Origin of the sequence: Sphaerisporangium sp. TRM90804 (assembly GCF_029846175.1) — a bacterium.
Lineage (GTDB): Bacteria > Actinomycetota > Actinomycetes > Streptosporangiales > Streptosporangiaceae > Sphaerisporangium.
The window spans coordinates 1-57,671 of sequence record NZ_JARWAC010000010.1 but is presented as its reverse complement, the minus strand read 5'-3'; the positions used below and the strand labels follow the sequence as shown (position 1 = coordinate 57,671).

Sequence of the window (57,671 nt, the reverse complement as noted above, 5' to 3'; positions counted from 1 at the left end):
CGCGTTCGACCGGCTGCGCGCGCTGCTGGCGGGAATCCCCGCACCCCCCGGCGTCTCCACGATCCCCCTCCATCTCGGCGAGGCCCGCCTCGTCACGCCGCCGGTGGACGGCCGTCTCCTCGGCGAGGTGGACGGCTGGACGCGCTACCCGCCGCTCGGCGGCACACCTGAACTCCGCGCCGCCTACACGGGCTGGCTGGAACGCCGCTTCGGCCCCCACCTGCGCGCCGCCGTGGACGAAGGATCGCTCGCCATCGAGCCGACCCCCGGCACGAAGCAAGCCGTCACGTCCGCCATCACCCTCGCCGTCCACGCGCGCGCTCCGGCGGTCGTCCTGCCGAACCCCTTCTACCCCACGTACCACGCGGCGGTGGCGGCCGCGGGAGGCCGTGCGATCCTCTACGGCCACGCGCCGGAGGTCCCCGCCGCCGTGGCCGCTCACCGGGGTGTCGCCGCGGTCGTCGTCTGCTCGCCGGGAAACCCCCGCGGTGAGACGCACACCCCTGCCACGGTGCGCGCCGTCGGCGCGGCGGCGCGCGCGGCCGGCGCGCTGCTCGTCGTCGACGAGTGCTACATCGACCTCGTCCACGCCGCGTCCGCGCACGACGGGTTCCTGACGTCCGGCACGGCCGGTGAGACGGGACGCTTCCTGGTCCTGCACACCCTGTCCAAACGGTCCGGGATGCCGGGCCTGCGATCCGGTTTCGTGATCGGTGACCCAGCGAGCGTGGCGGCGTACGCGAACCACAACCGCATCTGCGGCGTCTCCCAGGCGGCGCCGGTGTGCGCGGTGGCGACACGCCTGTGGGCCGACGACGCGCACGTCGCGCACCTGCGGTCCGCGGTGAGCGCCAACTGGGACACCGCGGACGAACTGCTCGGCGATCTGCCCGGTTACCAGCGGGCCGAGGCGGGATTCTTCCTCTGGTTCCCCGTACCCGACGACGAGGAGGCCGCGCGCCGGCTGTGGCGCGAAGAGGCCGTGACGGTGATGCCGGGCCGCTACCTCGGCACGGCCACCGACCGCGGCACCAACCCCGGCGCGGGCCACCTGCGCATCGCGCTCGTCCACCCGCGGGACCGCACCCGCGAGGCGCTCACCCGCGCACACCGGATTCTCATGAAGCTGTGACCACCAACGACCACAGGGGAGCTGACCAGATGAGCGGCGGTCTCATCGGATGGATCGACTTCGAACGCGACCTGACGGAGCAGGCGGACATCGTGCACGCCATGACGGACACGATGCGCGACCGCGGCCCCGACGCAGGCGCGGTCCACATCACCCGGCACGCGGCGCTCGGCCACCGCAAGCTCACCACCCCCGGCACCACCGAAGGCCCTCAGCCGGCGCTGTTCCCCGCGCACAGCGGCCCCTCCTCGGACGAAGGGCCCGTCGCGCTCGTGTACGACGGCGCGATCTACAACCTGGCCGCCGTCCGCCGGTCCCTGAACCTGTCCCCCGCCGCCACCGACACCGACGTGCTGCTGCGGGCCTACCTGACGCACGGCGCGGACTTCGTCACCCGCCTCGTCGGCGCGTTCGCGATCGCCGTCTGGGACGCACGCGACCGGCGACTGCTGCTGGCACGGGACCACATGGGCCTGAAGCCGCTGTACTACCACCCCTACCCCGGCGGGATCCTGTTCGCCTCCCTCCCCAGGGGGATCATGGCGAACCCCCTCTTCACCCCGCGCCTCGACCGCTCCCTGATGACGATCGTGCTCCAGCCGCGCCTCACACTCGCCGGTGAGACACCGCTCGCCGGCGTACACGAGGTGAGACCCGCGCACGTCATCACCTGCACCCCCGACCACGGCCCGGTCTCGCGCGCCTACTGGCGCCTGACGAGCGAACCGCACCCCCACACCCCCGCCGATACCGCCGAACACGTGAGGGAACTTCTCCACGAAGCCGTGGCGAGCCAGCTCCCCGCCTCCGGCCCCTGCGCCGCGATGCTGTCCGGCGGCGTCGACTCGACCTCGGTCGCCGCACTGGCGGCCCAATCCCTGCCGTACCCCCTGGACACGTACTGCGTCGACTTCGACAGCGACAAGGCCCACTTCGCACCGACCGAACTACGACCCGACGTGGACAGCCCGTACGCCGCCGCCGCAGCCGAACACATGGGAAGCAGGCACACGACTCTCACCGCGACGATGCAGGACCTGCTCGACGTGATCCCCGCGACCCGCCGCGCACGTGACCTCCCCGGCTGGGGCCAGTTCGACGCGTCGATGTACCTGCTGTTCCAGCGAATGCGCCAGGACACCACAGTGGCCATGTCCGGTGAGGCCGCCGACGAGTTCTTCGGTGGATACCCCTACCTCTTCAAACCCGACCTGATCCGCCGCGACACCTTCCCCTGGCTCGGCGACGGCCCCAAGCTCGCCGACTACCTGACCCCGGACCTCACCCAGGACGGCGACGAGAAGGCCCGCTACGCACAACTCCTCAGCGAAGTGCCAAGCCTGCCAGGCGAGCAGGGCCTGGACGCACGCATGCGCGAAGTCCTGTACCTGGGAATGGCCGGCCCACTGGCCGTGGTCCTGGACCGCAAGGAACGCATGAGCGCCACACAAGGCCTCCACGTACGCCTGCCGTTCTGCGACCACCGCCTGGTCCAGTACGTATGGAATGTCCCCTGGTCCATGAAATGCGCCAACGGCCTGAAAAGTCTCCTCAAGGAGGCGATGGCGGACATCCTCCCCCCCACCACACTGAACCGCCAGAAGAGCGCCTACCCCCACGTCCAGAACCCGTCCCACGAAAAAGCCCTGGTACACGAGGTGACGCGCATAGCGAACGCAGGCGACTCCCCCCTGCACGGAATGTTCGACACCCCCCGCCTCAACGAGCTCCTACGCCAGATCGACACCAACCGACTGAACGCACAACTCCCCGGCGGCGCCAGCGCCGCACAACTCCTCGTCCAACTCGTCGAACTCGACGCCTGGATGCGCGACTACCGAGTGACCCTGTCCTGAGCTGGGGGGGAGCAGTGGACCGGGCCTACCGCGGAAACCGGCCGTTGTGAGGGGGTCGATGTTGTTCATGGGGTGTTTTCGGGTGCCGGTTCCGGGGTCTGGGTGGGGAACCTTCGGCGCCAGGCGAGGGAGACGTAGACGAGGGCGATCAGGACGGGGACCTCGATGAGCGGGCCGACGACGCCGGAGAGGGCCTGGCCGGAGGTGACGCCGAAGGTGGCGATGGCTACGGCGATGGCCAGCTCGAAGTTGTTGCCCGCCGCGGTGAACGCCAGGGTCGTGGTGCGGTCGTAGGGCATGCCCAGGGCCTTGCCGAGGGCGAAGGCGCCGAACCACATGATCGCGAAGTACGCCAGCAGCGGCAGGGCGATGCGGGCCACGTCGGCGGGCTGGGAGGTGATGGCGTTTCCCTGCAGGGCGAAGAGGATCACGATGGTGAACAGCAGCCCGTACAGCGCCCATGGGCCGATCTTCGGCAGCACGGTGGCCTCGTAGCGCTCGCGCCCGAGCCTCCGTTCGCCCAGGCGGCGGGTGAGGAACCCGGCCAGCAGCGGGATGCCGAGGAAGATGACGACGTTCACCGCGATCGCGAACCCCGAGACGTCGAGGTGCTCACCGTCTCCGAGGCCGAGCCATCCCGGCAGCAGGTCGAGGTAGAACCAGGCGAGCAGGCCGAACGCCAGGACCTGGAACACGGAGTTCAGCGCCACCAGCACGGCGGCGGCCTCGCGGTCACCGCGGGCCAGGTCGTTCCAGATGATCACCATGGCGATGCATCGCGCGAGCCCCACGATGATCAGTCCGGTGCGGTACTCCGGCAGGTCCGGGAGGAAGGTCCACGCCAGGGCGAACATCACGGCCGGACCGACCAGCCAGTTGGCGACCAGTGACGAGACCATCAGCCTCTTGTCGCCGGTCACGGCGTCGAGCCGGTCGTAGCGGACCTTGGCCAGCACCGGATACATCATGACCAGCAGGCCGATCGCGATCGGCAGGGAGATGCCGCCGACCTCCACCTTGGACAGGACATCGTTCAAACCGGGGATGAGGCGGCCGAGCCCGAGCCCCAGGGCCATGGCGACGATGATCCACACGGCCAGGAAGCGATCGAGGGTGGAGAGTTCTCCCACGATGTCGGTCGTCTTGCCCGTCGGCCCGCCGGTCACTTCTCGTGAGGTCATGGGCAGGCTCTCTTGACGTCGGCGGTTGCGCGGGCGATCTCGGCCAGTTCGGCGAGCCGGCCGCTCAGGGAGGCGATGACCTCAGGTCTGAGGCGGTAGTAGGTGAAACGCCCACACGGCTCGGTCTCCACGACGCCGGCCTCGCGCAGCACCCGCAGGTGGTTGGACAGGTTGGTCTGCCGCGCCCCGGTCTCCTCGATCAGATGCGTGGTGCACAGGGTCTCCCGGGCGAGCAGGGACACGATCCGCAGCCTGAGCGGATCGGCGAGCGCCTTCATCAATACATCAGTGTTCGCTGACATCAGCACATACTGATACTCCCACATCGGCCGGAAGATGACGCGCGGCGGTGACGGGTGATCCGCGGGCCGTCACCCGTCCACGGGTGCCCGCCGCGCCAGGCAGTGGGCCCTGAGCTTTCGGGCGAGACTGCGGGCGTCGCGGCCTACCCCGCGCAGGGTGTTGGAGGAGGGGGTGCGCTGCCATTCGAGCCCGAGGTAGGCCAGGCCGGGGTGGGTGGTGGACAGGCCGCCCGCGTGACGCGGGTGTCCGCCCGCGTCCAACGCACCGAGTTTCTCCAGGTAGCGCAGGTCGGGCCGATAGCCGGTGGCGAAGATGACCACGTCGGCGTGCTCGCGGGCTCCGTCCTGCCAGATCACCTGGTCGTGCTCGAAACGGGTGAACATCGGCCGGCGGTCCATCCGGCGCTCGCGCAGCGCTCGCCGGTAGGCGCCCGCGTCCAGCACGGGGACCGCGGGCGGATCGCGGACCAGCCGGGCGGGGAACCGGTCGAAGCCGGTGACGGCGAGCCAGAAGTGGAGGTCCCTGCCGAGTGGACGCTGCGCGACGAACCGGATCGGCTCGCGCGTCGCCAGGGTCACCGTGGCGACCTCGGCCAACTCGTGGGCGATCTGAACGGCCGAGTTGCCGGCGCCGACGACGATGATCCGCTCGCCGGCGTAGGAGGTGGGGGCGGTGTAGTCGGCGGCGTGCAGGATCTTCCCGGGGAAGTCTTCCCGGCCGGGGAGCTCGGGCAGGTGGGGGCTGGCGAAGGAGCCGCTCGCCGCGATAACGCCGGGGGCCGTGAACGTCGTCCCGTCTGCCGCGTGGACGGCGAAACCGCGCCCGCCGGTCTGGACGGCGTCGACGCGGGTGCTCGTGCGGATGTCGGCACCGCGCTGGAGCAGGTCGGTGGCGTAGCGCGACAGATAGTCGACCACCTCGTCGCGGCGCGGGTGGCGGTCGGGGTCACCCGGAAAGGGCATGCCGGGCAGGGAGCTGTAGCGGGCCGGGGAGAACAGGGTGAGGCTGTCGTAGTAGTGCGGCCAGGAGCCGGTGGCCCGAGGGGCGGCTCCGAGCAGTACGGGTGACAGGCCGGCGTCCAGCAGTGCCCTGGTGGCGGCCAGGCCGGACTGGCCGCCACCGATGACGATGGTGTCCATGACGCTCGATCGTATCGTCATATACAGAAATGACAATATGATGGGGGCGGGGTGATGCTATGACCATGACGTCGAGCCCGGTGGAACTGAGCGAACAGGCACGCGGCCTGCTCAAGGCGCTGGCCAGCGACACCCGCCAGCAGATCCTCACGCTCTTCGCCGGAGGCGCCGAACTGACGGTGAACGAGGTGGCCGAGCGCATGTCGCTGGCACAGTCGGCCACGTCGACCCATCTGGCGACACTTCGCGACGGAGGGGTGCTGACCTCTCGCCGCGACTGGAAGACCGTCTACTACCGCGCGGACGCGGGACGCATCGGCCGGGCACTCGCCGACCTGCAGCTGAGCCTTTGGGCGTGTTGTCCCGCGGAGGGCTGCGCGCCTCCCGGCCGCGACTGACCCACGTCCGGCATCCGCTCACCTCTCCAGCGATTCGCCCTAATTTGAAGCATGTCTAATTTGACATCGCTCTAATCTTCGAGGCACACTGGGCTTGCTTAGACAGTATTCGAAACAGGCCCTGACGCGCGCGTCCCGCTCCATCCGCTTCACCTCGACGTCGCGCCGCCGGTTTCGACGACTGATGCGCAGTGGACCATCCTGATCAGCACGAACGCGGAGAGGCGACCATGAGTGACGGATGCTGCGGCCCGACGGCCCTGGAGATCGAGCCCTTTCCCGCACAGGCGACCGCGCGCGAGCTGCCCACCGTGGTGATCGGAGCGGGGCCGGTCGGCCTGGCCGCCGCCGCCCACCTCGCCGAACGCGGCCTGGACTTCCTGGTCCTGGAGGCGGGGCGCGAGATCGGCGCCTCTGTCGCCCAGTGGGGGCACGTCCGGGTCTTCAGTCCCTGGAAGTACAACATCGACGCCGCCGCCCGTCGCCTACTCGACGCCGGCGGCTGGGCCGCTCCCGACCCCGACTGGCTGCCGACCGGAACCGAGCTGATCGAGGGCTATCTCAAGCCTCTCGCCGAGCACCCCGCGATCGCCCGCGGGCTCCGGCTGGGTACGAGGGTCACCGCGATCAGCCGCCTCGGTTATGACCGGGTTCGCACGAAGGGGCGGGACGAGGCCCCGTTCCTCATCCGCCTGGACAACGGCGACGAACTGTCGGCCAAGGCGGTCATCGACGCCTCCGGCACCTACGCCACGCCCAACGTCCTGGGAGCGAGCGGTCTCCCCGCCCACGGCGAGGGGGAAGCGGCCCAGCTCATCGACCATGCCCTGCCCGACGTCCTGGGCGCCGACCGTCCGGTGTACGAGGGCAAGCGGGTGCTGGTCGTCGGTGCGGGCCACTCGGCCGCCACCAGCCTGCTCGCCCTCGCCCGGCTTGAGGACACGCCGATCACCTGGGCCATCCGGGCCGGCTCCGCCGCTCGGGCTTACGGTGGGGGCGACGCCGACGCGCTGCCCGCCCGCGGGGCGCTCGGCACGCGCCTGCACGCCCTGGTGGAGTCGGGACGGATCACCCTGGCCACCGGCTTCTACACCCACAGCGTCGCCAAGACCTCCGACGGCCTGGTGGTGGTCAGCCGTGACCCCTCCGGCGCCCAGCGGTCGGTCACCGTCGACCGCGTCGTGTCGGCCACCGGGTTCCGCCCCGACCACTCCATGGCGGGCGAGCTGCGGCTGGACCTGGACCCGATCCTCGGCTCCACCCGCGCGCTGGCGCCGCTGATCGACCCCAACCAGCATTCGTGCGGCACCGTTCCCGCCCATGGCGTGGACGAGTTGTCCCACCCCGAGCCCGGCTACTACGCGGTCGGCGTCAAGAGCTACGGCCGCGCCCCGACCTTCCTCATGGCCACCGGCTACGAGCAGGTCCGCTCGGTGGTGGCGGCGCTGGCGGGGGACTGGGAGGCCGCCCGGGACGTCCAACTGGAGTTGCCAGAGACGGGGGTCTGCTCCTCCAACCTGGCCGAGACCCAGGAGAGGCGGGTCGGCCTGGCCACCGGCGTCAGCGGCGGCCTGCTCGCCACTCCCCTCGCCCTGGTCACCGCCGAGAGCGACGGCGGCTGCTGCGGCTGAACCCCCGCCGGGGAAGGATGTCGTCATGCCGCGGGAAGACCGTCAGCCGGCCGCGCCTCGGCCGGCCTCGCCGGTGCCGCCCGCACCGCTCGCGAGACCGTCGCCGAGGTGACGCGGCGGCCGTGAGACACGGCCCTCCGCACGACGGTGCCCGACGCCGCCACCGGGGGGACCGGGTTGCCCAAAGGTTAGATGGATGTCAAAATAGAGGCATGTCGAACATAGGGTTGGCCGTGGCCGCGGACGGCACGTCGTCCGCGCAAGGCTGCTGCGCCCCGCTCGAAGCCCTGCCGTTGGATCCCGCGCACGCCACCGACATGGCCAAGATGTTCAAGGCCTTGGGCGACCCGGTCCGTCTGCGGCTCCTGTCGATCATCGCCGCGCATCCCGACGGCGAGGTGTGCGTGTGCGACCTCACGACCCTGTTCGACGTCGCGGCCCCCACGATCTCCTACCACCTGAAGCTGCTGCGCGAGACCGGCCTGGTCGAACACGACCGTCGCGGCACCTGGGTGTACTACCGGCCGGTGCGGGAACGGCTGCGCCAGCTCTCCGCGCTTCTCGCGGCCCCCGACATGGCCGAGGCCGCACGCTGACCGTGGGCGGTGAATGCGCCCGCCCCTCCTCACGGCGAGAAGCCGTCGTGCGATCTCCTGAGGACGAGCCGACCGGCACGGTGAGAACGTGCGACAGGTGCAGATGAGCGAAGGTGACCGGATGGGTCTCGCCGTGGTTGATGCCAATCGCGCTTGGGAAGATGCCGGCGGGACTCGCTCGCACTGGAAACGATCTCGCGAGCGCAGCCGCCGAGCGTCACACCGGCGCCAGTTCGGCGATGAGCCTCTCGATGCGGATGCGGATCTCGTCGCGGATCGGGCGCACGGCCTCGATCCCCTGCCCGGCCGGGTCGTCCAACTGCCAGTCCTCGTATCGCTTGCCGGGGAAGACGGGGCAGGTGTCGCCGCATCCCATGGTGATCACCACATCAGAGGCCCGGACGGCTTCCTGAGTGAGGACCTTGGGCTGCTCGCCGGTGATGTCGACGCCCACCTCACGCATCGCCTCGACGGCGACCGGGTTGATTCGATCGGCGGGCACCGATCCGGCGGAGCGCACCTCGACGTGGTCGCCCGCCAGGTGCTTGAGCCAGCCGGCGGCCATCTGAGAACGTCCCGCGTTGTGCACGCAGACGAACAGGACACTGAGCTTGTCGGTCATCGGTGCTCACACCGTCCTTCCTTGATACGGGATACGACCGCTCGCCACCGGGCCGGAGGGCGGCCTCAATCCTGCGCGGCGGCAACCCGATCCACGATCGCACCGACCCACCCAGCGCGCCACACAGCCCGCCCCCAACCACACCGGCGACAACCGTGCAACGCTCATTGACTCAACATATATTGACCTATTATCCCAAGGTCAATCCCTGCACCCCTACGACGGCCACCTCTGCGGGACGGTCGTCAGCCAGGGCAGAAAGCCGCATCAGCGATTCATATGCGGCCGGCCTCCTTCGTCTCCGGTGTCATCCCGAGCGGGAAGGGCGCGAAAGTCCGGCAGGCTTTCCAGGTAGGTGTCTCTGGCGAGTCGGGCCAGGACCACGTCGAGCACCTGGGTCCCTCCCGGAAGAGTCTCGACGCCGTCCCACCAGCGGATCGCGCTGATCTCATCGTTCGGGACGAAGCCGCCGATCCCGGTATCCGGCGTGTCCGTGAGAAAGGCGACGTAGATCGCCGCGTACTCCTCCCGCCGCTCGGCTCCCAGCATGAAGCGCGCGTATCCGGCGAAGAACAGGTTTTCGATCTGAAGACCCGTCTCTTCGCGCAGCTCTCGCACGGCAGCCTGCCGTGGCGTTTCTCCGGGATCGATCCTGCCGCCCGGCAGTTCCCAGCTCTGACGGAACCGGTCGAAGACCAGAAGCATTCGATCGTCGTGCCACAGGGCGGTCAGTGCCGCGGGCAGCGGTGCGTCGTCGAAGCGGGTGTGCTCGGCGACCCGATGGAAGGTTGTCAGCGTGTCGCCCGCCTCGTCGACGGCAAGGGGTTCCTCCACCGCTTCTCCTTCGCTCAGGCCGCGTCCGGACGGCTGCTCGGCAATTCCTGGTTAGCCTCCAGCAGGATCGCAGGCGGCTCGGCCCTGCGGCCGGGGTCAGCTTCGGTGCGCCCGCCGGGATGTGCCGAGTACTCCCTTGGTGACGGCCACTCGCCGTCCTCGCGCAGTGGGGTGGGGACCTTCTTCGGCGAGGTCCGCATCGGCTGAGGGATGCGGGATCGCCCCGCCGTCCGATTGGTACGACTCATTTGAACGGTTCATTGGGGATGGTCGGCGTGCACGCACGCCCTGGCGGGCATCGCGGCTGGTGGGCTGGGGAAGGCGGCTAACCGTGGCCGGGAGCTCGGTGTGCGCGTGGGGGAATAGGCAGGCTTAAATCTTGACGAGCATCGGGACTCCGACCGTAATGAAACGAGGCCCCGGGGGACGCGCTCCTTCCGGGACCTCTGCGGTCGAAGCACATGGGCGGGGTGAGGAGGCGCTTGGCGGCCCTCCGCATCGTGGCCGTGTCGAACCACGGCCTCGCTCCACCATGCGTCCCCTCGTGGTGTCACCGGTGAGGCCCGCCATCTTGGGAGAAGCACGTGACCGATCGAACGAGCTACGTGGACGAGGCGGGCTCTCGGTCCCACGCGGCCGTCCCCGCCGGCGCCATGACGGCGCGGGAGACCGCCTTCGCCGGTCCGCCGATCGCGGTCACGATGCCGCCGAGCCGCATGATCCGGCTGACCCCGGAGCCGGATCCGCACAGCCGGCCGTCGTCGTCCCCCTCCCCGTTCGACGACGGCCCCCAACTCAGAAGGGCGTCACCCGCCTGAGGAGGAAGGCATGACACCGGGTGGGCCCGCACCGCGCCGCCGACCAGAAGTGGACCCGAGCCCGACGACCTCCGGCCATGTGACGACGCGGCTTCGCCGGGGTGCCCGCCACCCCGGCGAAGCCCGGCACGGTGCACGCCGTGCCGACGGCGATCCGGCGGCACAGACCTGCCCCGCGACAGGGCGCCGTCCCGGGCCGACCGGAAACGAAAGGCGAACGAGTGAAACAGATGATCCGAGCGGTGCTGGCGGCCGTCGTCCTGTGCCTGGCCTCCGCCGGAGTCCTCGCCGGGTTACCGTCGGCGTCCGCCGCGGCCCTGACCCGGGTGACCAATTTCGGTAACAACCCGACGAACCTCAACATGTACGTCTATGTGCCGGACAGGGTCGCGGCCCAGCCCGCCCTGCTGGTGCTGGTGCACTACTGCGGGGGATCCGCCGGCGCGATCTTCAACGGCAACGGGCACGACTACGTGACGGCGGCCGACCGGTACGGGTACGTCATCGTGGTTCCGGAGGCCACCCGCAGCGAGAAGTGCTTCGACGTGTCCACCCCCGCCGCGCTGCGGCGCGACGGCGGCGGCGACTCCACCGGCATCATGGCCATGGTCGCCTGGGCACGCCAGCACCACGACGTGGATCCGGGACGGATCGTGGTCAGCGGGTTCTCCTCCGGGGCGATGATGACCAACGTGCTGGCCGCCCAGTATCCCGACGTGTTCGCCGCCGGGTCGGCGTTCTCGGGGGTTCCCGCGGGGTGTTTCGCGACCACGAACGGGTCGCTGTGGAACGGCCAGTGCTCGGGCGGGCAAGTGATCAAGACGGCGCAGCAGTGGGGTGACCTGGCCCGGTCGATGAATCCGGGGTACACCGGCCGTCAGCCTCGGATGCAGCTGTGGCACGGCAACACGGACACGACGCTGCACTACAACAACTTCGGTGAAGAGATCAAGCAGTGGACGAACCTGCACGGGCTGAGCCAGACCCCGGCGTTCACCGATCAGCCGCAGTCGAACTGGACCCGGACCCGGTACGGCGCCACCTCGGCCCAGGCCACGGTGGAGGGGATCAGCATCAGCGGTGTCGGCCACCAGTTGCCGATGAGCGGCCAGCTCGCCTATGCCATCTCCTTCCTCGGCCTCGACGGCGGCGGCTCCTCCTCGCCGTCCCCCACCCCGACGACCAGCCCGACGCCCTCGCCGTCGCCGTCGGGGAGTTCGAGTGCTCTGCGGGGTGTGGGGTCGGGCCGATGCCTGGACGTCAACGGCGCCTCACAGGCCAACGGCGCGCAGACGCAGATCTGGGACTGCAACGGGCGGGCCAACCAGCGGTGGACCTCCACCAGCGCGGGTGAGCTGCGGGTCTACGGCAACAAGTGCCTGGACGTCAACGGCGCCGGCACCGCCGACGGCACCGCGGTGATCATCTGGGACTGCAACGGCCGGAACAACCAGAAATGGCGCCTGAACACCGACGGCACCGTCACCGCGCTCGGGGCCGGCAAGTGCCTGGACGTCTCCGGGCTCGGCACCGCCAACGGCACCAAGGTGCACATCTGGACCTGCACCGGCGCCTCCAACCAGAAGTGGACCCGAGCCTGAGGTCACGTCATCGCCGGAACGGTGCGGAGAACCCTCCTGCGCGGCACCGACCGGCGCGGGTCCGACCCGAAAGATCTGGATCTAGTGATTGGACAGCTCATGGCACTGACCACAGCGTCTGATGGATACCCATCAGGACCATCGCGGAGCACCCGGTCGTCGCGCCGGTTGCTCATCGCCCTGGTGGCGACCGTGCTCACCGCGGTGGTGAGCCTCGTACCCGCGCCATCGGCCGATGCCGCCACCAGCCAATTCCGAGGCATGAACTGGGCCGTGCTGGGTGACAACTTCAGCACCAGCACGCTCGTCGTGCAGGGCCTCAGCCAGTCCGACAGCTACGAGACGGTACGGACCAAGGCCAACGCCCTCTATGACCACATGGCCTCCACCATGGGGGTCAACACCGTCCGGCTGCCCGTCAACACCCACACCGTGGCCAACACGACCTGGTGGAACGCCTACCGCGGCGCCATCGACGCCGCCGCCGCCCGTGGATTCAAGGTCATCCTGGCCTACTGGGAGGACGGCGCCGCCTCCGGCGGCAGGATCACGAACCTCGCCGCGTGGAACACGATGTGGTCCAGCGTGACCAACACGTACGGCTCGAACAGCAATGTCTACTTCGAGCCGATGAACGAACCGCACGGCTACTCATCGGCCGACTGGCGCAACGTCGCGGCCAACTGGCTCAGCTACCACACCTCCGCGGTGCCCGCCCGGGTGCTCATCGGCGGCACCGGCTTCAGCCAGGATCTGCGGGACATCTGCAACGACAGCCGCTTCAACTCGACGCTGCTGTCCTTCCACTACTACGCCTTCTTCTACAGCGCGATGACCTACGACGCGTTCCGGAGCCACATCCAGACGCGGCTGGGCAACTGCGCCTCCCGCGCGGTCGCGACCGAGTTCGGCGCGCCGATGTCCACCGGCCTCGACTACGGCGACGCGAACAGCACCGACAACTTCGTGCGCTACATCCGCGCCATGGCCCAGGTCATGCGTGACAACCAGATGGGCGGCACCTACTGGCCCGCCCTCGGCGGCAAGTACACCGGAAACCTCGGCTACGACCACTACTCGATGTACGCCCTGGGTGGCAGCGGCACCAGTCTCAGCTTGACCATCCGCAACACCTCCGGCGCCGACCGCATCCGGTATGCCTGGGGCGACACCGTCGGCGATCCCACCACTCCGCCGGTGACCTTCTACAGGATCAACGTGCGCCACAGCGGCAAGGCGATGGACGTCCAGCAACCGAACACCAGCAACGGTGCGCGCGTCGGCCAGTACACCTACGGCGGCAACGCGTGGCAGCAGTGGCAGTTCCAGGACGCCGGCGGCGGCTACTGGCGCATCGTCAGCCGCCACAGCGGAAAGTGTCTCGACGTGGTGAGCGCTTCGACCGCCGACGGTGCCGAGCTCGTCCAGTACACCTGTGGCACCGGCGCCAACCAGCAGTTCCAGATGGTCGCCAACGGGGGCTACTTCCAGCTCCGGGCACGACACAGCGGCAAATGCGTGGACGTACCGGCCGCGTCGACCGCGGATGGCGTGATCCTCAAGCAGTACGCGTGCAACACCGGCGCCAACCAGCAGTGGTCGCGCACGGCCGCTTAACGGTTCAACGGTCGTCTCGACGTCACCCCGGGGCCGCGGTACGGCCCTCACGCCCCGGTGCCGAGCTCGTGCGCGTGCTCGGTGCCGGGGGATCCGTGATCGCGGCGTTCCCCAGCCGGATGGGGGGTACTCGACATGCCCCCGATCCACGCGACCCGACATTGGCCGACCAAGGCCGAAAGTATCGGAATTTCGATAAAACTTCTGGGTGGGGCGCGACAGCACGTGACGGTGGTTTTTCATGATCATATTCGGGAGCCGCCGCCCTCCCCACGGCACGTGACCGAGCCCCTCACTACGAAAGTTTCATCCTGTGCGCCGGGGGGGCGGGCGCGAGCCTTCCCTGGCCAGCACGCGGAGGGGCACGCCCCCGCGGGCCCGGCGACCGGGGCTACGAAGCAAGTTACTTGACATCCCCAATCGGGTCGTATTTGCTCCTTTACACTGCACCCCATACAGCGCATAAGCGGCATACCGATAAGTCCCGGATGAACGTTGGCGCTCGCATTTCGATTCCGGTTTCGCAGCTCCGGGCATTCGATGCCGCTGATGGAGAGGAACGCAGAACATGTCTTTATCCTCGGCCCGGCCCCTACAGCCACAGGGAATCGCGAATGTTGAAGCATAGGTCGATTATCGTGACCGTGGCGCTCGCGGCGACCGTCGTCCTGGTGATGGGGCACGCGGCGATGAGCAGCGGCAGCAGCGCAGGAGCCTCGGCGTCCGCGCTCGCGGGAAGCGCGGGATGCGGCAAGAACCCGACGTTGAGCAGCGGAACGCAGACCATCACGACCAGCGGCAAGAATCGCACCTACATCCTGCGGATTCCCGCCAACTACAACAACAACAACCCCTACCGTCTGATCTTCGGCCTGCACTGGTTGAACGGCAACATGAACGACGTCGACTCCGGCGGCGGCAGCGGGGCCTCCTGGTCCTACTACGGACAGCGGCAGCTCTCGAACAACACCGCGATCTTCGTCTCGCCGCAGGGCTTCAACAACGGCTGGGCCAACTCCGGCGGCGAGGACGTCACCTTCATCGACGACATCATCCGGCGGGTCGAGTCGGACCTCTGCGTCGACCCCTCGCTGCGTTTCGCCATGGGATTCAGCTACGGCGGCGGCATGAGCTTCTCCCTCGCGTGCAGCCGCGCGACGGTCTTCCGCGCGGTCGCGGTGTTCGCCGGCGCGCAGCTCAGCGGCTGCAGCGGCGGCAATGATCCCATCGCCTACATGGGACTGCACGGCATCACCGACAGCGTCCTCAACATCTCGCAGGGACGGGCGCTGCGTGACAGGTTCGTCCGCAACAACGGCTGCACCGCCCAGAACCCGCCCGAGCCGGGCTCCGGCAGCCGGTCGCACATCGTCACCACGTACTCCGGATGCCGCGCCGGATACCCGGTCGTCTGGGCCGCGTACGACAACGGCCACACACCCGCCCCGGTGGACGGGACCTACACCGAGAACGGCGCCCAGACCTGGACCAAGGGCGAGGTGTGGAAGTTCATCTCCCAGTTCGGCAGCACGAGCCCCAGTCCCAGCCCCACCGGCAGCCCGACCGTCAGCCCGACCGTGAGCCCCACCGTCACGCCGACCGTCACGCCGACCTCCACGACCAGCTTCCGCCTGCGCAACGAGAGCGCCGGGCGCTGTGTCGACTCCCCCAACAGCGCCAGCGCCAACGGCACCCTGTTGCAGGTCTACGACTGCCACACCAACGCCAACCAGCTCTTCAGCTACGCCTCCGGCAGACTCCAGCTCCTCGGCAAGTGCCTGGACGCCCCCACGAACGCCGGCTCCGGCACCCGCGTACAGCTGTGGGACTGCCACACCAACAGCAACCAGCAGTGGACCTTCAACTCCAACGGCACCGTGACCAGCGGCGCCAACAACCTCTGCCTCAACGCCACCGGCACCGGCAACAGCTCCACCGTGACCGTCGCCACGTGCAACGGCCAGGCCGCCCAGAGATGGACCAGGGCATGACCACCCACTGACCGATGGCAGCCGTCGGGTCCAGGCGACTTCGCCTGGACCCGACGCGTTTCATCGCCCAACGCGCGGGGGCGCGCTCGAACGCCCCGACGTCACCCGCGTTCGGCTGTCTCCGCCGAACAGTTCCCCCTCACGCGGCATCCGACCGGACGCGGTGGAGGTGCGGCCTCGCCGGTCGCGTGTCGGCGGCGGCGTACGCGCCACTCTCGCGGCGCCGGGAGGGCGTGTCGCGCCCTGAGCGGTACCGGCGGCATGATGATCTGGAAGGGCGGGCCGGAAGACGACGGGACGGCGATGGGACTGGGGCGCTTGCGAGGCAGGTTGAGCGTCCTGCGGGACAACCTGCGCACGCAGCTGTGGCTGCTGCCGTCCATCGGGGTGGCGATCGCGATCGCCCTCGGGGTGGGGCTTCCGCGGCTGGACCAACGGATCGACGACGAGCTGCCCCCCTGGCTCACCACATACCTGTTCGGCGGCGGCGCCAGCGCGGCCCGTACCGTGCTCGAGGCGATCGCCGGCTCCCTGATCACCGTGACCTCGCTGACCTTCTCGCTGACCGTGGTCACGCTGCAGCTCGCCAGCAGCCAGTACTCGCCTCGCCTGCTGCGCACCTTCTCCGCCGACCGGCTGGTCCAGCTCACCCTCGCGCTGTTCCTGTCCACCTTCACCTACGCGCTCACCGTGCTGCGCACCATCCGTACCGCCGGCGAGCAACGACAGGTGTTCGTGCCACAGATCTCGGTGACCACGGGCTTCGTCCTCGCCTTGGCCAGCGTGCTCGCGCTGGTGGCGTTCCTCTCACACCTGGCGCGCGAGGTACGGGTCGAGAGTGTGTTGCTCAGGGTCCACAGCGACGCGCGCCAGATCGTCCGCAGGATCCTGCCCGAACGCGAGTCGGCGTCCGTGACCGGCACGAACATACCGGTCCCCCCGCCAGGCGCCCTCACCTTGCCGTCCCCCTCCTCCGGTTTCCTCGCGAGAATCGACGAAGACGAGCTGCTTTCGGCCGCGGTGCACGCCGACGCGATCCTCCACGTCTTCTGCTGCCCCGGAAGCCTGCTGATCGCCGGTACACCGGTCGGGGTGGGCTGGCCGCGCTCCGCGGACTCCTTCGACGAGGACACGCGCGGGCACCTGACCAAGCGGGTGGCCAAAGCGATCGACACCCGGTCGGAACGCACCACGGCACACGACCTCACCTACGGCATCCGCCAGCTCGTCGACGTGGCCATCCGGGCGCTGTCCCCGGGCATCAACGACCCGACCACCGCCGTGCACGCCCTGGGACATCTGTCGTCTCTGCTGTGCCTGCTGACCCGCTACCAGCTCGGCCCCCAGCTGCTGCGCGACGACCGGGGGCGGATCCGCGTCGTACTGAACCGTCCCGACTTCGGGGACCTGCTGGAATTGGCGATCCAGCAACCCCGGCGCTACGGAGCGAAGGATCCCGCCGTCCTGGCGCAGCTGCTGTTCCTGCTGCGCGACCTCGCATGGTGTGCCGCCTACGAGCACCGGCCCGTCATCGCCGAGCAGCTCGTGCGCGTGCGCCGCGAGGTCACCGAGCAGGACTACGACGCCACAGAGCTGACCCGGTTCGACGGACTGGTCAGGCACGTCGAGGAAGCGCTGGAAGGCAGATGGACCCTGGATTGACGCCTGACCCGACAGGTGCATGCCGAAGCACGTGACGTGGTCGGCGTCCGACTCCCGCCACGCCCGATCACGTGCGGAAGGATCAGGATGGGTCGTCCGCCTTGCCTGCCATGTCAGCAGGTCAAGGGGGCGCCGACCGTGGCGGTGCTCGCATGGCGACGAGCCGAGGATCGGTGAGGACGGCTGAACCCTCTCGGCAGGGTCTGGGCCGTGCTGTTACGGTGGTCTCGGTGTGCCGGGAAGTCTGGTCGGCGGTCTTGTCGTCGATCCTCCCGGGAGGCATCAGTGGCCCCGTGCGCATACGAGCCGGGCACATGAGCGCCGGCCTGCCGGCCGCCTCCGTGCTCCCGATCGCCGTGCCGCTGTCGAGGCCGGCGAAGCGCGCGGTTCTCTCGACGGCGTTGTTCCTGGTCGCACAGGGCTTCCCCCGAATAGCAGGTGGAACCGACATGTGGTGACATCCACTTCGGGGTCCGCGTCACCGCACCCCTGCTCTCCTATCAGCGGTCCACGAAGGCAGCGTCGGCCGCCCACTTTTTTGCACTGTGCAACGGTCCGGCGAGCGCCCGCCGCCATGCCGCGGCGTGGTGCGCGGAAGATCCGTGGCACGAACGGCAGAGCCCGACACAGAGGAACTCCACCATGGAGCAGACACATCACGCGAACCTGGGGACTCTCTCCATCGTCACACGCACGGAAGACGACCTCGTGGTCATCGAGATCATCGGCGAACTGGACATGGCGTCGGCCTCCGGCCTGCGAACATGCCTCGCGGACGCCATGGCCGTCGTCAGTCCTCCGCGCATCGCCGTCGACGCTCGTAGCCTGAGCTTCTGCGACTCGACCGGCCTGAGCGTCCTGGCCGCCGCACATCAGGCGGTGCGGGCTCTCGGAGGACGGCTCGCACTCACGGGCGTGAGCGGCCCCTTCGCCCGAGTGCTGACCGTCACCGGGCTGAACAGGTTGTTCATCATCGTGCCGACCTTGGACGACGCCCGCCGGAACGTACACGAAAGAAGCTGACCCGACGTCGACGGCGCGGCGGAGGAATCGCGCGGTGCACCGGTGGTCAGGGTTGCCCTGACGACGTGGCGCACGACGGCATAATCGTGGTCGTGAAAAGGAGAACGCGGCCGTGAGCAGGGCCGAGGGCGGCGCGAACGCGTCCGGCGAGGATCTGGAGGCCGTCACCTCCGCTGTACTGACCGCCTCGCGTCTGCTCGTGGCCATCTCGGCACGATCACTGCTCGCCGCGGAGGACAAGGTCACCCTGCCGCAGTTCCGGATGCTCGTGGTGCTGGGGCGAGGTCAGGCGAAGCTGGTCACGCTGGCCGAGCGTCTGGGGGTCAATCCCTCGACCGCGATGCGCATGGCGGACCGCCTGACGGCGGCCAGACTGATCAGCCGCGAGATCAACCCCGACAACCGGCGCGAGACGATCATGCGACTGACCCGGGAAGGCCGCCGCATCGTCGAAGACGTCACCGCCCACCGCCACGCGGAGATCAGCATGATCCTCGCCAAGATGACGGGCGACCAGCGACAGGCGCTCATCGCGGCGATGAAGGCGTTCAACGAAGCCGGCGGCGAACCACCGGCACGCTACTCCTTCCCCCTGGGCTGGCCGGACGATCCATCGGCCTGACCGGCGAACGGCGCTCCGCCCTTCCCACCGGATACCGGCCCGGCCGCGGCGGGTCGAGGAGATCGACCTCGACAGCGGCGATGATCCCATCGCCCACATGGGACCGCACGGCATCACCGACAGCGTCCTCACCGTCTCGCAAGGACGGGCGCCGCGGGACAGGTTCGTCCGCGGCAACGGCTGCACCGCCCAGACCCGCCCGTGACCGGCGGCGCCAGCGACCCGGGAGATCATCGGGGCCACGGTCACGGGAAGGAGAGCTGGAACGCGGCGAGGCCGCGGAGCGTGGCGACGAACAGGACTCCGCACTCGGTCAGCGCGAGATCCACGATGTTGGCCTCCAGCGTGAGGGTGTGGAGAGGCTCCGGCAGGCCCGGACGCCGGATCTCGATCTGCCCGCCGGGACCGGCGATCGCCACGAGATCTCCCAGGGTCGTGAAGGCCGTGACAGGGGCGAAGCCCGTACGCCGACGGTAGCGGCGACCCGGACGGCGGGCGGTGTGCACACGGAGCACGTCGTCGCATTCGACGAGGGTGAGCACCGCGGAGTCGCCGTCCCACAGGGCGTGCCCGACCTTCCACAGTGAGAGGTCGTCCTGGGCGAGGGACAGGAACCAGCGCCGCCGGGGCAGGACCCTGAACGTACTCCTGCGCAGGCGCCGAGACAGGTCCCGGACAACCACCCGGGAGTCGGTCCCGCCGGTGACCGCGACGAGGCCACCGTCCGGGAGGCGCCCGACGGCGACCGTGCCCACCCAGCCTTTGTGGTCCTTCAGGATCCGCGCCGGCTTGCCTTGTGCCACATCCCACACCACGGCGTTCCTGCCGTGGCCACCGGTGACGGCGGCGTCCCCCAGGGCGGCCACGCTGAACGGCCAGAAGATCGGGTCGGCGGCGAACGACCGGCTCGTCCCCGGCTCGCGGACGTCGGTCACATGGCAGAGACCACCGGTGGTGAACGCGAGGTGCTCGGCACGTCCGCCGGACTCGGTGAGCCCGGCGGTGGTCATCTCGGCGTCGGACGACCACAGGAGCTCGCCGGTCCGCAGGTCACGAAGGCGGGAGGCGGTCGAAAAGGCCGGCCGGCTGAGACCGACCGGCCGGTCGCCCGCCGACACCGCCGCGACGAAGGATGCGAGTTCGACGGAGCGGTCCTCACCGGCGGACGGCCCGTCCTCGCCGTCGGTCTCCCACACGCGCACGGTGGCGTCCCTGCTGCCGGTGACCACGAGGGTCCGCCCGCCCGGCGCTTGTACGGTGACGTGCCGCGTGATGTCCCCGTCATGCCCCGTGAGCAGCACCTTGCCCTCGCCGAGATCTATCTCCAGCATGTCGCTGAGCTCGTGGTGCCGCTCGTATGGCCACGACGAGGAGAGGGGACTCCCGTCCTCGCTCAGCGTGACGTCAACCTTCACGTCCGCCGCCGAGGCCTCGTCGCGCGCTCCGCGCCTGAGTGCCATGACCACGGCTCCGTCGCCTCCGACATCGAACCGCAGATCTCGCCCCATCCGCCCGCGCCAGACGACCTTGTCCTGTGCGAGGTCCCACAACCGGTAAGAGGAGCGCTCCGGCGACCAGCGACGCGTCTCCACGGCCATGACGCGCCGCCGCGGGTCCACCGGCCAGAACACGATGACCCTCGACCACAGCCGGCGGACACCGCTCGACGGCAAGCGCTTGCCTGTCGTCTCGTCCCAGACCCTGGCTCCCGCCGCCGACGTGTCCACGATCGCCGGACGCCGGTCGGCGAGCCTGACGTGGTGCAGGTCGGACAACGTGACCGACGTGTCCAGCGCGATGATCCGTCCGCCCGTGCCGGCGTCCCAGTAAGTGGTGGGGAGCCCGGCTCCCGTGGTCACGATCGCGTCCCGCCCGCGGACGGTGGTGAAGCCCGCGTCGAGGTGTCCCCCGAGCCGCCGGTTGAGCCACATCCGCCACCGCCCGGCGATCGGACGGCGCAGTCGGCACGTGCCCGTGGTGACGTCCCAGAGCGACACCTCACCGTCCGCGTCAAGGACGAGTGCCGCGCGACCCTCGTCGGCGATCTTCATGTTCGCCGCGGGAGCGACGTCGTCACCCAGGCTGACACGGGACACCTGCTCGCCGGTGAGCAGGTCCCAAGTGCGGACTGTACGGTCCAGACCGGCCGAGACCACGTAGGGTACGGCACCCGGCCTGTCGCGCAGGACCAGGTCGGTGACCGGGCTCTCGTGCCCTGCCAGCACACGATGCGGGTACTCCTCCGGCCACTGGGACCACAGTGGCAGCCACGGCCGGGCCGCGCCGAGGGCCCTGATCCGTTCCGCGAGCGTGGCGGCGCCCGCCCGCTGCGCCGCCAGTTCCAGGTAGGACAGCCGCTCCGCGCGCAGGTCCGGCCGAAGTAGGTGCAGGCTCCGCCGGTACGCCCTGCCGGCCAGCCGTGCCTGTTGCCCGTCCGTGTACGGCAGCGCCGCCAGCACGGGCGCGGGCTGGGCGGCGAGCAGGTAGCCGGGGTCGAGCAGCAAGCGGTCGAGCGTCCCGTCCGCCGCGCGGGCGGCATGGGTGGCGAGATGCGAGCGGATGTACGGATGCGCCCGCGTCCAGTCGGTCCCCGCCCTCCGGAGCAGGAACCCGGCGAAGGCCCGGTGGACGTCACGCTCCGCGCGCGGGCGGCGCAGGTACTCGGCGAGCGCGGCGTGGTAGAGCCGGTACACCGAGCGTCCCTGCTCCTCCGCCTCCAGCACGTACGCGCCCGCCGCCCGGCGCAGCCAGATCAGGTCCTCGTCGGTGTACGGCAACCCGCTGATCTCCGCCGCGAGCGGCGCCCACAGGTCCTCCCACGGCAGGCCGGCCCCCTGGGCGAACGCCAGCGGGGTGAGCAGGTCCCTGGCCCGCTGGGCCTGGTCCTTCAGCCGGGTCTCCAGCTCATGGTGCATGGCCTCGGCCGCGGTGCCGGGCAGCGAGGCGCGCCAGGCGGCGTCCCGGCGTTCCGGCACGGCGGGCAGGGCGGCGAGCGTGCGGGACACGATGAGCGCTACCAGGAAGGAGTGGTCCGCCGCGGCGGCCACCGCCTCGGCCACCTCGGCGACCACCGCCGCGGGCCCGCCGAGGTACGGCGACCCGGGTTCGGTGTGCCGCAGCAGGTCCTCTACGTAGCGCCGTATGCCGGCCGGGTCGGCGTAGAGCTCGTCGTCCAGGTCCAGTACGAGCTTGGGTGAGCCCAGGCGGTCGACCAGATGCCTGCGGGTGCCGAGCAGCAGGCGCAGGCCGCAGTCGGGCGCGGCGCCGATCAGCGGGTAGAGGACCTCGGAGACCAGCTTGTCCGGGTCGACGGCCTCGTCGAGCGCGTCGACGGCGACGACGACCTGCCGCCGCCCGACGGCGCGCACCAGCTCGCCCGGGCTCTGCGACCGCACCCCGGCGGCGGCGCACACCGCGTCGAGCACCTGGAGACTGGTGAGCCCGCGAGCGTGGATCGCCGCGGCGATCGCGCCCTGGGCGGGTATGACGTCCTCGGGCAACCCGTCTCGCGGCACGGTGGCGCGCCACTCCGGGTCGCTGAACGCGGTGAGCCGGGCGATCACCGCCGACTTGCCGGAGCCGGGGCCGCCGGTCACCACCCGCGCCGCCTCGTCCGGCGCCGCCAGCCAGGCCACCAGGTCGCGCAGGGCCGCGTGCCGCCCGACGAACCGCCACGCCGTGTCGCCGGGCAGCCGCCCGCCGCGCGCCCGGGGCAGGAAGTGGCTCCGCAGGTCCTCCTTGCGCATCTCGTTCTGCTCGATTCTGAGCTGAGTGAGCAGGTCCCGGCCGTGCAGATCGGTGTCGTAACGCGGGTTGGGCAGGAACGGCTCATATTCGCTCTGCCTGAACAGCACGCTCTCGGCGACCGTCTGGCTGAGGGAGCGCTCGGGGTCGGCGTTGATGCGGTCGACGATGGCGGCCGTCGACAGGTACCTCGGCTCGTACCCGGCGGTGGCGGGGTGGTGCGCCGCCCGCTCGAACAGCCGGGCGAACTCACCCGCCTTGATCTGCTCCTTGGGGTGCGCTCCGGTGATCACGACCAGCGTCTTGTCGTCGCGGTCCATGGCCGCCATCCCGGCCAGCAGCGCCTCAGCGCCGCCCTCGCCGGCGTGGCAGGAGTCGATGATGATCATCGCTCGGCGCAGCGGGGTGTCTTCCAGCATGAGCTCGGCCAGCTCCGAGGTCGGCAGCGCGCCCGACACCGGGTTGCGCGTGTCGCCCATCCACAGCTTGTGCCGGCGCGAGACCGACCCCGCGTGGCCGGTGTGGTAGAGGACCACCAGGTCGCCGGGGTCGCGTTCCTCGCAGAACCGGCGAAGCTCCTCGCGGAAGACCTGGATGGGCGGATCGAGGCCGAGCGTGGTTTCCCTGCGGTAGCCGAACGCCGTGGTGAACAGGTTCACCATGGCGGCGACGGACTCGGCGATCTTCGGGGCGCTGGTGGTCAGCTCGGTGGTCACGCCGGTGGCGATGAGATACCGCCGCTCCGCGTCCATGCCGTCAGCGGAGCCCGGCCAGGATCGCCCGCCCGGTCAGCCGCTCGGTGAGGTAGGGGCGCAGGTCGTGTGCGTGCGCGCCGTTGTGTACCCGGATCTGCTCGATGCGGTCGCCGAACAGCGGGCGCAGGTCCTCCACCATGGCCACCACGTCGCCGGTGTCGGCGATGTTGGTCCACGCGGTGATCGGCCCCGGCCAGGCGCCGGGCGTGGGGAGCAGCCGGTGGTAGATCAGGTTCGGCACGCCGAGCGGCGATCCGAGCGTCACGAGCGTGCGCACCGGCCACTCCGGGTGGGCGCAGAGCGTCTCGTAGGCCACCACCGAGCCGAGCGAGTGGGCGACGACCACCCGTGTGTCCTCGGTGATCTTCGCCTCCAGTGCCCCCTGGGCCGCCGTGCGGATCTCAGGATCGTGGAAGTACGCCCGGACCTGCTTGAGGTCGCCGATGAACACGTGCTCGGCCACCCGGGTGAGGAAACGGGAGCGGCTGAGCGCCGCCAGCGCGCGCAGCGCCCAGCGGGGCGGCCGGGCCAGCACCTCGTCGTCGGGCGAGACGACCTTCGGGTCCACCACCGCGGCCCGGCGCCACAGCGCCAGCAGCAGTTCCTGTTCGTAGTCGTCCAGGTCCCTGTCGTCGTAGTACGGGACGGGCGCCAGCATCTCCGCGGGCGGGCGAAACAGCGAGCCGTACGCCGCGAACTCCACGTCGGCATCCCCGGGCACCCCGGGGGCGCCCCCGGCCAGCGCCATCCCGTCGCGCAGCGAGGCCAGCAACCGGTCGCGCAGGGTGTACCCGCCCCGGAGTTGCTGGCTGATGCCGTGGATCACGACGATGGCGGCCACCCGGCCCTCTTTCCCACGAGGTTTGCCACTGAGTGTGCCCATGGGGACACTGATCGGCAAGTGATGAACATCTGTGGCATAGGAGTCATCCAGCATGGTGTCCCCGCTGCCGCACGACCGGCTCACCGACCGTGCGGTCCGCCTCCGGCGGTGGGCGGCCCCGCGGCTGGTCTTCTGGACCGGGGCGACCGTGGTGCTGCTCGCCGCGGCGTGGGCGGGCGTGCTGGCCCGGCGGACGGTCCAGTGGATCGTGACCGGGAATCCGGACCTTCTGCCGGACGTGGACACGTGGTTGGGGGCGGCTCACGGAGCCCAGATGGAGGCGCTCGTGCCGATCGCCGCTGGGTACGCACTGCTCGTCGCGCTCCTGCCCTACGGCCACACGGGCATGGTGATCGGGTGCGCGGTGGGGGCGGCCCTGCTCGGGTTCATGCTTCGCGCCCTGCCCCCGCCTCCCGTGCCTTTCGCCGCCCCGCCCGGCGAGGCGTGGGAGGCGTTGCGGGGGGACACCGTCCCCGTCCCGCCCGCCGCCGGCCTCGGCGTGGTGCTGACGGTGATGGCGGTGCACTCGATCGGGATCATCCCCGCTGCCGCGGGCAAGCGGAGGGCGAGCGGCTTTCACCCCCTCGGCCGGTCGAGGAGGGCCCTCGCCGCGGTCCTCGCGCTCGCGGCCCTCACGGCGGTGCTCTGGACGGCCGCCGAGACCCGCCTGGCGGTGACGTCCGAGGGCGCGACGGGGGCGGAGCTCTGCGCCGCCTGCCTGCCGCACCTGGTGACGGCCGCCCTGCTGGCGTGCGTCCCGGAGCCGGGCGGCCGCCGCGCCGTCCTGACCCTTGCCGTCCCTGTCACAGTGGCATGCGGCCTGTGGCCAGGCCCGCTGCCCTTCACCTGGCCGGACGCGTTACCCGTCCCCGCCATCGAGGGAACGGTGTGGACAGGTGTGCTGATCTACGTACCTGCCGCGGTCGTCCTGCTGTTCACCGTCCGCCGACTGCTCCGCTGGGGACGGCCACGCTGAGAACGCATCGACGGGGAGAGGGACGAGAACGGCCCAGGGGACGGCTCGTCTCGCCGGCTGAAATTTTCAGCACAGGCCCCTCGTCGTCAAGGGGCGTCGATCCCGACATCCCAGATGGGCGTCCTCAACCCTCCACGCGGTCGCCACCGGCACCGGCGTCCGTTGACAGCGGCTTTCTCCTCGTATGTGCTCTGTCACACCGCCTCGGTCACCCGAGGGGGACTCTGCAGTGGGAGGTGTGTGAGCGCTAACAAAGCCTGGCGCAGCAGACCGGCGCCCGTACTCCCCTGAACGGGACCCTGCACTTCTCCTGACGAACCGCCTGGGCGATGGCCGGCCACTCGACTCCCCCGAGACGCGTGGACCAGGACCACAACGCAGCCAGGTCACCGGCGCCGGTCATCGACCCGCGGATTCCTCGACGCCGGGGACGGCGCCGGAAGCGCATGACTGGAGGAACGCAAGTGCGACGACGTGTGAGTGAGTCACCGGCACCTGATGCCGTCGGCGGGCCGCGCCCGCAGCCTGGCTTTCCGGGATGGTCGACCAAACGCGTCACGGCCGCGGTGGTGGCCCTCCTCGGGCTGATCGCGGTGACCGTCGCGATTCGACCGGCATCGGCCGACGACAATCCCTACCAGCGGGGCCCCGACCCGACGTCGACCAGTGTGGCGGCCACCAGGGGGACCTTCGCCACCGCGGAGATGAGCGTGCCGGGGAACGGCTTCGGCAGTGGGGTGATCTACTACCCGACGGACACCAGCCAGACTTTCGGCGGGGTCGCGATCGTGCCCGGCTACTCCGCCCTGTTCTCCGTCGAAGAGGCCTGGATGGGTCACTGGCTGGCCTCCTTCGGATTCGTCGTGATCGGGATCGAGACTGTCAGCCGCACCGACAGCGCGGATGCCCGGGCGACTCAGCTCCTCGCCGCGCTCGACTACCTCACGCAGCGGAGCTCGGTGCGCGACCGGGTCGACCCCAACCGGTTGTCGGTGATCGGCCACTCCGCGGGAGGCGCCGGCGTCCTCACCGCGGTACTCCGGCGGCCCACGCTGAAAGCCGCGGTCGGACTCGCGCCGGGCTCCCCTGTGGGGAACTACAACCTGTCCAACGCCCGGGTACCGACGATGTTCATCTCAGGACAGCGGGACACGACCGTCACGCAGGCCTATCTGAACGGGATATACACCACTATCCCCGCCACGACGCCCAGCGCCTGGGTGGAGATAACCGGTGTGGACCACCTGTTCGCGACACGGGCGAACACCACCGAGATGCGGGTGCTGATCCCCTGGTTGAAGATCTTCGTCGACGACGACACGCGGTACACCCAGTTCCTGTGCCCGCTCAAGGACCCCACCGGCATCTCCATGTACCGCGACAAGTGCCCGTACATGCCGTCGCCGTCGCCGAGCTCGTCCCCCAGCCCGTCATCGTCGCCGTCCCCTTCGCCGTCCCCCAGCCCGTCACCCTCACCGTCCCCCAGCCCGTCACCCTCGCCCTCAGGCGCCTGCACCGCGAGTTACCGCACCGTCAACTCGTGGTCCGGCGGCTACCAGGGTGAGATCACGGTGAAGGCGGGCGACTCGGCGGTCAACGGGTGGAGCGTCAGATGGACGCTGAGCAACGGTCAGTCGATCTCCCAGGTGTGGAACGGCACCCTGAGCGCCAGCGGTTCCGCGGCGACGGTGTCGAATGCCTCGTACAACGCCTCGATCCCGGCCTCCGGCACGACCACGTTCGGCTTTCTCGGCAACGGCGCCCCCTCCACCCCGTCCCTGACGTGTACCAGCCCATAACCGATGACCGGGCCCTGCCCCCCCCATCCGGCTGCTGGGAGCCGAGGTCGTCGACATGATCCCGATCGGGGCGCTCGCCGGCAACCTCGCCATATCGTTCCTGGCGTTCTCCTACGCCGGGGTCCTCACCATCAGCGTCCGCGTCGACGCCGAACGCCACCCCGACCTCCCGGTGCTGGTCGCCGCGATGGTGCGCGATTGGCGCTCGCTCACCGCCGAGGCCGCGCCCGCGACGGCTTGAGCCACCGGTGGACGGTGCCCGCCAATCGCGCCGGCGATCATCTGTCGGGGCCGGATGCCGCCTCGACGGGTAGGCGGACGTCGACCGGGCCTGGTCCGCCGGGGGCGTCGGCGTCCGTGACGTCGGCCGAGGGCGGTCCGTGCCGGCGCCCGAGGCCGGCGGCACCGAGGTACGTCAGCGCCAAGGCGAGGACGGCGAGCGGGATGGCGCCGCCGAGCAGTCCGAAGCCCAGGCCGGTCGGGTCCGGGATACGGGTCGCGATCCGGCCGGTGGCCCTCACACCGGGTGCTCCGGTGGCGTTGGCGAGCACGACGGCGAACCTGCCGTCGGCGACCTGCCAGTCGAGCACGACGTCGCCGGTTCCGGACGCCGAGGCGAGCCAGAAGCTCTGGGCCGCCGGGGCGGTGACGTCCCGGATCGGGTCCGTCGTCCGGTCGAGGCGGACCCCGCCGGAGAGGGAACCGCCGGCCAGCCGGTCGCGCGCGGTGCCGGCCAGCCATCGGTCGACGTCGGCTTGCGGGGCGATCCCGACGAACAGCGGCGTGCTGGGATTGGATGCCGTGATGCGGACCCGGCCGTAGTCGACGAGCGCCCGCGACCAGACGTCGCCGGTGTGGATCCGCAGGTCCTCCGCGGTGACCGCGCCCGTCGGGCTGTCGATTCTCAACGCCGGGCTGGTGACATAGCCTGCGGCGTCGCGGTTGGCGGCGAGAGCCAGGACGCCGGCGCCGCCGATCAGGATTCCGGCCGCTGCCGGCAGCAGCAGCACTCCGGACGTGAGGGCGATCACCAGGCCGGCGACGCCGGCCCCGGCGGCGGGTGCGGGGGCGGGCCGCCGCGCCGCGGGACGGCTGTCGGAGGAGTCGGATGGGTCGGACGATCCGGTCTGGTCGACGGGCGACTCGGTGTCGCCTTGGTCGAGGCGGAACGGGGGGTACTGCGCGGTCAGCAGGGCGACGTAGGCGACCACCCGTAGCGACCAGCGGGCGACTCCCACGAGTAGGTCACGCAGGCCCCGCGGGGCGCGGCCACGGACCGCCAGGCTGATCGCGACGATCGTGACGCCGACGCCGACGAGGCTGAACGACGCCACACTCGCGTCGGCGTCATCGCCGAGCAGTCGCCATCCGCCGGTCGCGGTCAGGACGCTCAGGATCAGGATGTGGGGGATGGCGAACAGCCAGGCCACAAGCGGCAGCCAGCGCGGCGGGCGGGGCGGCCCGTCGATCAGCAGCCCGGCTGGGTAGTCGGGAACCTCGGCGAGGGTGAAGGGCGGGTACCGGTCGGTGCCGAGAACCTGGTAGCCGTAGAAGCCCACCCGCCAGGACCACCGCAGAACCCCGACGTTGAACACGAAGATCGCGGGCGGATAGCGGCCGGTCACCAGCACCGCCACGTAGGCGATCAGGGTGAGAACGGCGAACGCCGCCCACAACACGAGCAGGATCAGGTAGTGCGGGATCAGCAGCAGCCACTTGACCAGCCACAACCATCGACCCGCCGGCGAGCTGCCGCTGGAGCGCACCTGGACTCCGTACCGATTCATGACGAGTCCGCCCTTCGATCGAGCGTGCCGCTGAGAATCTCAGCGTGCGGGAAACCGCCGCCGCACCACAGGGCTGAAGGACACCCCGACGCGGGTCCGAGGGCACGCTCGCCACCGCAGCGCGTCCTACCGCTCCGCCCGGCCGGCACAGCGGCTCCGCGCCGCCGGCGACCCGGGTGCTCCGCCTCTGTTTCACCTCTCCGTTCGGAGAGGACGCCGTGACCGTTCAGCCCGTCCCGGGGCCGCCCGGCTTCGGGACGTCGGCCCGCCTTCCCATGCGCGTGTCCGTTCCGGGCACGTCCGCGGAGTTCACGTCCAGGGTCAGGCTCGACGCCCGCGCCGACTCGCCGCGCCGGCCGGGCGGGGACGTGGCTAGAGCCGCACTTGTTCGGCCGAGCCGATGGGCAGCCAGTGGAATCGGTCGCCGATCCGCTTCGGCGCGCGCAGCAGGTCCCGCTCGATGCTCTCTCGGCCCTGGCGGAAGTGCTGCCAACCTTCGTAGTGGATCGGCAGGATGGTGCGCGGGGCGATGGGCTCACACAGCCGTACGGCCTCGCTCGCGGTCATGGTGTAGCGCAGCGGCCCGGTGAGGGGGAAGCCGACGCCGCCCAGATGGAGCAGGACCGTGCCCGGCCTCACCCGGGCGGCGGCCCGGCGGAGCGCGCGGTGGTAGACGGTGTCGCCGGTGATCCAGAGCGGGCCGTGAGCCTGGCCGGGCCAGGTGAGGGCGAAGCCGATCACGTCGCCGGTGATCGGCCGGCTGAGTGGCGGGCCGTGCCGGCATGGGGTGGCGGTGATCTCGATCGGCGGCCGGCCGGACGCCTCCAGCCGAGTGCTCTCACCGGATCCGAGCCCGCGGGTGGTCCCGCCGAGGCGGCGAGCGCCTGAGCGGGTGGTGATCGTGGTTCCGGTGGCCGCCAGCAGGGCGCGCCCGGCGTCGTCGAGGTTGTCGCCGTGATGGTCGTGGGTGAGCAGGATGGCGTGCACAGGCCCGACGTCGGCCGGGGACAGGGCGGGACCGGTGAGTTTGCGGGAGGAGGTCCCCCAGCCGAACGCGTAGGTCCGGCCGGGGGCGTCGAAGGTCGGGTCCGTCAGCAGTCGCCAGCCGTCGAACTCGATGAGGACGGTGGGGCCGCCGATGTGGGTGAACCTGACGTCCGACATGGAACGCGCGCCTTCCGGAGGTGTCAGCTGTGGTCGAGGGCCCAGGCCAGGGCGCGGTCGGCGATCTCCTGCCAGCCGTCCTGGGCGGGCATCAGGTGGGACCGGCCGGGGTACTCGATCACTTCGGTGATGGTCTTGGCTGACTTGTAGTGCTTGGCGTTGGAGCGCTGGATCTTGGGCGGCATGAGGTTGTCGTGCTCGCCGGCGATGAACAGCAGCGGCTTGCGGTCGTCGTTGTGGTAGTCGACGTAGTTGTCGTCCTTGCCGGGGTGGATGTTGGCCAGGGCGCTGCCCCAGAAGATGTTGCCGGAGGCGGGGATGTGGTAGCGCTCGTAGGTGGCGCGGGCCTGGTCCTCGGGGAAGGTGTTGGTGAAGGCGTACTTCCACTGCTCATAGGTGAACCCGACCGCCTTGTGCCGGTTGGCGGGGTTCTTCAGCACCGGGAAGGTGGCGCGGATCTGCGACAGCGGGACCACCTGGACGCCTTCGGTGGGCGCGGAGTTGATCGCGACGCCGGCCGCGCCGTAGCCGTGGTCGAGCAGGATCTGGGTGAAGACGCCGCCGGCCGAGTGGCCCATGAGGATGGGCGGGGCGCCCAGGCCGCCGATCAGCTTCTCCAGCGAGTCGATGATCTGCGGGACGGTGACCTGTTCGATCGGTGTGGGATCGGCGTTGAGCGCCTCCACCTCGACCTCGAAGCCGGGGTAGGCCGGGGTGAGCACCCGGAAGCCCTTGGCCTCGTAGTGGGTGACCCAGTTCTCCCAGCTGCGCGGGGTGACCCAGAAGCCGTGGATCAGGACGATGGTGTCGGGTTCCAATGCGGTTCTCCTAACGGGTGGCGGAGTGGGCGGCGAGGATGACGGCCGTGGCCGCGGCGGGGTGGGAGACCATGACGACGTGCGAGGAGTTGACCTCGGTGACCCTGCTGCCGGCGCGCCTGGCCATGAACCGCTGGGCGGCGGGCGGGATGACCTTGTCCTTGGTCGGGATCAGATACCAGGACGGTACGGTCTTCCAGGCGGGCGCGCCACTGGCGCCCGACAGGCCGCCAACGCTTCCGGGCCGCTGGGTGGCTGCCATCAGCCGGGTGGTCGACTCGGGCAGGTCGGCGGCGAACACGGCGCGGAACCTCGCGGGGTCGATGTAGCCGTCGGTCCCGGGATCGGCGCTGCCCGGGATCGGGTACCGCCGCGCGATGAGGGCGTCGCCCAGTTCGCTGCCGGGGAACTGCTGGGCCAGTTGCAGCGCGCTCTCGCCCTCGTCGGGCGCGAAGGCGCCGAGATAGACCAGGGCCCTGACGTTGTCGTGGCCGCGGGCGGCGTTGGTGATGACGATGCCGCCGTAGGAGTGGGCCGCCAGGATGACCGGCCCGGTGATCGTGTCGAGGACGCTGGAGACGTAGGCGGCGTCGCCGGCGGTGTCACGCAGCGGGTTGGCGGGGGCGATGACGGGGAAGCCCGCCCTCTGCAGCAGGCCGATGACCTGGTTGAAGCCGGAGGCGTCGGCGAACGCGCCGTGCACCAGCACCACGGTGGGCTTGGCTCCGCCCGCGGTGCCGGTCCGCGCCTGCGCCGAGGCGGTCCCGGCGACGAAGAGCACGACGATGGCCACGACGGCCGCCAGCCGCCTGAAACGGAAGATGCGCATGGTCGGAACCCCTGTCAGGAGGAGAGGAAGGCGAGCAGGTCGTCGTTGAACTCGCGCTCGAAGGCGCCGGCCAGGCCGTGCGGGGCGCCGGGGTAGACCTTGAGCGTGGCGTCCTTGACCAGTTCGGCGCTCTTGGGAGCGGAGGCGACGAAGGGCACGATCTGGTCGTCGTCGCCGTGCGCGATCAGGGTCGGGATGTCGAAGCGCTTGAGGTCCTCGGCGAAGTCGGTCTCGGAGAAGGCCTTGACGCAGTCGAGCGCCCCCTTGACGCCGACCTGCATGCTCCACAGCCAGAAGGCGTCGATCACGCCCTGCGACACCTGGGCGCCGGGCCGGTTGTAGCCGTAGAAGGGCACGGCCAGCTCCTTGTAGAACTGGGAGCGGTCGGACTCCACGCCGTCGCGGATGGCGTCGAAGGCCTCGATGGGCAGGCCTTCGGGATTGGACCCGGTCTTGAGCATCAGCGGCGGCACGGCTCCGAGCAGCACCGCCTTGGCCACGCGGAGGGTGCCGTGCCGGCCGATGTAGCGGGTGACCTCGCCGCCTCCGGTGGAGTGGCCGACCAGCACGGCTTCCCGAAGGTCCAGGCCCTCGATCAACCGGGCCAGGTCGTCGGCGTAGGTGTCCATGTCGTTGCCGTCCCACGACTGGCTGGAGCGGCCGTGACCGCGCCGGTCGTGAGCGATGGCGCGAAACCCGTTGGCCGCGACCAGGCGCATCTGGCCGTCCCAGGCGTCGGCGTTCAGGGGCCAGCCGTGGCTGAAGACGACCGGCCGGCCACCGCCCCAGTCCTTGTAGAAGATCTCGGTCCCGTCGGCGGTGGTCATGTAAGGCACTTCAGGCTCCTTCGGGTCGGTCTCGACGAGCACGACGCTAGATTCGCGGCGGCCGGTGGAAATCGGTCAGATGACTGCACCTGAGCCGACGGGCTCCTTACTTAGGCGGCCGTCCAGGTTCTTGGCGCGGGTCTCGGGGGCGAGCAGGACCGCGACGATGGCGATCACCCCGCAGACCATGAGCAGGAGGGCGATGGGCCAGGACGCGCCGCCCGCGCCCGCCACCAGAGCGGCCGCGACGAGCGGTGCGGGTCCGCTGGTCAGCGCGGCCGTCCACTCGCGGGCGATCGCGATGCCGCTGTAGCGGTACCGGGTGCCGAACAACTCGGTGAGCAGCGAGGCCAGCACGGCGAACATCGCGGCGACGCAGACGCCGTACCCCAGCGTCACCGCGAGGATCACCAGCACGGGGCGGCCGGTGTCGACCAGCCAGAACATCGGGAAGGCGAACAAGGTCAGAGCCAGCGCGGCGCCGACGAAGACGGGGCGGCGGCCGACGCGGTCGGACAGCAGCCCGAACAGCGGCGTCACCGCGATCGCCACGGCGGAGGAGCACACGTTGCCGATCAGCCCCACCGTGGCGGGCAGGCCGAGCGTCCTGGTCACGTACGACAGCACGAAGACGTTCAGGAGGTAGCCGATCGCGCCGAAGGGGGCGTTGACCGCGAACGCGATCAGCAGGCTACGCGGCTGCCTCCTGGCGACCTCCAACGCCGGGAAACGGCTCACCCCCCGAGCACGCTCACGCTCGAAGATCTCCGACTCCCGCACCCGGAACCGCAGGAACAGCCCGATGCCCACGCCCGCGAGGCTGAGCAGGAACGGCAACCGCCAACCCCAGGTCTCGAACGACGGCAGCGCCGCGAACGCGGTGAAGACCAGCGTGGCGGCCAGGATGCCGATCTGGACGCCCGCGCCGGGAAGCGAGGCCCACAGGCCCCGCCGGCGCGGATCGGTCGTCTCGGCCACCATGACGAGGGCGCCGGCGTACTCGGCTCCGGCGCCGAAGCCCTGGGCCAGCCGGAGCAGCACGAGCAGGATCGGCGCCGCCAGGCCCACCTGGTCGTAGGTGGGCAGCAGCCCGATGCCGGCCGTGGACAACCCCATCAGCAGCAGCGTCACGACCAGTGTGGGCTTGCGCCCGACGCGGTCGCCGAAGTGGCCGAACACGACACCGCCGATGGGACGGGCGAGAAATCCGACCGCGAACGCGGCGAAGGAGCCGAGCGTGCCCGCCAGGGGCGTGCCGGCGGGAAAGAACTGGTCGCTGAAGACGACCGCCGCGGCCAGCCCGAAGAGCGCGTGGTCGTAGAACTCGACCGCGGTGCCGATGACGGCGGCCTTGGTCACCGATCTGCTTGTCATGACTGCCTCCTGTGGTCGGGGGCCGGCATCCCGGGACGGGGCGTCCGGCCTGGTCGATCGCGTCCTGGGCGGCGTGGGGCCGCGCGGGACGTCGAGCGTGCGGAATCGATGGACGGCCGGCCGGAGGTGACCGGTGTCCGGCCCCGGGAGGGCGGACGTCGTCAGGCGGCGGCCTGGCGGATGAGGTCGGCGACCGCGGCGGGCTGGGAGACGTGGACGGCGTGGCCGCCGATGACCTCGACGACGGTCGCTCCAGCGCGCTCGGCCATGGCGCGCTGGGCGGGCGGCGGGATCATCCGGTCCTCGGTCGCGACGAGGTACCAGCTCGGCCGGTGCCGCCAGGCCGGCTCCGGGACCGATCCGTCGGCCGATTCGCCCTGGTCGGGGACGAACGCGGCGACGTACACCAGCGAGGCGACGTTGGGGTGGGTGCCGGCCTCGCTGATGACGACCCCGCCGTGGGAATGGCCGACCAGGACGGCCGGGCCGTCGAGGCCGTCCAGGACCCGGCGGGTCGCCGCGGCGTCGTCCTCCAGCGACGAGGCCGGGTTCCGCACGACGTGGACGCGCAGGCCGTCCCTGGTCAGCTCGTCGTGGACACCCTGCCAGCCGGATCCGTCCACGGAGCCGCCGTGCACGAGCACGACGTTCCCGACTGGGGTCATGGTCGCTCCTGTGCTGGACGGGCAGGCCCGGCGCCTGTCCCGGTGCACTCCATCCAAAGCGCGCGCCCGTCGTGCGGCCACGCAGAACAGGACGCAGAAGTGGCGCGGAAGTGGCGTGGAACCGTCAGGGCGCGGCGTTGGCCAGGTCGTGGCAGCGGCCGCTCGCCTCGGCATCGCCGACGGCCTCGTACACCTCGGCCGCGCGAGCGTAGGCACGGCGGCTCTCGCCGGTCCGGCCCTCTTCGCTCAGCAGGGCCGCCAGCGTCTCCAGGGAGCGGGCCTGCGGGACGGGCAGCTGAGCCTGCTCCATGAGGGCGATCGCCTCGGTCAGCTTGCCGATCGCCTCGGACCGGTGGCCGAGCAGTCCCAGGCATTCGCCGACGCGGGCCAGCGCGATCGGCCGGGTGAACGCCGCGACGCTCGGCGTCATCCCCGACCGGTCGTCGTTCAGCAGGGCCCACAGGTCGAGGTACTGCTCCAGCGCCTCGCCGTGGCGTCCGGCATCGCGAAGGCAGGTGCCGAGGGCGCCGAGACAGTGGCAGTACCGATCGACGTCCCCGTCGGCCCTGAACATCTCCGCCGCCCGGATCTCCGCGGCGATGGCCTCGTCGAGCCGCCCGAGCCGCCGGAGCGCGCCGCCCGCGTGGTGGTGGGCCAGGGCGACCTGCCCGGTGGCACCGCTGCGGGTGGCCAGGTCCAGCGCCTGGGCCGTGTAGCGCAGGGTCGTCTCCATGTCGTCTCGCGGCACCAGATGCACCCAGGCGAGCAGGTTCAGCTGCGCGGCCTGCCGAGCCGGCTCGCCCAGGGCGGCGGCGGCCTCGGCGCCGAGGGTGAAGACCTCGTGCCAGTGCGGCGCGTGCATCCACCGGTCGGAGAACCAGTGCATCGACTCGGCGCAGTCGAGGACGGCGGCGAACCCGCCGGCGCTCGCCACGTGGCGTAACGCACCCAGCCAGTTGTCCACGTTCACGCGAAGCCAGCGGCCGGCCTCCTCCGCGGAGGACAGGGCGGCGAGGTCGGGGTCGGGCCGGTCGGGGCGGCCGTACGCGGGCTCGAACCATCGGCCGGCGGTGGTGGCCATCCGCAGCAGCCACGACGTCATCGTCACGGTGAGCGCCTCGCGCTCGTCCGCCGCGTCCTCCTCCCGGAGCCGGTCGCGGGCGAACAGCCGGACGAGGTCGTGGAAGCGGTAGCGTCCCGACGTGCCGTCCTGCAGCAGACCGAGGTCGACGAGTTCGTCGAGGGCGTCCCATGCCCCCTCGATCGGCGTGCCGCCCACCACGGCGGCCAGAGCGGCGTCGAAGTCGCGACCCGGCACCAGGGCGAGCCGGCGGAAGACCCGCCGTGTCGGGTCCGGAAGCTGCTCGTAGGACAGCCCGAACGCGGTGGCGATCCTCAGATCGCCGGCGCTGAGCTGGTCCAGGCGGCGCTCCTCGTTCGTCAGCCGGGCGGCGAGGTCGGCGGCGTTCCAGCCGGGCCGGCTGGCCAGCCGATTTCCGGCGATCCGCAGCGCGAGCGGCAGACCACCGCACAGCTGCGCGAGCTGCCACAGGGCCGAGCCCTCGTCCGAGGCGCCGCGGTCCCTCAGGATCCCGGTCAGCAGCTCGGTGGCCTCCGGCGGGGGCAGGGGCCCGAGGCCGAGTCTGCGCACCCCTTCCAGACCGGCCAGCAGGCGACGGCTGGTCACCAGGGCCCTGCCCGCGCCGCCGCCCGGCAGCAGCGGCCTGGTCTGCTCCTCGGAGGCGGCGTTGTCGAGCACGATCAGCACTCGCCGGTCGCGCAGCAGGGACCGGTACAGGGACGCACGCCCGGCGACGTCGCCGGGGAGCTGCTGCTCCGCCACGCCGAGTGCGCGAAGCAGCAGGCCCAGGGCCTCCTCGACGGGCAGGGGGTGCGGGGACATGCCGAACAGGTCGAGGAAGAACACCCCTTGGGGGAAGTCCGGCCGCAGGGCGTGGGCGGCGCGGACGGTCAGCGTGGTCTTGCCCAGCCCGGCGGAGCCGGTGACGAGCGCCACACCCGCGGCGCCCGGCGTGTCCCCCGCGCGCATCACCTCGTGGGTCCAGGCCAGTTCCGCGGCCCGGCCGGTGAAGTCGTCGACGGAGCGAGGCAGCTCGCAGAGCCCGGTCGGACGGGTCCAGTGGTCGCGCAGGCGGCCCTCGCGCGCCAGCTCGACGAGCTGTTCGCGGTCGGCGTCGGCCAGGCCGAGCGCGGCGGCCAGTGCGGTGACGGTCCGGTGCTGGGGGCCCCTGCTGCGTCCGCGTTCCATGTCCGACAGAGTCCGGGCGCTGACCCCCGAGGCCTCGGCGAGCTGCTCCAGCGTCAGGCGTGCGGCGTGCCGATGGTGACGCAGCACCTCCGCGAAGCTCGTCGGAGTGGTGATCGACTGCTCCCTCCGCGCGATCTGGTGGAGATCACCCGAACCTACGTGGAACCTCGCCGTCCGTCACCCCGTCAGCGGCCCTCGGCACCTCGGCTTCGGCGGTGGCGCGACACTCACCAGGGTGTCGACACGCCCCGGAGTATGCGCCTGAGGCCGTATTTATTGCGACACTGAGGGGAGTTCCTTGGGAGAAGCGGGGGAGCTCTCATGGCCATGGCCCTGTTCGGGCGTGAGCGCGAGATCGCCCAGGTCGAAAGCCTGGTGGCGCGGATTCCCGAGCATGGCGACGCGCTGGTGGTCAGCGGCGAGGCCGGGATCGGCAAGTCGGCTCTGCTGGCCGTCGCGCTGGACTGCGCGCGGGCCCGCGGCTTCGCGACGGCCATCGTCGCGGGCGTGCAGAGCGAGACCCATCTGCCCTTCGCCGGGCTGCACCAGCTGATCCAGCCGATGCTCGCGGCCGCCTCCGAGCTGCCGGTCGCCCAGCGCGACGCCCTGCTCGACGCGTTCGGCATGGGCGACGGTCAGACTCCCCAGCCCTTCCTCATCGCCCTGGCCGTGCTGAACCTGCTCGGCGAGGCCGCCGCGGCCGAGCCGCTGCTCGTCGTCGTGGATGACCTGCAATGGCTTGACCGGCCCACCACCGAGGTCCTGGCCTTCGTCGCCCGGCGCCTGAGATCCGAGCCGATCGGGATGCTCCTGGCCGTGCGCGAGGGGTACGCGACCACCCTGGACGACGTCGGCCTGCCGGAGCTGAGCCTGGGCACGCTCGACCCGTCCGCGGCGGAAGAGCTGCTGGACAGCCGGCCGTCCAGGCTCTCCGCCGGCGTGCGATGGCGGGTGCTGGCCGAAGCGGCCGGCAACCCCCTCGCCCTGGTGGAGCTGCCGATCGCCCTCGGCCGGGAGCCGGGTCCGCTCGCGGGGGAGTTCCTGCCGCTCACGGCCCGGTTGGAGCGCTCGTTCGCCACCCGGCTGGCCGAACTGCCGCGGCGCACCAGGGTGCTGTTGCTGGCCGGCGCCGCCAACGACGGTCACGATCTGCGTGAGGCTCTCACGGCCGCCGGCACGGTCACCGGCACCCGGCTGTCGCCGGCCGATCTGGCCCCGGCGGTCGACCTCGGCCTGGTGACGCGGCACGAGTGGGCCATCCGCTTCCGTCACCCCCTCGTGCGGTCGGCGATCTACCACAGGGCCGGGCCGCTGGATCGGCAGGTCATCCACCTGGCGCTGGCCGACGTGCACGCCCCCGACCCGGACCGCCGGGCCTGGCACCGGGCGGCCGCGCTCGACCATCCGGACGAGAGCGTCGCCGCCGACCTGGAGCAGGTGGCGCTCCGGGCCCGGCGGCGTGGCGCGCTCACCGTGGCGGTCACCGCACTGCGCCGGGCGGCGGAGCTGAGCGAGCACCTGGCCGACCGTGCCATGCGCCTGCTGCGCGCCGCGGAGCTCGCCTTCGAGCTGGGCCGCGGCGAGCTGATCACCGAACTGCTCGCCTTGACGGACCCGACCCTGCTGGGCGAGCTGGAACGGGCCCGGCTGGCGTGGCTGAACGAGATGCTGGAGGAGGGCCGCAACGAGGGCCCGCAGCGCGTGCGCAGGCTCATCGCGACCGCCGAGGAACTGGAGAACCCCGAAGACCAGGCCCTGGCGCGCAACTTCGTCCGCGCGGCCGCGATCCGCTGCTGGTGGCGCGATCCCGGCGCGGAGCTTCGCGACCGGGTCATCTCCCTGGCGGAACGGCTGGCCGCGCACGACGACGATCCCGAGTTGCTGGTCGCGCTGGCCGCCGCGGCGCCGGTGGAGCGGGCCGGGGAGCTGATCGAGCGGCTGACGAGGTTGCGGGAGACCCGCATGGACGGCGCCATGGCCAGGCTGCTGGGCGTCGCCGCCAGCGCGATCGGCGCGCACGAGCTGTCCGCCGCGTTCCTCGACGACTCCATCGGCGAACTGCGCGCCCAGGGGCGGCTGGGGGTGCTGGCGCAGGCGCTGACCTCACAGATGCTCAACCATGTCTGGGGCGGCGACTGGCCGAGCGCCATGCTGGTGGCCGAGGAGTGCGAACGGCTCACCAGGGAGACCCGGCAGCCCCGCTGGCAGTCGGCGGCCCTGTCCATCCTGGCCGTCCTCGCCGGGCTGCGCGGGGAGGCGGACCAGGGGCTGGAGCTGGCCGCCCAGAGCGAGCGGGTGCTGGGCAGTGTCACGATCGCCTCCAACATCGCCCAGATCCAGTACGCCCGAGGCGTGATCGCGTTGTGCGCGGGCCGGCACGCCGACGCCTTCGGCCACCTGTGGCGGGTGTTCGACCGCCGCGACGCCGCCCACCACCCCATCTGGGGTTCGTGGACGATCAGCGAGCTGGCCGAGGCGGCGGTGACCGCCGAGCACCGTGACCTGGCCCGTACGGCCCTGGCCGAGCTGGAGGTCATGGGCGCCCAGACGCCCTCCCCCTACCTGCACGTGGGCCTGCGTCACGCCAGGGCGGTGCTGGCCCACCACACCGACGCCGAGAGCCTGTTCGAGACCGCTCTCGAGGCGGACCTGTCCTCCTGGCCCACCGCGCGGGCACGGCTGCTGCTCGCGCACGGCGTCTGGCTGCGCCGCCGCCGCCGGATCACCGAGGCCCGCGGCCCGCTGCGAGCGGCCCGCGACGCCTGCGACAAACTCGGGCTACTGGCCTGGGGCGAGAAGGCCCGCCAGGAGCTGCGAGCCACAGGCGAGGGCAGCCACCTGCGCGTGCCCAGCTCCGCCGAGCAGCTGACCCCGCAGGAACTGCACATCGCCAAGCTGGCGGCCACCGGTCTGTCCAACCGCGAGATCGGCCAGCAGCTGTACCTGTCCCATCGCACGGTCGGCACCCATCTGCACCACGCCTTCCGCAAACTGGGCATCGCCTCCCGCGCCCAACTGCGCGACGTCCTCTAGGTAGCGCGCCCCCGGCACCTACGTCATGTGACCGATACCCCTCCCGCGGGCCCGTTGCCTACCGTCGTGCCATGCCGTCATCTCGCCGAGAACTCCAGCAGCAGCTGGTTCCACTGCTCAAAGTGGGTGAGCGGGGCGCCGTGCGGCGCGTCGGGAATCGTGACGAGCGCGCTGCCCGCGATCGCCCGCTCCACCCGTGCCCCGCCGCCCAGCGGCGGCACGAACGCGTCCCCCTCGCCCTGGATGATCAGCGTGGGCACGGCGACGCGCGACAGGTCCGCGGCCGGGTCCGCGGAGCTCCACGCGGCCAGCGAGTCCGCGGTCCCCTGGGGAGAGGCGTCGGCGGCGAGTCTGAGCAGGTACAGGCGGGTCTGCTCGTCCAGCGTGCTGTGGCCGTCGACGGCGAAGAAGCGCAGCAGCAGGTCGTCCAGCATGGGGATGCGGTGCCGCCGGGAGGCGATCCTGAGCTCGTCGGCGAGCGGGTCCGGGTACAGCACCGGACTGCCCAGCACCAGCCGGGCCACCCCGCCGGACCCGGCGTACCTGACGGCCTCGGCGCAGCCGGTGGAGAAGCCCACCAGCGTGAGCCCGGTCAGGTCGAGGGCTTCGACCAGGGCAGCCAGGTCGGCGGTGAAGGTGTGGTGGTCGTAACCGTGCCAGGGGCGGCTGGATCGTCCGAAACCACGCCGGTCGTAGCAGACCACCCGGCGACCGGCCTCGACGAGCGGGCCGATCTGGGGTTCCCAGAACCGGCACGACAGAGGCCAGCCGTGCACCAGGACGACAGGCGGCCCGTCGCCGACGTCCTCGTAGAAGAGGCTCACGTCTGTTCCCACCCGTAGTCGTGGCACCCGCCCAGCATGCCGCCGCCGGCGGGCGTGGCAATCGGTCAGATGACTGCACCCAGGAGACGAACCGTATGGACATCATCGGACGCGACAGAGAGCTGGGCGCGCTGCGGCGGGCGATCGACCGCGCCCCGGGCGTGCCGCCCAACGTCGTGCTGCACGGCGACCCCGGTGTGGGCAAGTCCGTGCTGCTGCGGGCCGCGATCGCCTACGCCCGGCGGCAGGGCGTCAGGGTCGTGGGCGGCAGCGGCTTCGAATCCGAGACACGGTTGGCCTTCGCCGGACTGCACCAGGTGTTCGCGCCGGTGATGGAGTACCTGGACCGGGTCGAGCCCTTCCACCATGACGTGCTGCGCCGGGTGCTGGGGCTGCGTCCGGGCCCGGCGCCCGACCGGCTGGCGGTCTCGGTGGCGTCGCTGGCGGTGCTGGCGGCCGTGGCCGAGGACGGGCCGGTGCTGATCGCGGTGGAGGACGCGCACTGGATGGACCACCCCACCCGCGAGGTGATGATGTTCGTCCTGTTGCGGCTGCGGCCGTACGACCTGCGCGCCGTCTTCGCCCGCAGGCCGCTGACCGCCACCGAGCGGGTCACGCCCGGCATCCACACGCTGGAGGTCGGGCCGCTCGACGACGAAGCGGCCGGGCGGCTGCTGGACCTGCTCCATCCGGGCCTTGCGCCGTCGGCGCGCCGACGGGTGCTCGCCGAGGCCGCGGGCAATCCCATGGCCATCACCGAACTGCCCCCGACCTCCGGTTGCGTGGAACCGCTGCCCACCGGCGCGTCCCCGCGCACCCGGGTGGAGAGCGGGTTCGCCGCCCGGCTGCTGGAGCTGCCGCCACGGATCCGTACGACGCTGCTGGTGGCCGCCCTCGACGGCGACCGCCTGGAGCATCGCGCCGAACTGTCGCCGTACGAACTGCTCGAGGTCGAGCGCGCCGGCCTGGTCACGCGCGACTCGACGCCTTCTGGCCTGCGTCTTCGCCACCCGCTGGTCAGGTCGGCGATCATCAAGACGGCGTCGCCGAAGGAGACACGCGAGGCGCACGCCGTCCTGGCCGACCGGCACCGGGCCGACCCCGAGCTGCGCATGTGGCACCTCGCGGCGGCCACGGCGGAGCCGGACGAGCGGGTGGCCGCCGAGATCGAGGAGGCCGCCCACGCGGTGAGCCGCAGGGGCGGCAGCGGCCTGGCCGTCAAGGCGCTTCAGCGGGCCGCGGAACTCACTCCGGACCCCGCGGCGCGGGCCGTCCGGCTGCAGCACGCCGCCGAGCTGGCCGGCGAGTGCGGCCGGCTCACCCTGGCGCAGGAGCTGCTGGACCAGGCGCGGCGGCACCTGAACGACCCGTCCAGGGCTCTGGCCGCCAGGGCGCAGATCCTCATGCTGCGCGACGGCGACCTGGACGCCGCGCGCCGCCTGCCGCGCGGCACACCAGCGGCCGGGCCCCTGGTCAGGGTGGTGGCCGCCTCTTACGCGCAGGACCCCGCGGAATGGGCGGAGGTGACCGACGTGGTCGCCCGCTGCGACGACGACCACGTCCGCCTGCTGCACGACGTGTTCCTGGGCGGCGGCTCGGCGGCGCTCGTGCGCACCGCGCTCGACACGCTGCCCGCCGACGCCCCGCCCGCCCGGGTGGCCGCGTTATGCCGGGCGGCGACCTGGATGGACCTGCTGCCCGACTACCGCGACCGCATCCGCGCCCTGACCGAGGGTGAGACCGGGCAGGGCGCGGTGACCCACGCCGCCAGCGGCTACTGGCTCGCCGCGCACGATCACTTCCTGGCCGGCCGGTGGGACGACGCCGAGAGCGCCGCCAACGCCGGGCTCGATCTGTGCCTCCGCCACGATCTGGAACTCCTCGCCCACGACCTGCGCTGCTGCCTGGGCTGGCTCGCCGCCGCCCGCGGCGACGCCGACCGCGCCCGCGAGTACAGCAGGACCGTCGAGCGGTGGGCCGCGCCGCGCGGCAGCGGTCTGCACCTGTCCCTGTCGGCCCGCAACCTCGCGCTCGCCGCGATGGCCCACGGCGACTACGAGACGGCCTACGCGCACTGGACGAGCATCAGCCCGCCCGGGGTCATCCCCCCGTACGTGGCGTTCGCCCCCTGGGCGGTCTTCGAGCTGGTGGAGTCCGCGGTGCGCACCGGCCGGGTCCACGAGGCCAGGACGCACGCCGCCGCCGCGTCCGGGCTGGCGGATCGGACGCCCCGGCTGCGCCTGCACGTGATGGCGGCGCGGGCGCTGGTGGCGCCGGACGAGGAGGCGGTGCCGCTGTTCAAGGCCGCGCTCGCGCTGCCCAGGACCGAACGCTGGCCGTTCGACCACGCCAGGGTCCGGCTGGCGCTGGGCGAGCTGCAGCGCCGCCACCTGCGGCCGGGTGAGGCCCGGCCCGAGCTGCGCCGGGCGGCCGACCTGTTCGCCTCCATCGGCGCGACGGCCTGGCGGCGGCGGGCCGAACAGGAACTGCGCGCCACCGGCGTGGCCGTGGCACAGCGGTCCGACGCCGCGCACGGCCTGACCTCCCAGCAACTGGAGGTCGCCCGCCTGGCCGCCGCCGGGCTGAGCAACAAGGAGATCGGCGAGCGGCTGTTCCTGTCGTCCCGCACGGTCGGCGCCCACCTGTACCGGATCTTCCCCAAGCTCGGCATCACCTCACGCGCCGCCCTGCGTGACGCCTTGGCGGGTACGGCGGGCGATGCGGTCGACCGACCGGGTCGCGCCCGGAGAATGTGAAGGGCTGGTGCGGTGACGGACGAGGCGTCGCGTCACGGTCGGGCCGCCGTGGTGGCGCGAAGGCGCCGTGCGGCGAGGGCGAGGATCGAGACGGCGATCAGCGTGTAGACCACGTTGCCGACGCGGGCGATGACCGGATCGGTCGTGCCGACGATGGGCGTCAGGAAGAAGCTCGCCCACGCGTACGCGACGACGGCGCCCGACGCGGCGGCGAAGGCGTGTGGCGCCCCCCACGCTCGCCGGCGGCCGAACCACCAGAGCACGGCCACCGCCACGACCTCGGCCGCCAGGCAGACGGCGACGCTCACCCAGCCGTGCAGGTGATGAGCGCTCTGCCGGACGGCGCTCGTCACCACCAGCGAGCCGATGAAGACGAGCGGGAGCGACGGGACGGAGCCGGGCGGGCGCGAGGCCGTGGCGTTCGGCCGGACGGCGAAGGCCGCGACGACGAGCGCCACGGCGGCGACCGCGGTCGCGATCATCTGGTTCGCGGAGGGCCGGAACACCGGCGCGCCGGGGGTCGTCCCCGCCGCGTAGAACGCCCCGGCCCAGTAGAGCGCGACGGTGAGCAGGAACACGGCGGACGTGACGACCAGGCCGCGCGTGCGCAGCCACGGCACCCGAGCCCGGCGCGGGAACAGGGTCTCGGCGAGCGCGATCGGTGTGCAGACGCTCCAGATGACGTGCAGCGACAGCACGTAGACCGTCCATTTCGCCCCCATGCCCAGGAAGGGCAGGGGTGATTCGTCGAGCAGGCGATACCCGGCGAAGTCCGGGTTGAACAGGGACATCGTGGCGAAGCCCTCCTCCAGCACGCCGTATGCCCCGGCCAGCAACGCGATGGTGGGCCAGCCCCGGCCGGTGCGCCGCGCGAGCTCACGGATGAGCAGTGCCCCGCAGCCGTACAGCGGGACGAAGGCCGCCACGATGCCCACACTGGGTAACGCGACGTCGCCGAGCAGCAGTTCCGCCACGAACGGTGCCAGGAGTAACAGGGAGACGACGGGTGCCCATCGCCGCCACCTCGGCTCCGGCCGGTCGCCGGCCGGTCCGGGGTGCGGGACGGGATCGGATCGGTGCGTGTTCTTCCACATGCCGACGTCCTTGTGAAGGGAGGTTCACGGCGATGGGACGGCGGCTCAACCCGCGTGCGACCGCGACGGGACGCCACTGGCATCGGCACGCTGACCTGCCGAATCGCCGTATGGACGATGAACAATCTATCGGTCGGCAGCCCCGCGACCTCGGCAACCGAGTTGCGTTGTACGCCACCGATGTTGTCTGTTCGACGGCCGGGCTTCGCGGAGGTGACGGCATCTTCTGACGGGGAAGGTGCGCGGTCATGACGTCACGATCGGCACTCGCCCACGACCGGAACCCCGGGCGGGCCGGGCAGGTCGCGATGGTCGCCGTCACCGCGGCCTACGCGTGCCTGCAGGTGTTGCTCTACGCCGGGGGGCAACGGACCTCGGGAGCGCTCGGGCCGGCGGCCGAGCTGGTGTTCAACCTCGTCATCGACGGGCTCCTGCTGCTCATGCCGAGCCGCCCGCGGACGGCCGGCGTGCTCGTCGTCCTGGGAGCGGTGGTCGCACAGGCCGCCGCTCTGGCCGCGCCCGGGTTGCTGACCTCCACCGACGCGCTCTTCGCGGGCCCGGCGCCGCTGGCGACGCCCGCCGCGGTGTGGATCCTGGCCTACCTGCGGCCCACGCCCACGGGGTTCGCCTGCGTCTGCGCGCTCGCGCTGCTGAACATCCAGCCGTGGGCGCCGACCTGGACCGGCCTGTACGTCGGTGCGGTCTACGCCGTGCTGCCCGCCGTGACCGCGATGTACCTGCGGGCGCGGGCGCGGCTGCTGCACTCGCTGCGCGAGCGGGTCGAGATCGCCGAGCGTGAGAGGCATCTCCTCAACGAGAGGGCCATCGCGGCCGAACGGCAGCACCTGGCCGCCGAGATGCATGACGTCGTCACCCATCACGTCACCGAGATCGTCCTGCGTGCCGGGGCCCTGCGGACGTCCACCGAGGACGAGGCCGTCAGGGCCGCGGCACGGCGGATCGGGGATCTCGGCTCCCGGACCATGGTCGAGCTGCGGGATCTCATCGGCGTCATGCGCAGCGGCGAGTGGGCCGCCCCGGCACAGGAGACGTACGGCCACGGCCAGGACGGCCGCCGGGCGGCGCGGCGGAGCACCGGCGATCGCGGCGGCGACCCGGCCGAGCTGACCGCCGCCGCCGGGGCCTCGCTTCGCGTCGGCGGCGATCCCGGCACGGCGTCCCCCGTGATCCGCCGTGCCGCGTACCGGGTGGTGCAGGAGGCGCTGACCAACGTCCGCAAACACGCGCCAGGCGCCCGGGTGACCGTCGACCTGCGTTACCACCCCGAGGCGGTGAGCGTCGAGATCCTCAACACCGCGCCCACCGCGCCCACCGACCCGTCGCTGGTGGCCAGCGGATCGCGGGCGGGTCTGACCGGCCTGCGACGGCGGGTCTCCCTGCTCGGCGGCACGCTACGGAGCGGGCCCACCGAGCAGGGCGGGTATCGGGTCACGGCGAGCCTCCCGGCGTCCGTCCCGGCCGAGGACCACGGGGAACGACCGACTCGCGCGCAGTCGTCTCCGCCGCGAGCCCCCACGTGAGCGAGGGGCCCGTGCGGGCTCACCTCGGCCACGGCCCCACCTGAACGACGGGCCCGACCGGCCCGGTCCGGCTCTCGTCGTCACCAGCGCGGCGACCAGCGCGAATGTATACGCTTGGGACATGACCGCCCCCCGGTGGGCCGAACCGCCGAACGACACCGGTCAGGCCGGCGGCACCGGCCCGTCCCCCGCGATCAGGGTCCTGCTCGTCGACGACGACCCGATGGTCCTCGGCCATCTGCGGACCATCCTGGGCTCGACCACGGAGATCGACGTCGTCGGCGTGGCGTACGACGGCGCCGAGGCCCTCGAAGAGGTGCTGCGCACCCGCCCCCACGTGGTGCTGATGGACATCAGGATGCCCGGTGTCGACGGTGTCACCGCCACGAGGGAGATCAGCCGGCTGCCCGGACCACCCGCCGTCGTGGCACTGACCACCTTCGACTCCGACTCCCATGTGCTGGGCGCGCTGGAAGCGGGCGCGATCGGCTTCCTGGCGAAGACGACGCCCCCCGAAGACCTGCTCGGCCTGGTCAAGGTGGCCGCGAGCGGGCACAGCGTCCTGTCGCCCGGCGCCGCGCGACGCCTGCTCGACCGGTCGGCACGCGCGGCGGGCGACCGGGACGCCGCGAGAAGCAGGATCGCCGTGCTGAACGACCGGGAACGCCACCTGCTGAGCCTGATCGGACGGGGCCTGACGAACCGGGAGATCGCCGCGGACCGCTTCCTCTCGGAGACGACCGTCAAGAGCTATGTCTCCAGGCTGCTGAGCAAGCTCGGCCTGGCCAACCGGGCCAACGCGGTGCTGCTCGCGCACGAGGCGGGCCTGGTTGACGACCCCGGCGCGAAGAACCGTGCGGCGTACTGACGCGGTGAGGACGATTCCCCGGCACGCTCACCGGCCAGAAGATGATCGACGGCGGATGGGGGTGCCGGCGGCACCGGGCCCGCCGGAGCCTTTCCCGCGGGCCGCTGTGCACGCCGAGCACCGTCCGGCCACGCGCACACCGCGGTGCGCTGGGCGCCTGGCCGCGGCTCACCCCCACGGGCGTGGGGGTGAGCTTCGCGGGTGGTGCGGGTGAGCCGTCAGATGCGGTTCCAGCGTTGGTTGGCGGCGCCGGTGCAGGACCAGATGTTCAGTCTGGCGCCGTTGGCGGTGCCGTTGTTGACGACGTCCAGGCACTTGTTCGCGCTGAGGGAGGTGATGGTGCCGTCGTTGTTGAAGCGCCACTTCTGGTTGGTCTGGCCGTTGCAGTCCCAGATGATGACGGTGGTTCCGTCGGCGGTGCCGCTGTTGTTGACGTCCAGGCACTTGTTGCCGTAGACCCGCAGTTCATCGGCCGCCGTCGAGGTCCACTGCTGGTTGCTCTGGTTGTGGCAGTCCCAGATGTTCAGCTGGGTGCCGTTGGCCTGGGAGGCGCCGGTCACGTCGAGGCACCGGCCCGAGCCGACGCCTTGGAGGCGGGTCGTGGACGCGGTGGGCGTGGGCGTGGGGGTGGGCGTCGGGTTGGGCGTTCCGCCGCTGACGCGGTACACGACGGTGCCGTGCGCCGGCACGCTCGCCGAGATGCTCCCGGTGGTCGAGGTGACGGCGTTGGTCCAGGCGTCACGCAGGCTGAAGGAGTTGCCCGACAGGCCGATGGCGGACGTCGTGGTGCTGACCGTGGTGGTGGAGCCGCCCTGGTTGAACAGGGCCACCGCGACGTCGCCGTTGCTCAGGCGCTTGGCCAGGATGCGGCGGGTGCCGTCGTTGCTGATCTGGGTGGCCTGCAGGCCGAGCGTGTCCTGGTTGATGGCGATCAGATTCTGGTTCTTCAGAATGGTCTGGGTGGCGGCGTCCATGTTCCGGACGTCGTTGCCCGCGATGAGCGGCGATGCCATGATCGCCCAGAGGGCGAAGTGGCTGCGCATCTCGGTGTCGTTCATGCCGCCCCGGCCGACCTCCATCATGTCCGGGTCGTTGAACGCCCCCGGCCGGGCGTAGCCCGACAGCGGCACGTTGACGTTGACGATGTTCTGGATGCCCATCGGGTAGCCGTTGGTCTGGCCCGAGTTCCAGGTGTTGGTGATGTCCTCGGTGGTGCGCCAGATGTTGGCGACGTCGCCCCAGTTGCGCTGCGGGCCGGTCTTCTCGTGGATGCTGTTGGGGTTGATGCTGTAGAGGATCGGCCGGCCGGTGGCCGCCAGGGCGTCGCGCATCTTGGCGAAGGTGCGCACCTGGTCGTTGATGGTGCCGGTGGGGGAACACCAGTCGTACTTGAGGTAGTCGACGCCCCAGGCGGCGAACTGGCGGGCGTCCTGGACCTCGTGGTTGAGGCTGCCCGTCGCGCCCGGGTAGGAGTTGAAGTACTGCGCGCAGGTCTTGTCCAGGGGGGCCTGGTAGAGGCCGAACTTCAGGCCCCTACTGTGCAGGTAGTCGCCCAGGGCCTTCATGCCGCTCGGGAACCTGGACAGGTTGGCCTGGAGGTTGCCGGCGGAGTCGCGGTTGGGGTCGAACCAGCAGTCGTCGACGACGACGTACTGGTATCCCAGGTCGCGCATGCCGTTGTTGACCAGCGCGTCGGCGGTCTGCTTGATCAGGGTCTCGTTGATGTTGCAGCCGAAGGTGTTCCACGTGTTCCACCCCATCGGCGGGGTGCGGCCCACGCCGTTGTCCAGCGCTTGGGCGGGAGTGGATGACGTGAGCGCCACCGCCCCAGCCGCGAGCGTCACCATCATGGTGACCGCGGGGGACAGCACCGCTCGTAGTCGAGTTCTCACGAAGATCGCTCCTCAGGGGGGTGGACATCAGGGGATGCGAGGCACAAGCGCGGCCCATCGGGTGTTAGCGATAACAACTCCGGGAAACGGGGCTGTCCGGAGCATCAAGCCGAGGTCGCATCGCACGTAGCGGGGGCATTCGTGCCCCTCAGCCATGGGCGAGATAAGGACCCAACTCCTTCTTGTTATCGTTAACATCCCAGACCCAGTTCGCATGACCTGCTCCCGCGATGGTTGTTGTCGCGGAGTACACCCGACGTCAGGTCCAACGTCAACGACGGGTGGCACCCTTACTGACCTGGGCGTTGCGGCGGAGAGGTTCTCGCCTGGACATTCGCCGAAGAGCGATCACCTTACGAGGTCCGTGGTTGTGAAATTTTCACGCCACTCGCCGACGGCCACCGTGGGCCTGGCGCGCCCGCGTCAACGAAAGATCGCCGTCCCGCTCCAGCGCTCCCCCGCGACCGACCTCACGGTCATCGCGCAACACAAGGTTGCGGATTGTCGGCACGACCACTAGGGTCATACGCAACCAATCGTTGCTTGTTGGAGGTTCGCAGTGGAGTTCGGAAAGCTGGAGCGCGAGATCCGCATCGACGCGGTGCCGGAGATCGTGTTCGACGTGGTGAGCCGTCCCGAGCACATCAAGAGGTGGTGGTCCGACGACGCGTCGTTCGAGCCCGTGCCGGGCGCGGCCGGCGAGCTGGTGTGGGGCGACCGCGCCGCGGTCGAGCCGATCACGGTGGTCGACGTGGACCCGCCCCGCAGGTTCGCGTTCCGCTGGGTCGCCCCTGAGGGCCGGCTGCCCGATGCGGGCAACTCTCTCCTGGTCACCTTCGAGCTGGAGCCCTCCGGCGACGGCACGATCCTGCGCCTGACCGAGAGCGGCTGGCGGGAGAAGGGCTGGGAGGCCGCCGTGCTGGAGGAGGCCTTCCGCGACCACGAGCGCGGCTGGGACGGCTTCCTGCCCAGGCTGCAGGGCTACGCCCCTTCCGTGGTACCGCGATGACCGTCGCCGTCGACGACGAGCTCTGGTCGGCGATCGGCGACCCGATCAGGCGCCGCCTGCTCGACCTGCTGCTCGCGGAGGGAGTAGGTACGCCGACCAGCCTGAGCGATCGCCTCCCGATCTCACGCCAAGCGGTCACCAAGCACCTGGGCGTCCTCGACCGCGCGGGCCTCGTGCACGCGACGCCGATCGGCCGCGAGCGGCGCTACGAGGTAGACGAGGCACAGCTCACCCGCGCCGTCCGGCAGCTCAACGAGGTCGGCAGAACCTGGGACGCGCGACTGAACCGCATCAAGGGCATCGCCGAACAGATCCAGCGCCAGAAACACGCCTGACCAACAGGCCGCCGGCGGAGATCCGGGCTCCGTGACGGCCACATGTCGAGAGCACCACGTTCTTACACGAGGTCAGGAGGCGCAGACGTCGCGGTAGGCGGTGTCGCCGAATCGGGCTCGCCACTGCGCGCCGGACAGCGTCGTGCCCGCCCGTCGGCATACGGCGGAAGCAATCTGATCGGGATCGACCGGAGTCTCCCGCAGCATCCCGGTCTCGTCGATGGACAGAAGGGCGGAACCGTCAGTCGTGAACACGGCGTCGGCGACGCTCGCCCTGCGACCACATCATCGCCATGGCCGGCGGCGCCGTCGTCGCCGAAGGCCCCCCGGCCGAGGTGATCACCGCCGAACTCGTCGAGAAGGTGTTCGGCCTCTCCTGCCTGGTCATCCCCGACCCGGTCGCCGGCACGCCCATCGTGGTCCCCGCCTAGGCGGCGCGGCCCCCCTCACGCGGGGGGGCGGGGGGAGTCGCCGTCTCGGGCGGGGGCGCGGCGCACCTGGACCCGCCGGGGAGCGAGCACGGCCTCCGTGGCCAGGGAAGGGGCGCGAAGGGGGGCGCCGGGGAGGGCGGTCAGGTCGACGTGCCGGTCGGAGCGGTTGATCACGAACCAGTAGTCGTCGGTTCCGTCGGTGCGGATCGTCACGTCGACCAGGCCGCGTACTTCGGGCGGCAGCTCGGACGTGACGCCGGCGGCGTCCAGCAGGCGGGGCAGGATGACGGCCAGGCCCTCGGGGCCGAGCCGGGTGGAGACATAGCTCGCCGAGCCGCTTCCCGCGCGGTGCAGCGTGACGGCGGGGCGGCCGGCCTGCTCGCCGGTCTTGTACGTGGCCACGACCTCCGTCGCGGGGTCGGTGAGGTCGACGCGGTCGGTCCACAGGGTGCCGGTGACGCCGAGGTCGAGCTCGACGGCCTCACCGTCCGGCAGCGGGCCGAACTCCTCGACGCGGATGCCGAGCAGGTCGCGAAACGCGCCGGGATAGCCGCCGAGCCGCACCTGGTCGTTCTGGTCGACGATTCCGGAGAAGTAGGTGGTGACGAGGTGGCCGCCGGAGGCGACGTGGTCCTCCAGCCGGCGGGCGAGCGGGTCCGGCACCACGTACAGGATCGGCGCCACGACCAGGGGGTACGCGGTGAGGTCGCCCACCGGGGTGACGACGTCGGCGCGCACCCCCGCCGCGAGGAGCGCCGAGTACCAGTCCAGGGCCTCGCGCCGGTAGCGCAGCAGCGAGGTGGGGTGGGAGTCCAGCTCGCTGGCCCACCAGGACTCCCAGTCGAACAAGATCGCGACGTCCGCCCGCCGTCGCCGGGTGCCCGCGACCGGCGCGAGGGCGGCCAGGGTGGCGCCCAGCTCGGCGACGGACCGGAACAGCTCGCTGTCCTCGCCGGCGTGCGGAACCATGGCCGAGTGGTACTTCTCGGCTCCCCCCGCCGACTGCCGCCACTGGAAGAAGCACACCGCGTCCGCCCCGTAGGCGACGTGGGTGAGGGAGTCGCGGGCCATCCCGCCGGCCTGCTTGGCGAGGTTGACCGGCTGCCAGTTGACGGCGCTGGTCGCGTGCTCCATCAGGCACCACGGCCGCCCGCCGGCCAGCGAGCCGGTCAGGTTGGCCGAGAACGACAGCTCGTCCCGAGCGCCCGGGCCGGGCCGCGGGTAGTGGTCGTTGGAGACGAAGTCGACCTCGCTCGCCCAGTCGGCGTAGTTCATGGCCTTCATCTCGCCCATGACCATGAAGTTGGTCGTGACGGGGATGCCGGGCGTCAGCTCGCGCAGGACGTCCCGCTCGGCCCGCAGGTGGTCCTTGAGCGCGTCGGAGGAGAACCTGATGAAGTCGAGCTGCTGGGTCGGGTTCGGGTAGGACGCCGCCAGGCGGGGCGGCAGGATCTGGTCCCACTCGCTGTAGTGCTGGGACCAGAACGTCGTCGCCCAGGCGAGGTTCAGCGTCTCCAGCGTGCCGTAGCGGCCGCGCAGCCAGCGCCGGAAGGCTTCGGCGGCGTCCTGCGAATAGTCGTAGACGTTGTGACAGCCCAGTTCGTTGGAGACGTGCCAGGCGGCGAGGGCCGGGTGGTCGCGGTAGCGCCCGGCCATGGCCCGGGTCAGCCGCAGCGCGTGCTCGCGGAAGACCGGCGAGGTCGGCCGCCAGTGCTGGCGGGCGCCCGGCCACACCGTGTGCCCGTGCCGGTCAACGGGGAGGATCTCGGGGTGGGCGGTGGTCAGCCACGGGGGCGGCGTGGCCGTGGCGGTGGCCAGGTCGACGGCGATGCCGTTGGCGTGCAGCAGGTCCATCACGTCGTCGAGCCACTGGAAGTCCCAGACGTCCCGCCGGGGCTGGATCCGCGCCCAGGAGAAGATCGCCAGGGAGACGATGTTGACTCCGGCCGCCCGCATGGCCCGCATGTCCTCGTCCCAGGTCTCGCGCGGCCACTGCTCGGGGTTGTAGTCGGCGCCGTACGCGAGCCGTGCCCGGGCCGGGTCCGACGGCCAGCGCAGCCAGCGACGGCCGTTGTCAGCTTCCACGATGACTCCTGTTCGAAGGTGGCGGGCGCCGGGCGCCCGGGATCGGGTGGTGCGCCGCTGCTGGTCGGCCGAACCGGTGCGGTCGCGGTGCGGCCCGCCGCCGCGCCTCGTGCGGAGCGGCGGCGGCGCGGGCCCCGGCCGCTACTTCATGGTGAAACCCTGTTCCCTGCCGTACTCGGCGGAGGCGTCCTGCCAGGCCTTCAGGCCGTCCGCCAGCGTGGTGTCGGAGTTGTAGGCCTTGCCCGCGGTGTCGTTGAAGACGCTGTTGGCGTAGACCTGGAAGGGCAGGTAGGACCAGCCGGTCACGACCTTGCCTGCGGAGTCGGCGAGCACCTGGTTGACCTTCTGGCCGTCGAAGTAGGGGAACTCCTTGTCCCGCCAGGCGGAGTCCTGGAGCTGGGCGGTCGTGGCGGGGAAGGCGCCGCCGTCCACGCGGGCCCGCACGCCCTCGTCCACGGCGGCGTACTTGACGAAGGCGTAGGCGAGGGCCTTGTTCGCGGCGGCCTCGGGGATCGCCAGGGAGCTGCCGCCGTTCTCGGCGGTCGCCCGCCCGCCGGCCTCCCACTGCGGCATGGGCGCCACCCGCCACTTGCCGGCCGCGGCCTTGACGCCGGATTCGAGGTTGGCGGGCATCCACGCGCCGATCACCAGGGTGGCGATGGTGCCGTCGCCCAGGCCCTTGTACCAGGCGTCGGTCCAGCCGGTCACCGGCGACAGCAGCTCGGCGTCGATGAGCTTCTGCCACATCGCCGTGAACCTCCGGGTGCCCGCGTCGCCGAAGTCGATGCCGACGCTGGTGCCGTCGACCGTGTACGGCTTGCCGCCCGCCTGCCAGATCATGCTCGTGGTGAACCCCGCGTCGCCGGTGTCGCTGGTGATGTACGCCTCGGGGTCGGCCCTGTGCAGCTTCTCGGCGGCGGCGGCGTACTCCTCCCACGTGGCGGGCACCTGGATGTCGTGCTTGTCGAACACCTCCTTGTTGTAGAACAGGGCCATCGGACCGGAGTCCATGGGCAGGCCGTAGACGGCGTCGCCGACGCGCACGGAGCTCCAGGGCCCGGGGGTGAAGGTGCCGTCCAGCTCGCCTGCGCCGAAGGCGTTCAGGTCGGTGATCGACTTGCCGAGGGCGAACTGCGACAGGGCGTAGTACTCCACCTGCGCGACGTCCGGCACCCCCGACCCGGCCTTGATCGCGTTCTGCAGGGCGATGTACTGGTCGTTGCCGGTGCCGGCGTTGACCAGGGACACCTTCACCTTGGGGTACCTGGCCTGGAAGTCGGCCACGACCTGCTTGAGGGTCGGCTCCCATGCCCAGACGGTGATGGAGCCGCCGGTGTTCAGGGCGTTCGTCACGTCGGCGTCGGAGACGCCCGCGGGCTTGGCGGCCTCGCCGGAGCCGCCGCCCGGCCCGCCGTCCCCGGAGGAGCCGCAGCCGGCGGCCAGGAGCGACACGGTCAGGGCCGCCCCCACCAGGAGGGCTCGGCGACGGTTCATCGTCATGGGCATGCCTTTCTCGATCTCGCGTGGGGAGACGACGCGGCCGCGGATCACTGCTTGACGCCTCCGGAGGCCAGGCCCGACCGCCAGTACCGCTGGAGCAGCAGGAACGCGGCGATCAGCGGGATGACGGTGACGAGTGAGCCGGTGATCACCAGGTGGAACACGGCCTCGCCACCCGCGGTGCCGGCCTGCTCGTTCCAGGCGTTGAGGCCCAGCGTCAGCGGGTACCAGTCGGGGTCCTTGAGCATGATCAGCGGAAGGAAGTAGTTGTTCCAGGTCGCGACCACGTTGAAGAGCAGGACGGTGACGGTGCCGGGCGCCAGCAGCGGCAGGGCGACGCCGAGGAAGGTTTGGAACTCGCGCGCGCCGTCCATGCGCGCCGACTCCAGGATCTCCCTGGGAACGGCGTCGGCGGCGAAGGCCCACATCAGGTAGAGGCCGAACGGGGAGACCAGGGACGGGATGATGATCGCCCAGGGCGTGTCGGTCAGCCCCATCTCCGAGAACATCAGGAAGGTGGGAACGGCCAGCGCGGTGCCGGGCACCGCCACCGCGCCGATCACGATGGCGAACACCGCCTTCTTCCCGGGGAAGTCGAAGTGCGCCAGCCCGTACCCGCCGAGGGTCGCCAGCAGGGTGGCGCCGCCCGCGCCGGCCACCACGTACAGCAGGGTGTTCAGCAGCCAGCGGGTGAAGACGCCGCCGCCGTAGGTGAAGGTCGTGACGAGGTTGTCCAGCAGGGCGAAGTCGCCGGCGAACCACAGGCCGAAGGAGTCGAGCAGCCCTTCCTGGGTCTTGGTCGCGTTGATCAGCAGCCACGCCAGCGGGAGCAGCGTGTAGACCAGCATGAGCGCGGTCACCGCGGTCAGCAGCGGGCTTCGCCGGCCGCGCCCGCGGGGTGCGGGGACGCGCGCGTGCCGGTTCCCCCGCCTGACGCGCAGCGCCCGGGCGGTGACGCGGGTGGTGGCCGCCATGGGTCAGCTCGCCTTCCGGATGCCGCGGAGCTGGACCACGTAGGCGATGACCATGGTGATGACGCCCATCACGATGGCGACGGTCGCGGAGTAGTTGAACTGCTGCCCCGAGAACGACAGCGAGTAGGCGTACAGGTTGGGCGTGAAGTAGGTGGTGACGGAGTTCGGCGCCAGGGTGCGCAGGATGCTCGGCTCGTTGAACAGCTGGAAGCTGCCGATGATCGAGAAGATCGTGGCGATCACCAGCGTCCCGCGCAGCGCGGGAAGCTTGATCGACCAGATGACGCGGAGCTGGCCGGCTCCGTCGATCTCGGCCGCCTCGTACAGCGAGTGGTTCACCACCCGGAGCGCCGAGTACATGATCAGCATGTTGTAACCGACGAACTCCCAGGTCACGATGTTGCCGATGGAGGCGAGGATCAGCTCGGGAGACAGCGGGTCGGGCAGTGTGACGCCGAAGGTCTCGTTGAGGTTGCCGATGAGGCCGAAGCGGGTGCCGTACATGAAGCCCCACATCAGCGTCGCGACGATCGCGGGCACGGCGTAGGGCAGGAACACCGAGATGCGGAAGAACGCCGAACCGTACAGCCGGCCGCTGTCGATCGCGAGGGCGACCAGCAGCGCGAGGAAGAGCATGATCGGCACCTGGACGGCCAGGAAGGCCGCCACCCGGCCGAACGCCGACCAGAACCGGGGGTCCTGCAGGGCCTTGACGTAGTTCTCCGCGCCGACGAAGGCCGTGCCGCCGATCAGCCGGGTGCGGAACAGGCTCAGGTAGACCGAGTAGGCGATCGGGGCCAGGAAGACGAGGGCGAAGACCGCCATGAACGGCCCGACGAAGCGCCAGCCGGCCCAGGACCGGCGTCGCCGGGGCGGTCTCTCCCGGTGGTTCCACGCGCCCGATCGCCCCTGCGTGACCACGAGACTCGCCTCCTCGCCACGTCGTCCAGGCATTGTTCACGTGAACATCGCGCCGATGCGGTCGCCGGCGAGGTGTCGATGGGAGTGCGGGGCGACTCGCCCCGGTCATGTTTACGTAAACTTCTGTTGCGGTATGGTGACACCCGTCACAGTGGAGGTCAAGGGCCCCCACCTAGGCGCCCGATCCGGCCTTCGCGCACCGGGCATCCGGCGCCGGCGTCCCGCGCGGCCGGCCGGCTCGGGCAGCGAACCAGGGGGAGCTCGATACGGCGTGGATCTGCACGACCTCAACCTCCAGGCCCCGCCGCCCGGGGGCGCACAGCGCGGTGGCTCGGGCATTCCGGGCGGGCGCCGCAAGCAGCGGGTCTCCATGGCCGACGTGGCCAAGCTCGCGGGCGTGTCCTCCCAGACCGTCTCCCGGGTCTCCAACGGGCATCCCGGGGTCTTCGGCGGCACCCGTGAGCAGGTGCTCGCCGCCATGCGGACCCTGGGCTACCGGCCCAACAGCGCCGCGAGGGCGCTGCGGTACGGGCAGTTCAACACGATCGGCGTGATCCTGTTCAGCCTGGCCTCCACCGGCAACAGCCGTACCGTGGAGGCGATCGCCACCCAGGCGGCGGCCGAGGGGTACGGCATCACCCTCATCCCCATCGACGTCCCCACCCAGGACAACGTGCTCGGCGCCTTCACCCGCATGGGCGAGCTGGCCGTGGACGCCGTCATCGTCATCATGGAGATCCACCTCCTCGACAGCGGCAGGGTGACGCTGCCCCCGGGTGTGCACGTCGTCGTGGTGGACTCCGACGCCGGCGATCGTTACAGCGTCGTCGACACCGACCAGGCGGAGGGCGCCCGGCTCGCCGTCCGGCACCTGCTCGCCCTGGGCCACCAGACGGTCTGGCACCTCACCGGCCCGCACTCCTCCTTCGCGAGCCAGCGCCGGGCCGAGGCCTGGCGCCGCACCCTGCGCGAGGCCGGCCGTCCGGTGCCCCCGGTGCTGCACGGCGACTGGTCCGCCGACTCCGGCTACGCCGCGGGGCTGGCCCTGGCCGAGGAGCCGGGCTGCACCGCGGTGTTCGCCGCCAACGACCAGATGGCCCTGGGCCTGCTGCGGGCCTTCCACGAACACGGGCGCGCGGTTCCGGAGGACATCAGCGTCGTCGGCTTCGACGACATCCCCGACTCCTCCTGCTTCATCCCCCCGCTGACCACCGTCCACCAGGACTTCGCCGAGGTCGGCCGCCGCTGCGTGCAGGGCGTTCTGCGGCAGATCCGCGAAGGCGGCGAGGCCCGGCCCGGCACCGACCTCGTCCCCACCCGCCTCGTCACGCGCGCCAGCACGGCGCCGCCGGGCCGCTGACCACGCGAGTCACGCGCCGGACGACCCCGGCCGGGCGAGTCGCACGCGTATGTCCACGGCGACTGCGCCGGTGGGGGTGGCGATCACGGGGTTGAGGTCGAGTTCGGCCACTTCGGGGAGGTCGTCCATGAG

General features: G+C 71.2%; 44 protein-coding genes and 2 pseudogenes (1 of these 46 running past the window's edge). 23 read left to right on the top strand and 23 right to left on the bottom strand.

The window, feature by feature from the left end; genetic code table 11:
• Positions 1-1,132: the 3' portion of an aminotransferase class I/II-fold pyridoxal phosphate-dependent enzyme gene (locus PYR91_RS13145; RefSeq protein WP_279779975.1), read on the top strand. 32 nt of this gene lie to the left of the window's left edge; the window shows 1,132 of its 1,164 coding nt (coding positions 33-1,164); its start codon lies beyond the left edge, outside the window; the stop codon is at positions 1,130-1,132.
• Positions 1,129-2,988, top strand: a complete 1,860-nt coding sequence (asnB, locus tag PYR91_RS13140; RefSeq protein WP_279779974.1) for an asparagine synthase (glutamine-hydrolyzing) — start codon at positions 1,129-1,131, stop codon at positions 2,986-2,988. Before PYR91_RS13145 ends, asnB begins: the two co-directional genes overlap by 4 nt.
• A 65-nt stretch (positions 2,989-3,053) precedes the next feature.
• On the opposite strand, the gene arsB is transcribed toward asnB, so the two are convergent.
• The 3 genes from arsB to PYR91_RS13125 form a co-directional block, all read right to left on the bottom strand.
• Positions 3,054-4,169 (bottom strand): ACR3 family arsenite efflux transporter, encoded by a 1,116-nt coding sequence (gene arsB / locus PYR91_RS13135; protein WP_279779973.1) that lies wholly within the window; start codon positions 4,167-4,169, stop codon positions 3,054-3,056.
• Entirely contained in the window at positions 4,166-4,447 is a 282-nt protein-coding gene (locus PYR91_RS13130) for a metalloregulator ArsR/SmtB family transcription factor (protein ID WP_279780365.1), read from the bottom strand. Before PYR91_RS13130 ends, arsB begins: the two co-directional genes overlap by 4 nt.
• Positions 4,448-4,540: 93 nt before the next feature.
• Positions 4,541-5,611 carry an NAD(P)-binding domain-containing protein gene (locus tag PYR91_RS13125; protein WP_279779972.1) on the bottom strand — a complete coding sequence of 357 codons (1,071 nt, stop codon included), beginning with the start codon at positions 5,609-5,611 and terminating at the stop codon, positions 4,541-4,543.
• 59 nt (positions 5,612-5,670) lie between these two features.
• On the opposite strand from PYR91_RS13125, the gene PYR91_RS13120 reads away from it, so the two are divergent.
• The 3 genes from PYR91_RS13120 (at position 5,671) to PYR91_RS13110 (ending at position 8,236) form a co-directional block, all read left to right on the top strand.
• Entirely contained in the window at positions 5,671-6,009 is a 339-nt protein-coding gene (locus PYR91_RS13120) for a metalloregulator ArsR/SmtB family transcription factor (RefSeq protein ID WP_279779971.1), read from the top strand.
• Positions 6,010-6,239: 230 nt separating this feature from the next.
• Entirely contained in the window at positions 6,240-7,640 is a 1,401-nt protein-coding gene (locus PYR91_RS13115) for an FAD-dependent oxidoreductase (RefSeq protein WP_279779970.1), read from the top strand.
• A 212-nt stretch (positions 7,641-7,852) separates the two neighbouring features.
• Positions 7,853-8,236 carry a metalloregulator ArsR/SmtB family transcription factor gene (locus tag PYR91_RS13110; RefSeq protein ID WP_279779969.1) on the top strand — a complete coding sequence of 128 codons (384 nt, stop codon included), beginning with the start codon at positions 7,853-7,855 and terminating at the stop codon, positions 8,234-8,236.
• Positions 8,237-8,453: 217 nt separating this feature from the next.
• Here PYR91_RS13110 and PYR91_RS13105 read toward each other — a convergent pair whose 3' ends face one another.
• Together PYR91_RS13105 and PYR91_RS13100 are read right to left on the bottom strand one after the other, a co-directional pair.
• A complete protein-coding gene (locus PYR91_RS13105; protein WP_279779968.1) occupies positions 8,454-8,858 on the bottom strand; it encodes an arsenate reductase ArsC in 405 nt (134 codons plus the stop codon).
• A gap of 267 nt (positions 8,859-9,125) precedes the next feature.
• Positions 9,126-9,692 carry an NUDIX hydrolase gene (locus PYR91_RS13100; RefSeq protein WP_279779967.1) on the bottom strand — a complete coding sequence of 189 codons (567 nt, stop codon included), beginning with the start codon at positions 9,690-9,692 and terminating at the stop codon, positions 9,126-9,128.
• Between the two features lie 584 nt (positions 9,693-10,276).
• On the opposite strand from PYR91_RS13100, the gene PYR91_RS13095 reads away from it, so the two are divergent.
• The 7 genes from PYR91_RS13095 (at position 10,277) to PYR91_RS13065 (ending at position 19,026) form a co-directional block, all read left to right on the top strand.
• On the top strand, positions 10,277-10,510 hold the full coding sequence (locus tag PYR91_RS13095; protein WP_279779966.1) for a hypothetical protein: 234 nt from the start codon (positions 10,277-10,279) through the stop codon (positions 10,508-10,510).
• A 230-nt stretch (positions 10,511-10,740) separates the two neighbouring features.
• Positions 10,741-12,111: a PHB depolymerase family esterase gene (locus tag PYR91_RS13090; RefSeq protein WP_279780364.1), complete on the top strand. Its 1,371-nt coding sequence runs from the start codon at positions 10,741-10,743 to the stop codon at positions 12,109-12,111.
• 261 nt (positions 12,112-12,372) lie between these two features.
• A complete protein-coding gene (locus PYR91_RS13085; protein ID WP_279779965.1) occupies positions 12,373-13,728 on the top strand; it encodes an RICIN domain-containing protein in 1,356 nt (451 codons plus the stop codon).
• A 638-nt stretch (positions 13,729-14,366) separates the two neighbouring features.
• The gene (locus PYR91_RS13080; RefSeq protein ID WP_279779964.1) at positions 14,367-15,719 is read left to right on the top strand and encodes a ricin-type beta-trefoil lectin domain protein; all 1,353 of its coding nucleotides are present in this window, start codon (positions 14,367-14,369) and stop codon (positions 15,717-15,719) included.
• 318 nt (positions 15,720-16,037) lie between these two features.
• A complete protein-coding gene (locus PYR91_RS13075) occupies positions 16,038-17,381 on the top strand; it encodes a DUF2254 domain-containing protein (protein ID WP_279779963.1) in 1,344 nt (447 codons plus the stop codon).
• A gap of 642 nt (positions 17,382-18,023) precedes the next feature.
• A complete protein-coding gene (locus PYR91_RS13070; RefSeq protein WP_279779962.1) occupies positions 18,024-18,404 on the top strand; it encodes an STAS domain-containing protein in 381 nt (126 codons plus the stop codon).
• Between the two features lie 112 nt (positions 18,405-18,516).
• Positions 18,517-19,026: a MarR family transcriptional regulator gene (locus tag PYR91_RS13065; RefSeq protein WP_279779961.1), complete on the top strand. Its 510-nt coding sequence runs from the start codon at positions 18,517-18,519 to the stop codon at positions 19,024-19,026.
• Between the two features lie 245 nt (positions 19,027-19,271).
• On the opposite strand, the gene PYR91_RS13060 is transcribed toward PYR91_RS13065, so the two are convergent.
• Both PYR91_RS13060 and PYR91_RS13055 read right to left on the bottom strand, forming a co-directional pair.
• Positions 19,272-23,522, bottom strand: a complete 4,251-nt coding sequence (locus tag PYR91_RS13060; protein WP_279779960.1) for a caspase family protein — start codon at positions 23,520-23,522, stop codon at positions 19,272-19,274.
• Between the two features lie 4 nt (positions 23,523-23,526).
• A complete protein-coding gene (locus PYR91_RS13055; RefSeq protein ID WP_279779959.1) occupies positions 23,527-24,366 on the bottom strand; it encodes a hypothetical protein in 840 nt (279 codons plus the stop codon).
• Positions 24,367-24,460: 94 nt separating this feature from the next.
• On the opposite strand from PYR91_RS13055, the gene PYR91_RS13050 reads away from it, so the two are divergent.
• From PYR91_RS13050 to PYR91_RS13040, 3 genes and pseudogenes are all read left to right on the top strand, one after another.
• Positions 24,461-25,384, top strand: coding sequence for a hypothetical protein (locus PYR91_RS13050; RefSeq protein ID WP_279779958.1), 924 nt, complete (start codon positions 24,461-24,463; stop codon positions 25,382-25,384).
• A gap of 569 nt (positions 25,385-25,953) precedes the next feature.
• Complete coding sequence (locus tag PYR91_RS13045; RefSeq protein ID WP_279779957.1) at positions 25,954-27,183, top strand: cellulose binding domain-containing protein; 1,230 nt, start codon at positions 25,954-25,956, stop codon at positions 27,181-27,183.
• A gap of 19 nt (positions 27,184-27,202) precedes the next feature.
• Positions 27,203-27,424 (top strand): annotated as a pseudogene (locus tag PYR91_RS13040) (WS/DGAT domain-containing protein); the annotation flags it as partial.
• 37 nt (positions 27,425-27,461) lie between these two features.
• Here PYR91_RS13040 and PYR91_RS13035 read toward each other — a convergent pair.
• The 8 genes from PYR91_RS13035 to PYR91_RS13000 all read right to left on the bottom strand — a co-directional run bounded on the left by PYR91_RS13035 (position 27,462) and on the right by PYR91_RS13000 (position 37,003).
• Positions 27,462-28,970 carry a DUF4389 domain-containing protein gene (locus PYR91_RS13035; RefSeq protein ID WP_279779956.1) on the bottom strand — a complete coding sequence of 503 codons (1,509 nt, stop codon included), beginning with the start codon at positions 28,968-28,970 and terminating at the stop codon, positions 27,462-27,464.
• A 372-nt stretch (positions 28,971-29,342) separates the two neighbouring features.
• Positions 29,343-30,134 (bottom strand): MBL fold metallo-hydrolase, encoded by a 792-nt coding sequence (locus PYR91_RS13030; protein ID WP_279779955.1) that lies wholly within the window; start codon positions 30,132-30,134, stop codon positions 29,343-29,345.
• Between the two features lie 23 nt (positions 30,135-30,157).
• Positions 30,158-30,952, bottom strand: a complete 795-nt coding sequence (locus PYR91_RS13025; RefSeq protein ID WP_279779954.1) for an alpha/beta hydrolase — start codon at positions 30,950-30,952, stop codon at positions 30,158-30,160.
• A gap of 10 nt (positions 30,953-30,962) precedes the next feature.
• Positions 30,963-31,781: an alpha/beta hydrolase gene (locus PYR91_RS13020; protein WP_279779953.1), complete on the bottom strand. Its 819-nt coding sequence runs from the start codon at positions 31,779-31,781 to the stop codon at positions 30,963-30,965.
• Positions 31,782-31,795: 14 nt separating this feature from the next.
• Entirely contained in the window at positions 31,796-32,608 is an 813-nt protein-coding gene (locus PYR91_RS13015; RefSeq protein WP_279780363.1) for an alpha/beta hydrolase, read from the bottom strand.
• A gap of 75 nt (positions 32,609-32,683) precedes the next feature.
• Entirely contained in the window at positions 32,684-33,982 is a 1,299-nt protein-coding gene (locus PYR91_RS13010) for an MFS transporter (RefSeq protein WP_279779952.1), read from the bottom strand.
• A 161-nt stretch (positions 33,983-34,143) separates the two neighbouring features.
• Positions 34,144-34,647: an alpha/beta hydrolase gene (locus PYR91_RS13005; RefSeq protein ID WP_279779951.1), complete on the bottom strand. Its 504-nt coding sequence runs from the start codon at positions 34,645-34,647 to the stop codon at positions 34,144-34,146.
• Positions 34,648-34,771: 124 nt separating this feature from the next.
• The gene (locus PYR91_RS13000; RefSeq protein WP_279779950.1) at positions 34,772-37,003 is read right to left on the bottom strand and encodes a helix-turn-helix domain-containing protein; all 2,232 of its coding nucleotides are present in this window, start codon (positions 37,001-37,003) and stop codon (positions 34,772-34,774) included.
• 234 nt (positions 37,004-37,237) lie between these two features.
• Between PYR91_RS13000 and PYR91_RS12995 the strand changes: the two genes are divergently transcribed.
• Positions 37,238-39,949: a LuxR family transcriptional regulator gene (locus PYR91_RS12995; RefSeq protein ID WP_279779949.1), complete on the top strand. Its 2,712-nt coding sequence runs from the start codon at positions 37,238-37,240 to the stop codon at positions 39,947-39,949.
• A 77-nt stretch (positions 39,950-40,026) separates the two neighbouring features.
• Here the strand turns inward: PYR91_RS12995 and PYR91_RS12990 are convergent, their stop codons facing one another.
• The gene (locus PYR91_RS12990; protein WP_279779948.1) at positions 40,027-40,773 is read right to left on the bottom strand and encodes an alpha/beta hydrolase; all 747 of its coding nucleotides are present in this window, start codon (positions 40,771-40,773) and stop codon (positions 40,027-40,029) included.
• 95 nt (positions 40,774-40,868) lie between these two features.
• On the opposite strand from PYR91_RS12990, the gene PYR91_RS12985 reads away from it, so the two are divergent.
• Positions 40,869-43,529 (top strand): LuxR family transcriptional regulator, encoded by a 2,661-nt coding sequence (locus PYR91_RS12985; protein WP_279779947.1) that lies wholly within the window; start codon positions 40,869-40,871, stop codon positions 43,527-43,529.
• A 32-nt stretch (positions 43,530-43,561) separates the two neighbouring features.
• Here PYR91_RS12985 and PYR91_RS12980 read toward each other — a convergent pair whose 3' ends face one another.
• A complete protein-coding gene (locus tag PYR91_RS12980; RefSeq protein ID WP_279779946.1) occupies positions 43,562-44,623 on the bottom strand; it encodes a hypothetical protein in 1,062 nt (353 codons plus the stop codon).
• A gap of 248 nt (positions 44,624-44,871) precedes the next feature.
• Here PYR91_RS12980 and PYR91_RS12975 point away from each other — a divergent pair, with 248 nt between their 5' ends.
• Positions 44,872-46,164 carry a histidine kinase gene (locus PYR91_RS12975; RefSeq protein WP_279779945.1) on the top strand — a complete coding sequence of 431 codons (1,293 nt, stop codon included), beginning with the start codon at positions 44,872-44,874 and terminating at the stop codon, positions 46,162-46,164.
• 121 nt (positions 46,165-46,285) lie between these two features.
• Positions 46,286-47,032, top strand: a complete 747-nt coding sequence (locus tag PYR91_RS12970) for a response regulator transcription factor (protein ID WP_279779944.1) — start codon at positions 46,286-46,288, stop codon at positions 47,030-47,032.
• A 218-nt stretch (positions 47,033-47,250) separates the two neighbouring features.
• On the opposite strand, the gene PYR91_RS12965 is transcribed toward PYR91_RS12970, so the two are convergent.
• Complete coding sequence (locus PYR91_RS12965) at positions 47,251-48,924, bottom strand: lectin (protein WP_279779943.1); 1,674 nt, start codon at positions 48,922-48,924, stop codon at positions 47,251-47,253.
• A 559-nt stretch (positions 48,925-49,483) separates the two neighbouring features.
• On the opposite strand from PYR91_RS12965, the gene PYR91_RS12960 reads away from it, so the two are divergent.
• A complete protein-coding gene (locus PYR91_RS12960) occupies positions 49,484-49,933 on the top strand; it encodes an SRPBCC family protein (protein ID WP_279779942.1) in 450 nt (149 codons plus the stop codon).
• Complete coding sequence (locus PYR91_RS12955; protein WP_279779941.1) at positions 49,930-50,268, top strand: helix-turn-helix domain-containing protein; 339 nt, start codon at positions 49,930-49,932, stop codon at positions 50,266-50,268. The genes PYR91_RS12960 and PYR91_RS12955 overlap by 4 nt, the downstream gene beginning before the upstream one ends.
• Before the next feature lie 72 nt (positions 50,269-50,340).
• On the opposite strand, the gene PYR91_RS12950 is transcribed toward PYR91_RS12955, so the two are convergent.
• Complete coding sequence (locus PYR91_RS12950; protein WP_279779940.1) at positions 50,341-50,523, bottom strand: hypothetical protein; 183 nt, start codon at positions 50,521-50,523, stop codon at positions 50,341-50,343.
• Positions 50,524-50,549: 26 nt separating this feature from the next.
• Between PYR91_RS12950 and fecE the strand changes: the two are divergent.
• Positions 50,550-50,699 (top strand): annotated as a pseudogene (gene fecE / locus PYR91_RS12945) (Fe(3+) dicitrate ABC transporter ATP-binding protein FecE); the annotation flags it as partial.
• Between the two features lie 15 nt (positions 50,700-50,714).
• On the opposite strand, the gene PYR91_RS12940 reads toward fecE, so the two are convergent.
• The 4 genes from PYR91_RS12940 to PYR91_RS12925 form a co-directional block, all read right to left on the bottom strand.
• Positions 50,715-52,784 carry a beta-galactosidase gene (locus tag PYR91_RS12940; protein ID WP_279779939.1) on the bottom strand — a complete coding sequence of 690 codons (2,070 nt, stop codon included), beginning with the start codon at positions 52,782-52,784 and terminating at the stop codon, positions 50,715-50,717.
• Between the two features lie 141 nt (positions 52,785-52,925).
• Entirely contained in the window at positions 52,926-54,284 is a 1,359-nt protein-coding gene (locus tag PYR91_RS12935; RefSeq protein ID WP_279779938.1) for an extracellular solute-binding protein, read from the bottom strand.
• A gap of 47 nt (positions 54,285-54,331) precedes the next feature.
• Positions 54,332-55,258, bottom strand: coding sequence for a carbohydrate ABC transporter permease (locus PYR91_RS12930; protein ID WP_279779937.1), 927 nt, complete (start codon positions 55,256-55,258; stop codon positions 54,332-54,334).
• A 3-nt stretch (positions 55,259-55,261) separates the two neighbouring features.
• On the bottom strand, positions 55,262-56,179 hold the full coding sequence (locus tag PYR91_RS12925; protein WP_279779936.1) for a sugar ABC transporter permease: 918 nt from the start codon (positions 56,177-56,179) through the stop codon (positions 55,262-55,264).
• 271 nt (positions 56,180-56,450) lie between these two features.
• On the opposite strand from PYR91_RS12925, the gene PYR91_RS12920 reads away from it, so the two are divergent.
• Entirely contained in the window at positions 56,451-57,539 is a 1,089-nt protein-coding gene (locus tag PYR91_RS12920) for a LacI family DNA-binding transcriptional regulator (RefSeq protein ID WP_279779935.1), read from the top strand.
• Positions 57,540-57,671 lie beyond the last annotated feature (132 nt).

Excerpts from the sequence above, each read along its gene's own strand:
- arsB (WP_279779973.1), bottom strand. The coding sequence starts at position 4,169 with ATGACCTCACGAGAAGTGACCGGCGGGCCGACGGGCAAGACGACCGAC.
- PYR91_RS13130 (WP_279780365.1), bottom strand. The coding sequence starts at position 4,447 with ATGAAGGCGCTCGCCGATCCGCTCAGGCTGCGGATCGTGTCCCTGCTC.
- PYR91_RS13125 (WP_279779972.1), bottom strand. The coding sequence starts at position 5,611 with ATGGACACCATCGTCATCGGTGGCGGCCAGTCCGGCCTGGCCGCCACC.
- PYR91_RS13120 (WP_279779971.1), top strand. The coding sequence starts at position 5,671 with ATGACCATGACGTCGAGCCCGGTGGAACTGAGCGAACAGGCACGCGGC.
- PYR91_RS13115 (WP_279779970.1), top strand. The coding sequence starts at position 6,240 with ATGAGTGACGGATGCTGCGGCCCGACGGCCCTGGAGATCGAGCCCTTT.
- PYR91_RS13110 (WP_279779969.1), top strand. The coding sequence starts at position 7,853 with ATGTCGAACATAGGGTTGGCCGTGGCCGCGGACGGCACGTCGTCCGCG.
- PYR91_RS13105 (WP_279779968.1), bottom strand. The coding sequence starts at position 8,858 with ATGACCGACAAGCTCAGTGTCCTGTTCGTCTGCGTGCACAACGCGGGA.
- PYR91_RS13090 (WP_279780364.1), top strand. The coding sequence starts at position 10,741 with ATGATCCGAGCGGTGCTGGCGGCCGTCGTCCTGTGCCTGGCCTCCGCC.
- PYR91_RS13085 (WP_279779965.1), top strand. The coding sequence starts at position 12,373 with ATGAACTGGGCCGTGCTGGGTGACAACTTCAGCACCAGCACGCTCGTC.
- PYR91_RS13070 (WP_279779962.1), top strand. The coding sequence starts at position 18,024 with ATGGAGCAGACACATCACGCGAACCTGGGGACTCTCTCCATCGTCACA.
- PYR91_RS13060 (WP_279779960.1), bottom strand. The coding sequence starts at position 23,522 with ATGGACGCGGAGCGGCGGTATCTCATCGCCACCGGCGTGACCACCGAG.
- PYR91_RS13050 (WP_279779958.1), top strand. The coding sequence starts at position 24,461 with ATGGTGTCCCCGCTGCCGCACGACCGGCTCACCGACCGTGCGGTCCGC.
- PYR91_RS13035 (WP_279779956.1), bottom strand. The coding sequence starts at position 28,970 with ATGAATCGGTACGGAGTCCAGGTGCGCTCCAGCGGCAGCTCGCCGGCG.
- PYR91_RS13030 (WP_279779955.1), bottom strand. The coding sequence starts at position 30,134 with ATGTCGGACGTCAGGTTCACCCACATCGGCGGCCCCACCGTCCTCATC.
- PYR91_RS13020 (WP_279779953.1), bottom strand. The coding sequence starts at position 31,781 with ATGCGCATCTTCCGTTTCAGGCGGCTGGCGGCCGTCGTGGCCATCGTC.
- PYR91_RS13015 (WP_279780363.1), bottom strand. The coding sequence starts at position 32,608 with ATGACCACCGCCGACGGGACCGAGATCTTCTACAAGGACTGGGGCGGT.
- PYR91_RS13010 (WP_279779952.1), bottom strand. The coding sequence starts at position 33,982 with ATGACAAGCAGATCGGTGACCAAGGCCGCCGTCATCGGCACCGCGGTC.
- PYR91_RS13005 (WP_279779951.1), bottom strand. The coding sequence starts at position 34,647 with ATGACCCCAGTCGGGAACGTCGTGCTCGTGCACGGCGGCTCCGTGGAC.
- PYR91_RS12995 (WP_279779949.1), top strand. The coding sequence starts at position 37,238 with ATGGCCATGGCCCTGTTCGGGCGTGAGCGCGAGATCGCCCAGGTCGAA.
- PYR91_RS12985 (WP_279779947.1), top strand. The coding sequence starts at position 40,869 with ATGGACATCATCGGACGCGACAGAGAGCTGGGCGCGCTGCGGCGGGCG.
- PYR91_RS12980 (WP_279779946.1), bottom strand. The coding sequence starts at position 44,623 with ATGTGGAAGAACACGCACCGATCCGATCCCGTCCCGCACCCCGGACCG.
- PYR91_RS12975 (WP_279779945.1), top strand. The coding sequence starts at position 44,872 with ATGACGTCACGATCGGCACTCGCCCACGACCGGAACCCCGGGCGGGCC.
- PYR91_RS12970 (WP_279779944.1), top strand. The coding sequence starts at position 46,286 with ATGACCGCCCCCCGGTGGGCCGAACCGCCGAACGACACCGGTCAGGCC.
- PYR91_RS12955 (WP_279779941.1), top strand. The coding sequence starts at position 49,930 with ATGACCGTCGCCGTCGACGACGAGCTCTGGTCGGCGATCGGCGACCCG.
- PYR91_RS12935 (WP_279779938.1), bottom strand. The coding sequence starts at position 54,284 with ATGACGATGAACCGTCGCCGAGCCCTCCTGGTGGGGGCGGCCCTGACC.
- PYR91_RS12930 (WP_279779937.1), bottom strand. The coding sequence starts at position 55,258 with ATGGCGGCCACCACCCGCGTCACCGCCCGGGCGCTGCGCGTCAGGCGG.